The following is a 57141-nucleotide window of genomic DNA, read 5'->3' as shown; positions in this document are numbered from 1 at the left end:
CATTCCCCAAGAGCAACTGAAAGTCATTTTTCAAGAATTTTACCAAGCCGATAATCCCGCCCGGGATCAACGCAGGGGACTAGGGCTGGGTCTGAGCATCGTTGAGCGCTTAGCCCATCTCTTGGACCACTCCCTGGATATCCGTTCTACCCCTGGAAAGGGCTCCATGTTCGCCATTGAAGTCCCCATGGCAAAAGAAAACAAAGAGGAACCTCGGGAATCCCCGCCGGTGGAGCCGCCTACAGAAAGCAGCCCGTCTCATACCCCGGTTCTCCTTATTGAAGACGATCCTGCTATTAGCGATGCCTTGCGCCTATACTTGGAGATGTCAGGTTTCCAACTCACCACCGCCACTCACGGCAATGAGGCCCTAGCGCAACTGGAAAAAGGGGATATTCACCCCGCAGTGATTATCTCTGACTACCGCTTACCTGGAGACAAAACAGGAGTTCAAGTCATCCAGCACTTGCGGCACCTGCTAGGGCACCGGATACCCGCTATCATTTTGACAGGGGATACTTCACCCGATTGGTTACAGGAAGCTAAAGAGTTCGACTGTCAAGTGCACCATAAACCAATTGGAGGCTCTCAACTGGTCACTATCATTCAGCAACTCATCAGGGATGCCCGCTTCAGTCACTAGAATCTCGACTAGGCATGAACTGGAAAAACCTGCTAAAAGCCGTCGATTTTACCAACCCGATCACCTATAAACTTAGGTAGGGTAACTATTTCACTGAGGGGCTTAGCCAGAATAATTCACGAACTCACCACAAAGGCACGAAGAACACAAATAAATCAAAGAATTAAACATTAATCAAGGAACCCACGAGATGCAACAATGGAACGTAGTGGTCAGCACCAGCGGCGCTTATAATCTCGCCAAGGATCTCCTACAGGAGTTCGGCAGCGTCCACCGCACCGATTTTTACAATGTATTGGTGCTGGAAGTGCCGGATATCCATGAATTCCTAGGGCAACTCCATCAACGGGTAGCGGCTGAACCTTCCTTGCGTGACATTTTGGGCCATGTGATCCCGGTGACCACCACCTTTCTCTTTCAAACACCCGAAGAGTTCGAGACCAAGGCCCGTGAGACCGTGATTTCCTGGTTGCCGCAACTGGCTAACAACTCTTTTCATGTGCGCATGCATCGCCGGGGCTTCCGGGGGCGCCTCTCCAGCCACCACGAAGAACGATTCCTGGACGAATTTCTATTGCAGCAATTAGAAGAAGCCGGTACTCCCGGCCAGATTATCTTTGAGGACCCGGATGCTATTATCGCAGTGGAAACCGTAGCCCAAAGGGCCGGTCTCTCCTTGTGGACTCGGGAGGACTTGCAGCGCTATTCTCTGCTGAAACTGGACTGATCTGAGGCCAAATAATGGATATCCAATGATCAGAAAAAAACTGACCCGGTTTCTACTCCTGGCGTTCTCGGATTTGATCACCACCAATGGAGTGGCGGCAATGAATGATCCAGCGGAGACCCTCTCCCTGCCCCAGCCCCACTACGAGGGAAAAATCTCGGTAGAGGCCGCCCTCCAGCAGCGGCGATCCATCCGAGAGCTCAGTCGCCAGCCCTTAAGCAAGGAAGAAATCTCTCAGCTATTATGGGCAGCCCAAGGCGTCACCCACGGTCAGGGGTTTCGCACCGCCCCCTCCGCTGGCGCGCTCTATCCCTTGGAACTCTACCTCGTTATAGGACAGACACAGGAGTTAGAGGCCGGGGTATACAAATATCAACCCCATGAGCACACGCTGCTTCGGATTACCACTGAGGACCGGCGGAACCAACTCGCCCGCGCCGCTTTGGGCCAGGACCCGGTTAGACATAATGGGGCGCTGCTGGTGTTCTCTGGGGTAGAACAGCGCACCGCTCGTAAATACGGCCAGCGGGGAGCACGCTATATGCATATAGAAGTAGGCCACGCGGCCCAAAATGTGCTGTTGCAAGCTATCTCCCTAGGCCTAGGCGCGGTGGTGATTGGGGCCTTTGAGGATAAAGAAGTAGCCAGAATTCTAGAAATGCCCCCCAACGAACAAGCTTTGTATCTGCTGCCTGTCGGACGATTTTGATTTCCGACGACTACCCTCATCCTCACCTTCTCCCGCCAGGGGAGAAGGAAGAAGAATATTATTGAGCTAAGGTACCAGTGCCAGGATCCTGGCTGGAGCCTCAACGCCATTTCGAACCTTCAGCACACCGACAAAAACACAAGCTCCCGTTGCTGGGAGAGTATCTAAGTTCGCCAAGTTTTCAATTTGGTACCGGTTCGCTCCCAGCATCACTCTATGGACGGGGAAATCCACAGACGCTCCATAATCAACACTTGGCGTATCAATGCCAATCCCGGCCACCTCTCGCTGAACCAATAGTTCAGCACTGTCGCGACTGAAACCGGGAAAATGCATGATCCCTTTTTCATCTCTACTGAGGTAGCGATCAGGCTCACTAAAATACTTGCACCAGCCGGTATTCAGGATAGCTAGTGACTGCGGTGGAATTTGGCCATATCGTTCTTCCCAAGCATACACGTCAAATATTGAAAGCCGATAATCTCGGTCTTCCCGTACCTTTTCTTTGATATCCATCACCACTGTTGGCACCAATAATTGGTCACATGGGATCTCATCGATGCTGCGCTTACCAAGGGAAAAATGAGCAGGAGCATCTATATGAGTTCCCGTATTCTCATCCATCTCGTAACGGTAGAACTGGTAACCCTCACGGGCATAATCTGCCCTTTGTATCATGTGAAACGGCGCACCCTTAGGCCAATAGGGCATACCCTCATAAATAGGATGAGTCAAGTCGATAATACGCTTTACTGTAATTTGAATCGGGTTCAATTGCACTAAGCTCTTATGCACCGCTCTTATATACCAGTATAAGACAATATCAACAAATTAAAAATGAACATTTCGGGTAGTATTCCAGACTTGGAAATTCCAAGTTTACACCCCCACGCCAAACTCATATCGATTAATAAGTACCTATTCCATTGGTAATCAGTAATCCAATACTGAATGAGTTGGAAACAGATCTAAACTAAACTTTCTTAGAACAGCCACAACTAAACCGCGCGTTCCATGAAAAAGATTTTGATCTATCCCCTACTGCTTCTCTTTTTAATAATAGTGGTAATCGCTATAAGAATGAATTGGTTAGGAACAAGGCAGGTGGTTCTTCCTAGCGGAGAAACAGTCGATCCGAAAGAATTATCATCCGCAGAGGTGCTGAGTGTCGTGGCAGAGCAAATGAATCAGGTGCTTCCCATAAAAGTAGGAACGGAAATAGAACTTCGAAGTGTCGAAGGAAGACAGGGAGAATTAATCTATCATTACGTTAAAACCACTCCCCCTTCAGAACTATTCGATAAGAATCGATTTATGGAGGAGATACGCCCCATCGTGCTCAGACGAGCTTGCCGATCTCAAGGGATGAAACTCTTCTTTGCCCATGGAGTCTGTGCCCGCTATGATTTTAGAGCGGAGAATGATCAGTTTATCGGTGAAATCATCGTTACACCTAGACAATGCGGTTACTAAACATTAGTCTATATTTTTCCGATCCTAAAGTCCCTTCAAGAGAAAACCTTGAACCAGAGAATAACCACTTTCAGAAAAAAGAAGGGGTCGCTAAATGAATATCTATGTTCGTCTAATTATTTGTTTGGGAATTATCGTTCTACAGTATGTCGCTTTATTCCTGCCGTTGACTGAGCTATTTTTGATTTACATACTCCTTTTTAATCCGCGCTGGTTCAGGGAATTTCTTAACAATCTCGATAAAAATAGATCAAGAGAGGCCGACAATCACGTAAAGCAAAATGACTAAAAAATAAAGTAACCCCTCTATGCTGATGGACAGGGAAATAAAAAGCCCGGCAAACATCTGAACCGGGCTTCGGGTAATTCACTGTATGTAAATTAGGAGTTGAACAATAGCGTGCATTTTTTCTGGTTTGGGATTTGCTCTAAAAGACAGAGTCCAGAAACCGCATTAATTGGCATGATTTAGGCCAATTTTTCTTAGGCCCCCAAACTAGTCTGTTTTAATGATGGATGCACACCGTCTTAAGCATTCCCATGGTGTCATCATAGGAAAGCTCTGGAGCCCTCCTTCCACTCATGCCTTTTTCAGAACAAGCCACAATATCGTCTGCGGATAGAATACCTTCCAGATGCCCATTGCCGTCAGTGACCAGGAGCCGCCGGATACGGTGCTCTGACATCGCCTGAAGGGCCGTATGGATATCATCGTCCGGATGAGAAGTAAAAACCTGCCTGTTGTTCCAAACTTCCCTGGCGGTAATTTCCCAAGGGGCTTTATGATTAAGCCCGCACCCCATGGCAATATCCCGGTCCGTAATCACCCCAATCAGCGCACCTTCACCATCAACAATAGGAATCGACCCACAGTCTTTATCCCACATCAGCAACGCCACCGTATCCAAAGTCGTCTCAGGACCGCAAGTGGCCACATTCTTAATCATAAGGTCTTTCACATTCATGGCATCACCTTTTAGGTTGGTGTTGAAAATAGTTGAAACAAATCAGCTAACTGTTACCTACCCCTTGATACAAATGAGAGGCTCAAGACGGGCCACCTTACGGGCCAAACCGGATTCATGGGCTGCATCTACAACCGCATCCACATCCTTATAGGCATCCGGGGCTTCCTCCGCCACGCCCCGGTAAGAAGCACTTCGGATAAGAATGCCTCGCTTCGCGAGCCGGTCCACCACTTCCCGACCGTACCAACGGCGTTTAGCCTCATGACGACTCATACTCCGCCCGGCCCCGTGGCAAGCGGAACTGAAGGCCAGCGCTTCGGTCTCCTTTGTCCCTACCAAAATGTGGGAACTAGTACCCATGGAGCCTCCGATAAGGACCGGCTGTCCCACCTCTCGCAGGGCCTCGGGCAAATCCGGATGCCCCGGCCCGTAGGCTCGCGTGGCGCCCTTGCGATGGACAAAAAGCCGTTTGCGCTGGCCGTCAATGACATGCTCTTCCACTTTGCAGGTGTTATGAGACACATCATATAAGAGGGTAAGATTCGCCTCCGGCAGGATTTCTGCAAAGACTTGCCGGGTCAGATGGGTCAGGATCTGGCGATTAGCGAGAGCGCAATTAATCCCGGCACGCATGGCCCCCAAATAGGTCTCCCCCAAGGGAGAATGGATGGGTGCACAGGCCAATTCTCGATCCGGCAACGTAATCCCATAACGAGGCGCGGCGATGGCCATATCCTTCAAAAATTCGGTGCCGATTTGGTGCCCTAGCCCCCGCGATCCGCAATGGATAGTGACCACCATGTCCCCCCCATAAAGGCCAAAGGCAGCGGCTGTCTCTGGATCATAGACTTCGACCACATGCTGAACTTCCAGGTAATGGTTGCCTGAGCCTAGGGTCCCCATTTCATCCTGCTGGCGCTTCTTGGCCTTGGCCGAGACTTCATCGGGCACCGCTCCCGGCATGCAGCCCTGTTCTTCGATGCGCGCCAAATCCTCGGGACGGCCGTAGCCCCGCTCCACCGCCCACCGGGCTCCCCCGGCCAGCATGGCATTCATCTCCCGGTCGTTGAGATGGATAGCGCCCCTACTCCCCACGCCGGCAGGAATCTGATGGTACAGCCGGTCAGCCAAGGAGCTTTTAACCGCCTCAATCTGCTCCCGGCGGAGCCCCGTGTGGAGGGTACGGACTCCACAGGAAATATCAAAACCCACACCACCTGCCGAGATCACTCCTCCTTGCGCCGGGTCAAAGGCCGCTACACCGCCGATAGGAAATCCATAGCCCCAATGGGCATCAGGCATAGCAAAGCTCGCTTCCACAATGCCCGGCAAGGTAGCCACGTTCCGCACCTGCTCATAGACCTTCTCATCCATGGCCTGGATTAAGTCTTCGTTGGCATAGATGATGCTAGGCACACGCATCTCCCCGTGAGGGTCGATACGCCACGCATACGCTGAAATTCGAGTTAAGCGGCTAATATCCATGGCTTCTCACACATCCACAATACACTGGGCGATCCAGAGACCCTCCGGGCGGCGCTCTACATGAAGCTCACTTAGGGTGGCGCCCTTAACCTCTACAGCAGGGTCGTGCTTGCTCCGATCCACAGGCTCTCCCCAAGCCTCCCCTACCAGATGCTCATCCTCAATTGACACCGCAAAGTGGCTAAATAACATCTGGCGGGTTGCCATCTCAAATACAAGGGCATTAAGCCACTCCACCAGCAAGAGTTCCTTATCCGGCGCAGAGCACTTCACTTCCACCCGCTCTTTAGGCGCAACCGTGTCTAAATCGGCAATGGTCGCCGTCAATGCCAGAGCGGCACCGCAAAAAGCCTCCTCCATACTGGCGCCTAAGCCACGGACACCTACATCCCCTTGGTGGGGGAAGTGTTCCCAACGGGGTGCATTCATTTCAGCATCCATAGAAGAATTACCATGGAAAATAAAATAGACCAAAAATTGGAGACTAATAGGATTTAATCCTAGAAACGGCGGTAGGAGCACGGCGCGACGTGCCCCTACTACTCATGGGACGACGACATTCCCACACCGTCAATCTTTATCCCACAGTAAGGACAGCATCCATTGCGCGTATCCGATTAGCCCGAATAAAAAAGCCATACCGTTCAATGAGAAGTCTCTGGCACTGGTAACAGTAAGTATTCTCACCCCCCTCGCCAGGGACATTACCCTGGTAGACATAACGCAAACCCACCGCTTTACCGATTTTCATAGCTCGATTTAAGGTCGTTACTGGAGTGATAGATTTATCAAGCATCTTATAGGCCGGATAAAACTGGGAGACATGCCAAGGCACCTCCGGCCCCACCGAGTGGACGAATTTGGCAGATGTCCCAATTCTGGCAAAAAGTACACCTCAAATTGCAGCCCACAGTCCCGATGGAATAGGCCGTAGATCCAGGGTAGAAGTGAAAAAGGGTTTTTTTCTCAACAGGGTCAATACGCCGGGCCACGATTTTGTCGTAAACCAGTGTATACAGCTTGCCTTCGTGGTTGAAGCGCACAGCACAGGCACCGCGTCCCCCTTCCGGAATCCGACAATCATGGGGGCACAAAGTGCAGTGGACCTGCTTGTTCGGCAATGTTTCGTAGAGTTGTGCCTCATGGAGTGCTTCCATCCTAATAGGTCCCCCAATTCAAGATCACGGCCGTTTTTTCTAGCCAAGATCGCTAGCCATGGCCCAAATCGAACCCCATGGCAGCCCCAGTAGGCGACGGACACTTTCTGTATCCGCTGCGGCGCAAACTGCCGCCCCTAACCCATTGGCCTCTGTGGTATTGCAGTCGGCAACCGATTTTGCTAAATAGGGAATCAATAGCGGCTCAACGGAAAAGTGGCGATAACCTATAAATATAGATTATTTAGGCAATGAAACCGTTACCTGTGGCTATTATTGGTTTTGGCCGATTGGGCAAGGCCTGTGCAGAAAGGATTTTGACTGAGGAGCAGCTTACCCTAGCTGGCATTGCGCGCCGGGCCGAGCGAGTCATGGAACCGCTACCGGCTCCAAAAAATCCCCTCGGTTGCCCATCCCTCTGAGCTCGCAAAAGTGGATGCAGCGCTCCTCTGTGTCCCCACAGAGGAAGTACTTGGGAAAGCCCAGGAGCTTATTCAGCACGGCGTTCCCATTGTGGAGTGCGCTACTTTTCATGATGAGGCGTTCCAGCACCATCAGCAGGCAATCGAACGGCTTGCTCTCCGCCACAAAGTGGCGGCAATTGTGGGAGCAGGTTAAACAAGAAATAATATAGCCCCCTTTTTGCCAATTAGACCACACACCCTCTCTTAATCTAGAGCAATCTTCAAATTTCTATGAACTTCTAAAGCTCATTATGATCTAACGATTAGCTTTATTAATCAGGTATTTTCTTGGGATCAAAAAGCGCCGCACAGCGGAGCGAAATTATCCTCGCACTAAATTAGGAGGTGCGGTTCTATCATTTATTGCCTTCTGGTGCTACCGCTTAAGGAAATACTCAGGCAATATAGTGAGTTTAGATTGGGATGATATGGGGGGAGGATCTTTGCTGTGAATATACTCACACGGGAGCCATTTAAAACCCACTGGGAGTACGCGCTAGGGCCTCATCTTCATCGATGAGTTTGATACCGTAGGTTAACACAGCAAGAGTGGGAATAAAAAGCGTGAATCGCCGCTGGTAAAAGGGACATCCATTTTATCAGCCCACTTAAGGAATTCTCACTGAAAAGCGGAATAAATTCCAGGCGTAATCACTGCGGCCCTAGTCAAATATGAGCGTCTGACCAGGGAACGAGGCACCCCTATGGCAGCGGCCTGTATTTCCACTCCAGGGTGGAAAATGCGCCGCTACCGCTTCGGGCCGATCCCAGAGTGAAGAATACCGCTGCCTTCACGATAGAAGGCCACCATGCGGGGACCAGATCCCTGCTTATCAATATAGTCAATGGTAAAAGTTTTTAAAAGTATCGTGTATTAATAATACAGGGGAATAGGTCCATGGATTTTGAAATGAGACAAGAGGAACTAAAAAGGCTTATTCTCAAGGGCAAGGCGCAAGGTTTGCTGACTGAGGAGGAGCTACAGGAGTACATCGTACAGGAAGTGGAAGACAGTGACGAGGCCGAGGCCGTTGTCAATCTTTTCCATGACCAGGATCTCGAAGAACTTGATGAAAAAATAGATCCTGCATTATTGCTCAAGAACGGGACAGAATCGGAAGAAGAAACGGCTGAGGTGGTCTTATCCTCGGACGGGGCCATCAGCGATATGGTTAACACCTATATGCGGGAGATGGGAGCCCATGCCTTGCTTGCCCGTGAGGAAGAAGTCGCCTTGGCCAAAGCGATTGAGGCAGGATTAAGCCAAAGTACTGAGGCTTTAGGCAGTTGTCCAGCCATAGCGGCCGAACTACTGCGTTGGGCCGACGAAGCAGACGCTGGCGAAGCGCGCTTGACAGACTGGCTGATTGGCTTTACTGAAACGGAAACAACAACCCCAGAAACCGAGACAGAGGATACAAAAGGCTTAAACTTAGAGAAAGTTAGCCAGCATTTATCCCGTATCCGGACCCTCCACTCGGAGCTAGAAATAGCTTTAACCCGAGAGGGGGTGGCAAGCGCTCAGGCAAGGGAACTACGAGGAGAACTCGCCCAGGAATTCGGGCTCCTTCGCCTCGTCCCGGCTCGGCTCAAGCAACTGGCTCAACCCGTGCAAGAGTGGATAAGAAAAGTGCAAACTCAGGAGCAGGTGCTCAAGAGCTGCTGTATCCACCAGGGGGGGGTGTCCCAGGAGGACTTTTGGCAAAGTTTTTCCAGTAATGCCACTAACCCCCAATGGGTTGAGGATCTCTTAGCCGTCGGTCAGGAGGACCGACAGCCACTACAAGCCCAGGCCGAAACAATTCGAGCGGCCCAAAAAGTTCTAACTCAGGTGGAGATCGAAGTAGGTCTTCCCCTGGCCGAACTCAAGACGGTCCATCGGCGCTTGACCCGGGGGCAAATTCAAGCCCAGCGGGCCAAGGCACAAATGGTAGAAGCCAATCTACGTCTGGTAGTCTCGGTAGCGAAGAAATATCGCAATCGGGGGTTAACCTTTCTCGACTTGATCCAAGAAGGTAATATCGGCCTGATGAGGGCAGTGGACAAATTCGATTACCGCCGGGGCTATAAGTTCTCTACCTATGCCCACTGGTGGATCCGGCAGGCGATTACCCGGGCTATCGATGATCAGTCCCGCACCATCCGTATCCCGGTCCATGTGATGGAGAAACTAAGCAAGCTCAACCGGGCTTCCTACCAACTCCGGCAGGAAAAAGGCCGCGAAGGCCGTCCAGAGGAATTGGCTGAACGCCTAGCCCTATCCGAGCAACAGATCCATCACATGCATGAGATTGCAAAGCAACCCATCTCCCTGGAAACGCCTCTAGGTAAAGATGAGGACTCTCAGCTAGGGGAGCTCATGGAAGACGAGCAGGTCCCGAATCCCATGGAGGTCGCCATCAGCGCTGGCTTGCAGGCAGGGACTCAACAATTGCTGGCAACCCTAACCCCCCGGGAGGCCCAGGTGGTCGCCATGCGCTTTGGGATCGGTATGGATACTGACCATACCCTAGGGGAAGTCGCTCAACAATTCGATTTGAGCCGGGAGCGAATTCGGCAAATCGAAGCCCAAGCCTTGAGCAAGCTTCGGCGCTTGGGCCACTCCAAAGCCCTGCGTAGTTTTCTCGAAGAGTAAAAGGCTTCTCAAGCTAAACTAAGGGTTATTAAGGGCAGGGAATAGACTCCCTGCTCCCCCCTCCATTTATAGCCTATGCCTTCCCTGCTACTCGCACTAGCATTGTGCTAAAAACGGGTCGTGTTTTAAATGGGGAGAATTGAGCAAATGAAGGGGAGGCTGAGCCTATCCGTTGCGGGCAATGACCTTGCCGGAAACGGCCTCAAGGCCTTATTGATGCGCGTTGATGCGCGCGCCCCCTTCGGGCCTCCTGGGGAGGTCCCGTTTCGCTCCCGGCGAATCGGTCCGGCCTACAAGGAGGCACTCATAAACCGCCCGTAGGCCGGATTAAGCGTCGCGTATCCGGCAAAACAATACTAATACAGCAACTTATAGGCAATGCCCCTAACCTTACATCATTAACCGTCCCAAGAAATCCCTAAAACTTTCCTACCCACCTCATTTTCTTATACTATACTTAGAGGGGGCAATTACACTTATTGATATAGAAGCCTGTAGATAAACAAAAAAAACCTTGCGAAGGGTAGCCTCCCAACCTCTCAGGCGCATCGGAACAGGGAATAAGTTCCGAGCGCCTTTTTATTTTGCTTGGTTTCTCTGCCTCAATTTTTGTGCTTCTGTTTTTTAAGTTGACCCACCCTCATAATCAGCAGAGCGGTCAGGATCAGCCATCCTATGGGATAGTGGATAAAGCCCATAAAAAAAGCGCCCAAGGTCAGTACCAGCAAAACACTTAAGAGCAGGAGATATCGGTCCATAGTCTCAGCTCCTTGATCAGCAATAAAAAAGCTTAGAGGACAGAACAAATACAATTGAACTCTAGTCTAAAAGTGTGTCTAATAAACCTTTATTGATGTGTATAGTCCATTTGGAATTTGATAAGTTTCCTTAATGATTGATCGGGATAATTTACACCGCTTCTTGTTCGAAGAGCTCGGGATCCGAGGTGAGCTGGTCCAACTTGATGCTAGCTGGCAGGCCGTGCTTACCTGCCATGACTACCCTTCTGCGGTACAGTCCCAGCTTGGTCAGGCGTTAGTGGCTACGGTTTTGCTCTCGGCCACCATTAAATTTAAGGGTTCCCTTATTCTCCAAGCCCAGAGCGAAGGCCCCCTGAAAACCCTGGTGGCACAAGCCACTCACCATAGAACCGTACGTGGATTAGCCCGCTGGAATGGCGAGGTCCCCCGGGGATCGCTTCCAGAAATATACGGTTCCGGACGCCTGGTGCTCACCATCCAAACAGAAGGCAAAGATCCTTACCAGGGAATTGTTTCCCTGGAAGGCACCAACCTAGCCGAAGCCCTGCAAACCTATTTTTCCCGTTCAGAACAGCTTCAAACCCGCCTTTGGTTGTTTGCCGATGAGCACCGGGCGGTAGGACTGTTTCTCCAGGAGTTACCCTCCCAGCCAGGAGACGAGACGGATTGGGAGCGCATCACATTGCTGGCGAACACCGTCACCGCACGAGAAATGTTATCGTTACCCAGTACAGAATTGCTCTACCGGTTATTCAATGGAGAGCAGCTTCGTCTATTTGAGCCGGAACCGATCTCCTTCCGCTGTGGTTGCTCCCGGGAGCGGATCGAGAATACCCTAGTCGCTTTGGGACGAGAGGAAATGGAAGCTATTCTGGAAGAGGAAGGCACAGTTGAAGTAGACTGCGAGTTTTGCAATCGCCACTACAGTTTTGACCGAGTGGACGTGGAGCAACTATTTGCTGAGCAGGTGAAAACTCCCGTACCCTCTACGCGGCATTGAGCAATGGCTATGACGCAACTGAGCGACTTCTCTCCCTGGGAATCAAAATCTGTTTCCCCTTTGACTCTGATTACCCTAGACCTAGACGAAACGGTCTGGCCCAGTGAATCCGTGTTGAAAAAAGCTGAAGAAGTTCAGTTTAAGTGGCTGCAACAACGGGCACCATACCTCACGGCAATCCATGATCTCGAAAGCTTACGAACCCATCGACGGCTTATCCGGGAGCAATACGCGGAGATTGCTTACGACCTGACGGCCGTGCGTGCCACCTCCCTACGCCTGCTACTAGAAGAAGCCGGCGACTCGCCAGATTTGGCGGAAGAGGCTATTGCGGTTTTTCTTGAGGCCCGAAACTGGGTCACCCCCTACGCTGACGTCCCCCCCATACTTGAAAAGTTAGCCCGGACCTACCGTCTCGCCTCGCTCACTAACGGCAACGCTGATGTCCAATGCACCCCCCTAAAGGCTCATTTCCATTTTTCCCTGACTCCTTCTATAGCGGGCGCGGCAAAACCCGCGCCGGACATGTTTCGGCAGGCCTTGGAGCAAGCGGGTGTTGAACCTCACCAAGCCGTCCACATCGGTGATCACCCAGAATGTGACGTCATCGCTGCCCAACAGGTAGGGATGCGCGCGGTCTGGATTAACCGACAGGAAACTCCCTGGCCGGCAGATCTGCCTCCCCCAGAAGCGACCATCAAGGACTTTTATGAATTGGAGCGTTGGCTTTTACAAGAAATTGATATTTAAGTTGATTGCCTCCCACTCGCAGATAAAGAACTCCATTCTATGAATAACACCTCTGCCCACAACCTCAAAACCTATTCATCAAACCATCCTGCCTTCGATAAATTGCGCAGCCAGCGGATTGACTCCCTTAACCTCACCCTTGAGGAGTACCGCCATCGCAAAACCGGCGCCAAACACTTTCATCTGGCGACGGATAACCCAGAAAACGTATTTTTGGTGGCTTTCCGTACGGTTCCCATGGATTCCACGGGGGTCGCCCATATTCTGGAGCATACCGTCCTCTGTGGGAGCGAAAAATATCCGGTACGCGACCCCTTCTTTATGATGTTACGGCGCTCCCTCAATACTTTCATGAATGCCTTCACCAGCTCCGACTGGACGGCCTATCCCTTTGCGAGCAAAAACAAAAAGGATTTCAACAATCTTTTAGGCGTCTACTTGGACGCCGTATTTTTTGCGCGCCTGGATCCCTTGGATTTTTCCCAGGAAGGACATCGAGTAGAATTTGAAAACCCCCATGATCCTGACTCTGATTTAGTCTTCAAAGGCGTAGTGCTCAATGAGATGAAGGGGGCCATGAGTGGGCCGGTAACCGTCCTTTGGCAAACTCTCTCCAGCCATCTGTTCCCCACCACCACCTACCATTACAATAGCGGTGGTGATCCGGAATATATTCCAGACTTGAGTTACGACCAACTCAAGGCCTTCTATCACACCCACTACCATCCCTCTAATGCGGTGTTTATGACCTTTGGTGACATCCCCGCCCAGGAGCACCACCAACAATTCGAATCCCATGCCCTCTCCCAGTTTGATCGGCTGGAGATGAATCTTAGGGTGGGGGAGGAAAAACGCTACACTGCCCCGCTGCAAGTAGAAGAAAACTATGCCCTGGACGCCGAAGACGTCACCCATAAGACCCACCTTGTGCTGGGCTGGTTGCTGGGCCAAAGCACAGCGTTGGAAGAACAGCTCAAGGCCCATCTGCTTTCCGGGGTATTGCTCGATAACAGCGCCTCCCCCTTACGCCATGCTTTGGAAACTTGTGGACTAGGCGCGGCTCCCTCGCCCCTTTGTGGCTTGGAAGATAGCAACCGGGAGATGAGCTTTCTCTGCGGCCTTGAGGGCTCTCAACCCGAGCATGCCGAGGCACTGGAACAACGGGTGCTGGAGGTGCTGCAGGAGGTGGCCGAGAAAGGCGTTCCCCAGGAACAGGTGGAGGCGGTGCTTCACCAACTGGAGCTGCACCAACGGGAGATTGGGGGGGATGGGATGCCCTACGGCCTTCAACTAATACTTGAAGGGCTGCCAAGCGCCATCCACGAGGGCGATCCCGTAGCCCTGCTCAATCTGGATCCGGTGCTGGAGAAACTGCGCCAGGAAATTAAAGACCCCAACTTTATCAAGCGCCTAGTGCGGGAAAATCTTCTCGACAATCCCCACCGGGTGCGCTTAACCCTAAAGCCGAACTCCCACCTCAGCGCGCAACGTACCGAAGCGGAAAAAGCCCGCCTAGCCGCTCTGAGGGCAGTCATGGACGAGGAGCAAAAAGCAGCGGTGGTGAAACTCGCTGCTGAGCTTATAGCCCGTCAACAGCAACAAGACAATTCTGATCTCCTACCTAAAGTGGGAATCGAAGACATTCCCCCTACCCTCACTATTCCCGAGGGTACTCAGGAAACCGTCCATCAGCTCCCGGCCACCTTTTTCGATCAAGGCACCAATGGTTTGGTCTATCAACAGATCGTCATCGACATGCCCCACCTAGAAGACGAGCTGTTGGAGGTGTTGCCCCACTATACCGCTTGCCTTACGGAACTGGGTGTCGGCGATCGGGATTACCGTCAAACCCAAGCTTGGCAAGATAGTGTCAGCGGCGGCATCAACGCCACCACCACCTTACGGGGGCGGATAGACGATGTCCAACAGGTGAATGGCCATTTTGTCCTCTCCGGCAAGGCCCTCGCCCATAACCACGAGCAACTCGCCGAGTTACTGCAAACCACCTTACAAGAGGTGCGATTCGATGAGTTGGACCACCTCCGCGAGGTGATTGCCCAACGCCGCGCTGATTGGGAAGAGCATATTACCGGCAACGGCCATGCCCTAGCCATGGCGGCGGCGGCCAGCGGAATGAGCCCCACGGCGGCCCTCAGTCATCGCTTGAGTGGGCTCTCCGGGATCTCTCTTCTGCAAGAACTGGATGAAAGTCTCACCGATAAAACCGCCTGCGAGGCGCTAGCCGATAAGTTCCGCCGCATCCACCAACGTCTCTTGGCTGCCCCCCGTCAATTGCTGGTGATCGGGGAACAAGAACGCCGTTCGGAATTTCTGGCAGCGTTGAACAAACACGAGCACTACAATCCGGAAGCTGCCGCAAACTTTACTCCTCTGCGTTTGCCTGAGGTACGCACCTCCGTGCGCCAAGCCTGGACCACCAGTACCCAGGTTAATTTCTGCGCCAAGGCCTATCCCACTGTACCTGTTGACCATCCAGATGCTGCGGCCCTGACGGTCCTTGGGGGTTTCCTTCGCAATAACTACCTCCACCGGGCAATCCGTGAACAGGGCGGGGCCTACGGCGGCGGCGGCGGGCAAGACTCGGACAGTGCGACCTTTCGCTTCTTTTCCTATCGAGACCCGCGCCTCACTGAAACCCTAGAGGACTTTGATCGGTCTGTGCAATGGCTGCTGGAAAACGACCACGAATGGCGTCTCGTGGAGGAAGCCCTGCTTGGGGTTATTAGTGCCATCGACAAACCTAAATCACCCGCTGGCGAGGCCAAAAGCGCCTTTTATAATAGTCTCTATGGCCGCACCCCTGAACAACGCCGCCGCTTTCGTAGTCGGATATTAGAGGTACGCCTTGAAGATCTCAAACGGGTCGCCGCGGAGTATCTCAAGCCAGAAAATGCGAGCATTGCCATCATCACTAATGCTACTCGCCTTGAACAACTGGCTGGACTGGAGTTGACAAGATATAAAGTCTGATTAGGGTAGCGTCATATGCGCTACCCTCGCCTGTCAAGGTGACGATGATTGCCCCTGCCAGCAAAAGAAGTGGGATATATGACCACGCCGAAGCCTCAAACAAGAGATTAAACCAATAGTGGCACGGGTAACAAAATATTCTCAAACCTTAGAAAAACTGCGTGCGGGTTACTTCCCTATTATCATTATTTCTGATACCCACTTCTTTAAGAGACAAAATTTAGCCAGGTTACTTTATGAATTTTTGAGTTGGGTCGATTACAGCCTGTTGATAAAAAATGGTGACATTATTGATGGCTGGTATATCGAAGATCTTCCTTATAAACCCATTTCGGAATGGGAAAAGCGGGTACTGGATATCCAAACGGCAAGGCGCTTTGAAGGAAAAGGAGAAATCCAGATTCCCGGAAACCATGATCACCGCTTCCGGAAGATCAATGGACTGTTTCAACAACCTGTTACCTTCGGGGAAAGCGATCCTGGCATCATTTTTAAACATGAACATCTCCTCGACCTGCGGGAGTATCCCCAGGTCCGCATCCGTCATGGGGACCAACATGACGCCCATTTATTAAAATATCTCAAAGAGCGCCCCAAGTATCATATTGGCCATAAAATTGTTATAGAAGCCCGGGAACTGGGACTTTCACTCCATCAATCCGCCACCCAGTTATCCCATGGCCTACTCGGTCAGCATTTTTCTGTAGTCGATGCATTCAAACATGCCGCCAACAGGGGGGCCAACCTACTGCTAAAAAAGCAATTAGGATTTATTAGCCGTTACCAAGACATTGTCAAAGAAGCGGTTAAAAACTCAGATTACAGTGGTGAAATTAACGGTCACATTCACAAGCTCTATTTGGAGCATTTTAGAGATGAAACAACCGGGCGCCGATTAATGATCGCCAATTCAGGGGACTGGTCGGAAAGTGGGAGTGCCCTTGGAATAGATGAAGACGGTTTCATCCATACCCTAGACTGGTATCGCATGAGACTTAAGCTTGGTTTCAGAAATCTGCCGCGGATTACCGACGAAAACCCCTTCAGAAAATATCGGCCTTTTACTGAACAGCAAATTGAGTTTATCCGCAGTATCTGGCCGTCCGCAGTAAGGAATAACTTGAAAAGAAGGTTCGAGAATAGGGATCGCCGACCAGGAATTTAGAATTCTAGGGGGAGATTGGAACCATGCAGGTAGGTTTTATCGGTTTAGGTGCCATGGGAAAGCCCATGGCAAAAAATGTGGCAAAAGCTGGTTTTCTTGATGCCGTCTGGAATAGAACCCAGGCAACGGCGGAAACCTTAGCCCAGGAATTACAAATCACCTGCGCACGAGAACCGGCGGAATTAGCCGCAGCAGTGGAGGCAATATTCACTTGTGTCTCCGCCGACAAAGATGTACTCACCGTGGTTGAAGCCCTTGCTCCCGGTCTTGCCTCTGGGAAAATAGTGGTAGATTTTTCCACTGTGAGCCGGGAAACCGCCCGTCGCGCGGCGGCTATTGTCCGGGATAAAGGCGCTGATTTTCTGGATTCTCCAGTTTCAGGCGGCGTGGAAGGGGCCCGTAACGGCACCCTGGCGATGATGGTGGGAGGTCAGGGGGCCACGTTAGCCAGAATCCGGCCGGTGCTTAACACCATGGCCAGTCGCATTGTGCACATGGGTGAGGTCGGTACCGGGCAGGCCACTAAAGCAGTCAATCAGATCATGGCGGCAGGAATCAATGAGGCTGTCACCGAGGCCTTGGCTTTCGGTGAAGCCCAGGGCCTGGACATGGCAAAAGTCATCGACGCGATCTCCAGTGGCGCGGCCGGCAACTGGTTTCTGGAAAAACGGGGTGGAACCATGCTTCAAGGCAAGTTCAATCCTGGCTTTAAAGTCGCACTACACCATAAAGATCTTCACCTCGGAAAAGCCATGGCAGGGCAACTCGGTCTCCCCCTGCCTCTTACCGAAATGGCCCTGACCGATTATCAACGATTGCTGGAAAAGGGCTTTGGCGAAGAGGACATCTCCGCTCTTTACCGACTCAAGCGGTCAGGTTAAGTTACGGGACCTAATCCCTGGAAGGAACAAGGGCTTCGTTACAGGGAAAAAAATGGAGAATAATTATTTTCCGGAGGGGGTGTCGAACTCGCAGCTCAAGCCCGTCCTGCCCACTTTGCGCCGAACCTCATCCAAGGAAAGACGAAAATACACGGGCCGATTATGGGCACAGGCATGGGGATGATCGGTCTGGACCCAGGCATTCAGCAACCGCTCCTGGGCTTCAGGAGCAAGAGATTCGCCGGCCTTGATGGCCCCCAGGCAGGATAAGGCCTGCTGGAAATCTTCCCTCTGGCTGCGCACCCGGGGTAACAGGCGGGAGAAAATAAGCCCTGATTGCGGTGGGGAGAGAAAATCAGGAATAGCCCGCAAGGCCAGGGCTTGGGGACCCAGAGGCTCGACCACAAATCCGCAGGACTCAAGGGCCTCCCTATGGGTCTCCACAAAAGCCCGTTCTTCCGGGGAAAGGGTGACCACCTGGGGGGCAACCAGTTCACGGGGTTGAACTTTTCCCTGTTGCAGCCGTTCATAAAGGACCCGCTCTTCGGCCGCATGCTGATCCAAAAGGTAGATCTGGCCCTCGGACAGGGTGACCAGAAAAGTATTCTCCACCTGCCCCAAGAGACGAAAACCCTGGGTTGCCCCATAGGTTGATTCTTCTTCCGCCACCCTTTCATTTTGCGTCTGCCACGGTAAGGTTCGTTGCTTGAGGGCGGATCGAACCTGTTCATAAAGGGCTTGCTCGTCACGGAAGCGCACCTCAGCTTTGGCCGGATGCACGTTGACATCCACTTGGGAAGGATGAATGTCAAGAAACAAGAGTACGGTGCTTCCCGCTTCCTGAAGTCCATCCCGAATAGCACGATAAAGGGCCACATTACGCACCGGGCGGCGGTTAACAAAGAGATAAAGGGGGCTTCGCCCCCGTGCCTCAGTAGGGATCACAAAGCCCCCTAACCGCCCCCAGGAACCTGTGGCGTGGAATTCCTCTAGGTGGGCAGCAGCCTGTTGGCCCAATAGCGCCGTGATCCGGTCTACCCGGGTAGCCGGAGGAAGAACGTGCAGTTCTCGGCCATCCATCGTGAGCGTAAAGTGCTTCTCGGGAAAAGCCAAAGCAAAACGGGTAAAGGTGTTGAGGATATGGCCGTATTCGGTCCGCAGGCTACGGAGGAATTTTTGCCGGGCAGGAGTATTATAAAACAGGTCCCAGACCTCTACTCGGGTTCCCACCGACGCCCCCATCTCCTGCAAAGAGAGCATCCGCCCCCCTTCCAAACGCGCCTCGGTGCCCAATAACGTTCCCTTTTCCCGGCTCAGAAGACGCAGCCGGGACACCGAGGCAATACTCCCCAGGGCTTCACCGCGAAAGCCAAAGGAGCGCACCGCCGCCAAATCTTCCATTTGAACGATTTTACTGGTGGCAAAACGTTCAAAAGCCAGGGGTACCTCAGTGGCTGCCAGGCCTGAACCATCATCAATTACTTGAATGAGACGCCGCCCCCCCTCCTGCACCTTAACCCGCACCGTTTCAGCCCCCCCATCCAGGGCATTTTCCATGAGTTCTTTCAACACACTGGCGGGACGCGCCACCACCTCGCCTGCGGCGATACACTGCTGGACCTGGGGCGAAAGAATACGGATGGTCATCCTTTACCGGACTGCTTGGAAAAGGGCATGACCGGGGCAGCCTCCCAGCCTTCTGAGCGGGAAGAGGACTGGGCTAAATGCCTGAGCTCCGCCAACAGTTCCAAGGCCTCCAAAGGGGTCGTGCGCAGAGGATCCAGCTCCAACAAGCGAGCCACTAAAGCCTCCCGTCTAAGCCAGCCGGAAGGAGGGGGAACTTCCCTAACCTCCGCCCTGGCGTTGCCAACGGGAGAAACGCTTTCTTCCTGCTCCAGTTGGGCCAATAGTTCACTGGCCCGCTGAACCACAGCAGGGGGCAAGCCTGCCAACTTGGCCACATAAATGCCATAACTCTTAGGGGCCGCGCCAGGAACCACTTTATAGAGAAAAGAAACTTCCTCTTGCTCTTCCCGGACTGCCAGGCGGGCATTGGCCATGCTGGGAATGCGATCCGCCAACGCCGCCAATTGATGATAATGGGTGGTAAATAAGGTTCTGGCTTTGATTTCCTGGGCCAACATTTCCGCCACCGCCTGGGCAATGGCTTGCCCATCGGAGGTGCCGGTACCCCGCCCCACTTCATCCAGGATCACCAGGCTTTTAGAGGTGGCATAGCGGAGAATATTGGCGGTTTCCATCATTTCCATCATAAAGGTAGACAGCCCCCGGGCCAGGAAGTCCGCTGCCCCAACGCGGGTGAAGATACGGTCCACCACGCCAATATGGGCAGTTTCCGCTGGGACAAAACTCCCTATTTGGGCTAACAACACCAAAATAGCCGCCTGGCGGGCATAGGTGCTCTTACCCGCCGCATTGGGGCCGGTCAAAATGAGAAAAGAAGGGTCTTGGCCCAAATGGAGATCATTGGGCACAAATTCTCCTCTCAAGGACTCCACCACCGGATGACGGCCCTCCGTAATCGTCAGGTGATGGCCTTCGCTCACTTCTGGTTTCACCCAGCCTTGGCTGGCGGCCACCTCCCCTAAGGAGGCCAATCCGTCCAAGGTGCCTAAAACTTCAGCGGTTTGACGTAAGCGGGCAGCCTGGGTGGCCACCTGATCCCGCAGTTCCACAAAGCGCTGATATTCCAATTCTTTGGCCCGCTCCAGGGCCAGTAAGGTTTGCTGCTCAAATGCCTTGAGCGGATCGGTAATAAAGCGCTCTGCATTGGCCAAGGTCTGGCGGCGCTGATAGTCCAAAGGAACCGCGCCCAGATTGGACTTGGTGATTTCAATATAGTAACCAAAGACTTTGTTGAACCCCACTTTAAGGTTCCCGATCTGGGTGCGATCTCGCTCCTGTTGCTCATAATTGGCCAGCCAGCCCGTTCCCTCCTGCCCCACCGCATGGAGCTCATCCAACTCGGCACACACTCCAGGGCGAATCAGTCCGCCCTCTTTCACTGTTACCCTGGGCTCGTCCACCAGGACCCGCTGGATCTCAGCGTGAAGATCCTCCAAAACATCCAGCTGGCTACCCAGACCGTGAAGCAACGGGATGGGAGTAGCACTTAGCAGGTCATGGATGAGAGGCAACGGTGCCAATGAAGTTCTCAGGGCCACCAGATCCCGGGGATTGGCCACTGCCGAGGTGATCCGTGAAGTCAGCCGTTCCAAATCCAGGACTTGGGCTAAGGCCTCTTGCAGCCTAGTTCGCAGGGAATGTTTTAACACCAGCTCAGCCACCGCATCTTGGCGCTCCTGAATTGGAGTGACTGCCCGCAAGGGGTGGAGCAGCCACCGTTTGAGACGCCGCCGTCCCATGCTGGTGCGGGCGCGATCCAGAACAGCCAACAGGGTGCCTTCCTCCGTGCCTTGGTAAATGTTTTCCACCAACTCCAAGTTTCTTTGGGTTTGAGCATCCAAAAAGACAAACTGATCCCGGCTCTCCTGTTTGGGGACTTGCAGATGGGGCAAGAAACCCATTTGAGTTTCTTTTACGTAACCCAGCAACACCCCCGCGGCCACCAGCCCCTGCCGTGCAGTAGGCACTAGAGAAGCAATGGCCTCACGGCCAAAATGGTCAGCTAAAAGAGTCAATGCCTGTTCTGGAATAAAGGCCTCGGCGGGTTGCTCGGCAATAAAGGGCTGATAGTGGGGCAATGCTTCTAGCCTCTGCCCCTCTTGGAGAAGAATTTCCTGGGGCCGAAACCGGCTCAATACCCCCGGCAACTCTTCCCGGCTGGCCTCCAATAAGAGAAACTCACCCGTGGCGAGTTGCAGCAACGCCATCCCTATCTGCTCCCCTTCAAAGCACAGCGCCGCCAAGGCCCCCTCTTGACGCTCGGCCTCAAAGAAGGTGCCCGGCGTCACCACCCGGATCACTTCCCGCTGGATCAACCCCCTGCCTTTGCTGGCTCCCTCTAGCTGCTCACAGATAGCGACTTTATGGCCCTTTCCGATCAGGCGGGCCACATAGGTTTCCAAACGGTGGTAAGGCACCCCACACATGGGTACCCGCTCGCTATTTTTTGCTTGGGGCCGCGAAGTCAGGACGATATCCAATTCCCGCGAAGCCAGCGCCGCATCCTCATAAAACATCTCGTAGAAATCACCAAAGCGAAAGAACAGCAATGCGTCCTGATATTGCGCTTTGATCCCACGATACTGGGCCATCATGTCGGTTTCAGGGGGTTGCTGCACCGCTTGAGTATTTCTCCTGCCTTTGCCTTGCTCCACCGCTTTCACCGTAAAGAAAGTTAACACTTTTAGTCTGACATAGACCCCTAAAAGGGTCCAATCGCTCGATAATAAGCATTTTTCCATCTCTATCCGCTGGCATAGGCAGGCAAGCGCCCAATGCGACGATCGATCTCTTCAACCATCGCTTGGTAGGCGGGACTTTCCACAGTAGGGAACTGCTCCGTAAATTGCTGTTTAGTCAATCCTTCAGGCAATCCAGCTATTTTCGGAAAAAAAACCGCTTCATCCGTGTTTCCCGCTAACTGTTTCTGCAACCACTCGGCCCCTCCCGAAGGATCAGTGGCCTGTTCGGCAAAGCGAATCCCGGCACGATCGGCAGCCAAATCCACAAAGCTATAACCGCTCCCCCCTGAGGCAGCATCCAGCAGCTCTTTGAACTCTCCAATGGCCATCGCCATCCCCTTATCGGCAGCGATCTTAAGGGCAGCCGAGAGAATAAAATGCAACATTAAATCGCGACGGTTAGCCAAGTGCACCCGCCCCCTTTGGGGGAGATAAGTACGGAGCACTCCGGTTCGCACCGGACCGGTTAGCCGCTCCAAGCGGGCATCGCCAAAGTAGATGGCAAGCGCCAAGATTGCGGCTTGGTTCTCTGCTGCGGCTTCTCCAACCCGAGAACGTTCACGGGCAAGTTGAAACAACGCTCCTATATAGTGGGCCAATGAAACCGGCTTTTGAACCGGATGCCTTCGTTGGATTTCAACCAATTGAGTGTAATAAATCCGGATAATATCCGGATCACCAAGCAACGCCACTTTATCCCGGATCTTTTCTAGCCTGCCGGCAAGTTGGGCCAACTGGGCCTTTACCTCCGGCGTCGAGCGAAGATACAGGGTCATCTCTTCCCCTCTAAATATCACCGCTCGCACTGCCTCCAACAAAGTAGCGCCGTGCCCATTACCCAGGACTATATTGAGCATGGAGCGAAGAAGGAATAAGGTGATATCGCCGTTGAGTTCCAACTGACCTAGAGCAACCCGGGTAAATTGCAGTCCTGTTATCGAGGGTTTCAGCCCGCCACGCAGATTCACATAGTCGCCCAAGAGATTAGAGGGCAGCGATAGGGTCAAAACAGCATTGAGCCCGGCAGAGGTGATGTTGACCTGCCCGGATAAACGGGGAATACCCCGTGCTAACCACGCCATGAGGCTATTCAACTCGTGTTCCTTCGCTGTGATAGTCGTAGCCCTCTCCGCTGATAAGGCATGACTGAACTGGTGGGCTAGAGCGTGCACTTGGTGCGCATCCGCTACCCTGAGCGGCGACACCTGACGGCTGGCAGGCTGGTCCTCAACCACCCAAAAAAGCGCTGCCACGGGTGACAGAAACAAAATCAAGATTAACAGCCCCAAAAGGCGCTTTGAAAATTTTCCCATAGCGATGACTACCCCCCATCCGAGCATTGCAGGTTAGGTCCCTCGGATAAAGCTGTAAGGATAGCCGATGAGATGGGGGAATTGCCTATTACGGTATCCAGGATACCCCGACCATTACCAATTAAAATGACAATTTTCCATCCCACTCATAAAACCATTAGCAGGCGTTGCTTCACCGCAAATCGAGAACGGTTTGTTGCTAGACTCTTTCAACAGTCGGTATTACCATAAAGTAATACTATAACTTTGGAGACAAACACCATGCGCGTTACCAGCAAAGGCCAAGTAACCATCCCCCAGGAGGTCAGAGATGCCCTGGGGATCCGACCGGCGGAAACGGAGGTCGAATTCGTCCGGGATGAAAACGGGCGTTGGTATCTCAGCAAGGCACGGACCCACCGACGCGACCGATTCCGCACGGCACATAAGGTAGGCACCTTGCGTATGAGTACGGAAGAAATCCTGGCGCTCACCCGGGGCGACTGAATGTCAATCGTACTGATCGATACCTGCGTCCTTACCGATCTGGCTACGCCGGAAAGCGAGTGTTTCCCATGGAGCGCCGATACCTTGGAGTGTTTGGATGCAGACCATGTGTTCGTGATCAATCCGATTATTTATGCCGAATGTGCCATCGGCTACACCACCATAGAAGAAATGGAAGCCTTCATCGCGCACCTCGATTTTTCCGTCAAACCCTTGCCCCATGAAGCTTTGTTTTTGGCAGGCAAGGCCTTTCTTCACTACCGGAAAAACAAGGGCCTAAAAAGCAACGTGCTGCCGGATTTTTTCATCGGTGCTCATGCCGCCGTTGAAAAATATCTGCTAATGACACGTGACAAAGGCCGCTTTTCCACCTATTTTCCCTCGGTGGAGTTGATCCTTCCTTTTCAATGAAAAGCCCAGGGCAACCCCATTTTGCCCCAACGCCTTATCCCCCTTCGGATATCCGCGAAGATTGAATAGCCCACCGGCACCAACACCAAGGTCACCAGAGTCGAAAACAAGACGCCAAAGGCCAAGGTCACCGCAAGGGGAATCACTCGCTCGGCTTCCGCCCCTTGCTCCCACAAAATCGGCATCAGCCCCTCCTCCATGCTGCAAACTCCCTCGTATGACCGCCCACTCTCCCTCAACCCGCAATACCTCCACCTCCCGAAAGCTGACCCGATGCTGGCCATTGACCACCAGCACCTGGCCGTCTTGGCGCAAGGCACGGCGGGGAAGCAGGTGGACCGGATTAAAGGTCCGGCCTTCAATCTCCGCTTCCACAAATAAACCCACCGGCAGCGGCGCCCCCTGGGCAGCGTCCAAATAGCCGTAAGGATCCCGCACCTCGGCAACGACATACAACATCCGGGTTTTCTCGTCGATCACCCCTTCGGTGCGAACGATTCGGCCCTCCCAGGAGTGGCGTTTCCCTGCTAGGGAAGCTCGCAGAATGACTTTGGGCCCCTTCGCCCCCAAGTCCTGTTGGGAGGCCAACGACAGATCCAAAAAGGCCAATTCGGCCGGATCCAGGGGCAGGCGCACTTCCGCCCTATCCACGGCAAACAGCCGAGCCAAGGGGGTGCCTTCCTCCACATACTCCCCCACCTCGACCCACCTTTCCCGAATCCGACCATCGAAGGCGGCCCGCAATTCGGTGCGCTCCCGATCCAGTAGAGCTTCCTCGAGTTCGGCCTTGGCCGCCTTGAGCTTAGCTCGCTTCTCTTCCAGCTCCGGCACCCTTAACAGCAAGGGATTAGGTTCACCGTTGCCAATACTCTGCCAATCCTTCCGGGCCAACTCCGCTTTGGCCTCCTCCCGAAGCAGCTGGCCGTGGGCTTCCGCCACCCGCGCCCGGGCCTTGACAACCGCCAAATCGTAATCCCGCGGATCGATTTGCACCAACAGATCGCCCTTATTGAAAAGTCCTCCCTCCCTAAAACCAGGCGCTACTTGGACCACCTTCCCGGAAACCTCGGCAGTTAATTCCATTTCCGTGCAGGCCCTTACCGTCCCCTGGGAATGAACTTTCAACCGCACCGACTTAGGCTGCGCCGCCACCGTCTCTACCCGAGGGGGTTCCACCTGGGGCGGCGCGGTCTCCACTACGGGGGGCGATTGGACAATGGCCCAGGAGGTCACGATGCCGGCCAATAACAAAACCACGGGAAGTATGACTTTCAGGTAATGCGGTCGGTTTCGCACGGCTCAACCGCCCCTACGAACTCGGCTTTTACAGGGTTGCCCTGCATTGCCGTCGCTGGGCACGGGCCTTTTCACCGATTAAACCTCCCAGGCTGGCACAGGCGCGGAGGCCCTGGACTTTAGTCCGGGGAGGAAGCGCCCATGATTCTGATATAATGTGCTTGCACTTAGGCACCCACCGGGTAAACAGTTCGTGCTTAAAAATACTGGCATTGTTTAACGTCTCCGGATAACTGGACAGCATCGCAAAGCGACCAAGGTGCTGCGTTTAATACAATGGGGCTGCTCCGCTTTTGCGGCGTCTTGGTCAGAGGTGTCAACCAGCCCAACGGGTAAGCGGTTAAGCCAGGAAACCCGCTCTCGATGCCCAATGTAGCGTGCGTTGATCCCATCAAGCCTCTTCCTTCAGGGAAGGTAGTTGACCAATCGTATCCGCTGCTGCTCGGGGTCCAGCCACGCCACATACACCGAATCGCCCACCTGGGCCAGGCTTAAATGCCGGCTAGGCCAACGGGGGAAGTCACCGCGATAGATCGTGGTCCGATCCCGCACGGTACCGTCCTGTCGGACCTGGGCCAGATGCAGTTCCTCCACCGGCCCGGCCCGTCCCCTCCAGGCCACCAGAGCGGAACCGTCTTCCAGCAAGAGGGCATTGACGTAACCATTGGCATTGGCATCGACTTCTATGGGTTTTCCAAAATGATTCTCCCCATCAGGCCAAAAAGCGGTCCGTACCCGTCCCACACCATCTGCCGCCGTAAACCAGGCCACCATGGTCAACCCATCACTACGAGCCACCGCGGGGCCGTTGCTGGGACAACCTTCAATCACCCAGTGGTCATCGTGCACAATACCCGCCTGGGAGGGACCGTCTTCCGAAGACCAACGGACCAAAGCGATATCCCGCACTTCCCCCTCCAGATGATCCCGGTAATACCAATTTAATCAAAGAATGCAATTTATTAAGGCTTCAAGTGCTTGTTTAGACTGCATCTATACAATGCAAAATTACATGAAATTGGTATGACAAACTAAGCAGCGTTAGCCATCCTGCTTGCTAGTCGGAACGGACAAGTTAGCTTGCATCAATCACTGCCAAGAACCGCTGAGATGCGTTAGAGAAACGGATTTTGGATCGCCACGCCAGCGATGATCTGGCCCGAATTGAGATCTTCGGTCAATAGCACTGTCGCCCTGCCCTTATGGGCAGCCGCAACAATCAAGGCATCCCAAAAAGAAAGTTGATAACGCTCTTGTAATTCGGACGCAAACAACACATCGCTCAATTCGTTGACAATGATCGGCCATGCCTCATAGGTATTGAGCACACCTCTCGCTTTTGCCAGTGGCACGGGCATGGGGATCTTACGAGTCACATTGACGTAGAACTCCTGTAACACTTGGGTGCTGATAAGACCATTTCGTTGTTCCCAACATGTTTTTACAATGCTGGCGGCCTTTAAATGTTTTGCTCCAGCATCCAGGTCATAGGCGTAGATAAGGACATTCGTATCGATAAAGAATCTATCGCTCATGTAGCGCGTCTCTCGATTGAATACCCTTACCGCCGAAATGAAAGCCTGTGTTCAGATCGGCCAGCGCCTGTCGATGCGCTTGTTGATACCGTTCTTCCTGAATGATCTTAGCGGTGAGTTCATCACTAATCAGCCGGCTGATCGAGGTTGCGTTTTTGGCTGCCAGTACGCGCGCCTTTTTAATAATTTCTTTATCCAAGCTGATGGTGATATTTTGTTTCATAGGGTCGGCGGCCTCATGGACAGTACGTAATATACGTGTATCACGTATATTACGTACTGTCAAACCCCACGAAGGCATGTACCGGTGTTGAGTCGTCGCCTAACTCATTCTCCAAGTTCGTCCTGAACTTTCCGAATGAGTTGGTTGGCTCAACCAGCCTCAGCCCTTCGGGGCTACGTTTGAAGTTGAAGCGAAAGCGACTCACCCTGGGGTGCATTTCTCAGCCCCAGGCACTGAGGTCAAAGGCAATGAACTACGGAGCGACACAGGAGCGAATGCCGAGACTGAACGACCCTTCAAACATTGGCGAGAGAACCCTAACTTTTAGAGTAGCGAAAGCTAATGAATAGAGTTTTTGTATTAGACACTGATAGAAAACCGTTGATGCCATGCAGCCCAGCAAGGGCAAGACGGCTGTTGCGAGACGGGAAGGCCGCGGTTTATCGGATGCAGCCATTTACGATCATCCTGAAATATAGGGTTGATCCCAACCCGCAGCCGGTTGAATTTAAGGTTGATCCGGGCAGCAAAATAACCGGGCTGGCTTTAGTTGGGAATTTTCCTCAACAGGGGCGCGTGGTGTTATGGGCCGCCAATCTTACCCATCGCGGGTACGCCATCCGTGAGCGGTCACCAACATAGAAGGCCAATACTTGGCGCGAGCAGGGATCGAGCGCCAGCCAGAGCCATTGCTTGTTCGCTTTACAGCCAACAAAGCTCCATAATTCATCGGCTTGGACTTCTAAACAAAACATCTCAATGGCCCGATCGGGTGAGACCGATTGAACACCCAGGTCATCAGGCAAGTGCGCGTATAGCTCATCGATAAACTGCAGCAACCACGTCAAACTCACCTCCAGTACCCGACAAATGCCTCGCAACGACAGCCGCTCTAGCAGCAATTTTTTAACCAAGGCGCGCGTGGTCTCGTCAATACGATGGGCGTCGGCCACAAACTGCCGCCCGCAGTTCAGACAGGCGTGATTTTGTTTACTGTAGTGGGTGCGACCGTTTTTCTTAATGTGCGATAATTCGCAACGTGGGCAACGCAAGTTGTTCATCAGAGCGACTCCTTGTGAAGAAAGTTTGGTCGCTTCCTATTACAACGGAGTCGCTCTGTTTTCACAAACTCAAAGCATTACTTTTTGAGCACCACCCACAGTTATTTGTACACCCCCCGCACCCAAGCCCAAGCCTGGATGGGGCGAATCAAGACTGAACGCCAAGCAGCTCGACAAATTAACCCACAACGCAGATCGGCAGGCTAGCGTACAACAATAGGAGAGAGACGGTTAGACTGAGAATTAAGGTCCTGCCAGGTCGATATTCGTATCTCATTTATTTGGGGAACGCTATATTCTAAATTGGGTTATCCGTTGGAAAAAATGAGCGGCACTTCCTTGTGCCGCGGCAAGAATTAAAACCGTTTTCCATAACAACAAGCCAAGAGAAGAGGAAAGATAAGCAAATATGGAGGCTCTGCTTATATCTACAACTTCAAAGCATGAATCAAAGACTTCGGCAGGAGTGAAGTCTGGAGGGCATTTCCGGAGTGAGCCGGTGATGTACGAAGAAGGGGTACACTCTGATTTTTCACGAACCCTTTCCGGACAGATAGAAAGGGAGGTTGCATCGCACCACCGACTCACTCCAGAAATGCCCATTGCCCTAATTAGATGATTGGCCTAAATTCTTTGCTCCCTTTTTCTCGTTTCCTTTTGTAGGTCATTACTTTCTCACGGGCATAGCGCTGATACATAACTTCCGCTTCCCGCCGTGTATCAAAAAACCCCACACGACCTTCGCGGGTCATAAAATACCATCCTCTTTGGGCCACGCAGCGAAAACGGGCTTGTCTTCTCATCATGGCAATACTCCTTCTTATCACAGCCGCTTCTGTCGCTGACAAGATAAAATAACCACAATTCATGCCAAATAAAATTTATTAATAAAAACAAAAAATTAATAAAAAATATGCCCATCACAACAAATTTAAATCAGGCATTTCACGCACCCTATAGGGCAAAAAACAAAAAAGTTTTGGCGGATACGCTATGCTTAATCCGGTTTACTCCCTTGCAATAACGGGGGTAGGATGGGTAGAGTGCAGCGAAACCCATTAATTATGGGCAGAAAATGTGATGGGTTTCGGCTATCGCCTCTACCCATCCTACACAGTCCCACCATCCCATGGCGAACAGCACTTTATTCCGCCGCCTGCTGGTTCTGATATCGAATTTAATGCCCGCAACATTCACCCAGCAGCACTGAAAAACCCGGGGCGCATCCTTGCGCCAAGAGGCTAATACTTCAACGAGATCCGTCCCACAATCGAGCGGGGATCGCCGGGAAACACCGCCGCCCCGAAGTCAGCTGCGGTGAAATAATGTTTATCCAGCAGGTTGTTGACGAACAACTCCAGTTTGACGTTTTGATAGGTGTAGGAAGCGCCCAAATCCACGGTCGTAAAGTCGGGAAGATCGACGGTGTTGGCATTGTCCAAGGGCCGGTCGCCCACAAACTGCATCCCCGCCGAGAGGGTAAGATTTCTCAAGGGGCCGTTGTCGAAGCGATAATGGGTCCAAAGATTGGCCTGGTGCTCGGGAATGTTTTGAAACCGATTACCCTCGTCGCCCGCATTGCTTTGGGTGATTTCCGCATCAATAAAGGCGTAGCCCCCTTGAAAATACCACTGTGGGGTGACTTGATAGGCTAACTCCATTTCCCCACCCGTGGAGCGAACCTCTCCCGTTTGCACGGAAAAGCCTGGGTTTTCCCGGTCCGGCGTGGTCACATTGCTGCGGGTGATTTCAAAAAACGAGGCCGCTCCGCTCAGCCCCCAGGGGAAATCAACTTTGACACCGGCTTCCACCTGATCGAGCTCTTCAGGATCAAAGGCTGAACCGTCGGCTTTTTGGCCGACGACGTTGAATTGGAAACCTTCTGCAAACCCCGAGAAAACATGAATTGAATCAGTAACATGTAAGGTGCCGCCGATTTGAAAAGAAGTATTGTCGACTTCGCTTTCTCCCGATCTCACTCGCCTTACCAAGTTTCCCCGAGGTACTCCGCTGACCTTGGTGTAGCGGAAACCGCCCATCAAATCAAAGTAAGGAGTAATCGACACCACATCCTGAAAGGTAGCCGCCCAAACGTCGAAATTCTGGCCAAAGGTAATGATGCCAGGGTTGATCTCCGGCGCTGCGGCGAGAAACGTCGGATTCAGCGCATCGATGTCAGGAACATTGATTCGGTTGAACCAGATCCGGTCCAAATCCTGAAAATTGATGAAGGAGTCGGTGCGCTCCACCTCGCCAGTAAAGCGTACTTTCAAGGCCCCGCTCGACATTAAGGGGACGTTGAAGTCCCATTGACCACTGGTAAGGTCGCCGTCAAATCCCTCCCAGCCCCCGCGGGTGAAACTCACTTCGGCCCCCAACCGCTCGTAAGGGCGTTTGGTGACGATATTGAGAGCTCCCCCCCATTGCCGTTTTGTCCAAAGACGGTGCTGCCCGGCCCTTTCAATACCTCCATGCTCTGAATATGGCTGAGAGCAGAAAAATCGATCCCTGAAAAAAATAGTTGCCGGATGCCATTGCGAGTCTAGTCACTTCTAAACCCTCGAATATTAACGCTTGGAAAACGACTAAAACGCGACCCGAATACGTTGGCCGAAGGCACCTGTTTCATGATATCGCCGATACTGCGAGCATTTTGGTCTTCAAAAGCATCCTCGGTAATTACTTGGATGCTTTGGGGCACGCGGTTGATTTCCAATGGAAACTTGGTCCCCGCCGTGGAGGTGTCTACTTGGTAAGTGGGCTGCTCGCCCAGTGTTCCCCTCACCACCATAGGCGCGAGCTCACTCCTCCCTGCTCCGCCTTCTTTTTTCACCCCCTCCCCTTGGGCCAGTTTCATTGTCGATGTCGAATCCATCTCCACAACAGCCTTGTCCTCTCCATCGGACTGCGCCGCCCAGGCGGAAAGGGGGAACAGTAAACCAGCAATAAATAGCGAGTTTACTAAACCGGAAAGCAAGGCAAAGGGAAATAATCTTCTTTGAATACGGCAAATGCCGCAATTCCTATCCCCTGCAGAGAGCTCTCTTGGGTTGGTTGCGGTGGGTATTTGCAATAACTCCGGTAGAGAGAATAAGCAGGGCGCCTCCACCATTGCAAGGGGTGGGTTTCGCGGATGCGCTGCACTTATTCGTCCTACTTAGGGGCACTGCCCGTATATGGCCAAAAACGCAACACCTATCTGAACCTGCCACTTTAAAGCATGAGAGAAGAACCTTGGCAGCTAACAAACAATAGTCATAACTCGCGCCAAACTATATTTATTAAAGGAAATAAAAAATTAAAATAAAAATTTCTCACTACGATAAATTTAAATTGGGTATTTCAAACACTCTATAAGTCAAAAAAGAAAAAAATCATCACTACAGTCTTTCTCTTTTTAGAAAATCTCTGCCATTGCTATTAGATTCCTCCACAAATGATTTACCATGGTTCAAAGGACTCATTTGGAGCCATATTTCCTTGATGTAATCAAAGCATTCTTCTTTGCTCCCCACTTCCCCGGTAGTATGCCATCCCTTGGGGATGGCCCTGTCCTCTGGCCAGATCGAATATTGCCTATCACCATCCGTAATCACACGATAAAATATTGCCTCTTTCTCTTCATCCCAATTCATTTTTCGTCTCTCCAGTCTTTATCATAGATACTCTTTGACGGTTTTCACCCTAGCGTATAAATTAGAACCAAATCTAGGCAACGACGAATGTATCCTAAGCGGGTAAAAAAACAGCGGCACCTCCTTGTGCCGCAGCAAGAATTAAAAATTGTTTTCCATAACAAATTAAGGGGAGAGAGAGGATAAGCACAGTTTATATAGCCTGCGATTTCAAAACATGAACAAAAACCTCGATAGAGAATTAGGCCTGCCGCTTTTCATCCCCGTTCCTGTTTGGGAACACCATCGCTTGCTTACACCTATAGCGCTGATACATGACTTCCACTTCCCGCCGTGTATCAAAAAACCCCACACGACCTTCACGGGTCATAAAATATCATCCTCTTTGAGCCCACAACGAAAACCGGTTTGTCTTCTCATCATGGCACTACTCCTTCCTATCACAGCCGCTTCTGTCGCTGACAAAATAAAATAATCACAATTCATGCCAAATTATATTTTATATAAAAAACAACATTTTAAGAAAATACTTCCTATCAAGATAAGTTTGAATGGGGCATTTCACGTAATCTATAGGGCAAAAACACAAAAATCATCATTGCACTTTTTTTTAGCGCATAATACCATTTCTTTAAATATTTGCATGCTTTAAAGCGGAGAGGATAAAGGGGTAACCGGTTAAAGAACGAATCGTTTGTGGAGTGAGGTCCTGGAGGATTTCCCCGACAGTCTGTCGAAGGGAGTCCAGTGTGCTAAAGAGAACCCAACTGAGCTGATCTTTCATGTGTTGCCAAAGTCGCTCGATAGGGTTGAGCTCGGGGCTATAGGGAGGCTGGAACATCAACACGATATTCTCAGGCAACTCCAGCTTCTTGGCCCAATGAGAGCTGGCATTATCAAGTTGAACGATATGGAGAGCGTGGGGATAGCGTTGAGCGAGGTGATCCAAATAAATCTGAAAACAGTCGCTATCGTGATGAGAGAACTCCAAAAAGAAGCTTTCCCCGCTCAGCGGCTCCACCGCCCCATAGAGATAGAAGGCTTTAAATTGCCATTGCACCGGCGCTAGGGGCTTGGTGCCGGTCAACGTAATCAGTCGCCGAGGGATGGTTTTAAGCCCAAAGCGCGTCTCATCGTAACACCAATACCGCACCGCTAAAGCGGGGTCTTCCGCCCCGTAGAGGACCGGCAAAACTTCTAGGCGCCGCGGGAGTTTTTTTTAAAGTCCACCCCCGCCGCTTCCTCTCGATGAAGGTGGCTCGGGCGCGCCACTTTGAGCTTGGCTTTGAGCCGGTAACGTACTGTCTGATGTACCGTTTTATACTTAATCTGCAACCCGTATTCTTCCCTCAGCCACTGTTGAATCGCCCCATAGCTCTTAAAACCCGGCGGTTCTTTCAAACGCTGCTTTAAGGCCTGCTCCACCGCCGGCGGTATAGCTCGGGCACGCCCATTATGCGCCGTCCCAAGCTCAAGCAAGCCTGCTAACCCTCGGGCCCGATACCCCTCAAACCAGCGATAAAGGGTGGAGGGATTGCGCCCTAGCACTTTCCCCAAGGCTTTGAGTTCGGTGACCTGCTCGCTCTTGAGCAAATATAACGCCTGAACTCGTTCTTTGAGTTTCACCTCGCTCTGCTGGTGAAGCAGCGCTTTTAATTCCTCGGCACTCTCCGTGATTTCTAGCTCTAGGCGGCGACTCATCAACCTCGCTCCTCCCCATAAACTCGCTTTCAAACCTCCTCATTATAACATGCGGGGTCAGTACGAATTGGTATAAAAAATGATAACGATAGCAGACAAAAGTTTTGTCAATGAGGCAGTGCAGAAAATAGGGGGGGGGTTGTGCTTAAGAGGTGATCCCGTTTTTACAACTTCTCTTTACTCGAATTGCCCAATATATCTTCAACGTACAGCATCCGTACCAAGACCATCAAAGCTGCGACCAGGGGCGTTGCCAACATCAGGCCAAAGAATCCAAGCAAGGTACCGAATAACACTTGTACCGAAATGGTAAGTACTGGCGGCATTGCCACCGTGCGCTTTTGTACCAGTGGAGTGAGTAGGTAACCCTCGAAGGATTGTAGAAAAAGATAAAGCAATAAAACATTAACCACCTGTATTGGACTCTGTAACAGGGCAAGAAGCGCAGCAGGCACAACCGAGAGCACAGGACCAATATAAGGAATAAAAGTCAAAAGACCCGCAAGTAGGCCAAGCGTCAAAATATGGGGAATACCAAGCAACCACAACCCGGGCACGGTCAACATTCCCACAATAGTCATTGAAATCATTCTTCCAAAAAGCCACCACAGGAGGGTCTGCCCCACTTGATGCAGAACCGTCCGAACTCGTTGCCGCCTACGAATAGGAACAAGTTGGGTAATGCCCTCCACATACAAGCGTGGCTGCGCGGCGCCATAAAGGCCAATAAACAAAATGATAATAAAACTGGTCAGGACATTTAATGTAGAGGAAAAAATATTGCTCGCCTGAGTCAACATAAATTCTCTGCTAGGCATTAAATCCTTGTCTATCAGTGCAAGGAGTTCTTGGCCCCAGGTATACTGGGCAAAATATTGCTCAAGACGCTTTAATGCTTCGGGCAGTTGTTGTGACAGATGATAGGCTTGATCAGCAACATCAGGAGCGACTAACGATAGACCCACAGCAAAAAGAGTCATCAAATCAAGCACGACGAAGGTCAATGACCAGCCATAGGAAAGAAAAGTACGTCGGGCGATCCAATCACTCAAACCATGTAACAAAATCGCCAATAAGATACCCGCAAAAACAAGTAACAAGACGGGTATCGCATACCACAAAAAGAGTAGCGTGACGGCAACACCAGCAGTAATCCCGACTACCATGAAAATTTGCGGCACCGTGATACGAAGATGTTGCCCTTTGTGATTTTTATCGCTCATCACCAAGCTCCGCTTGCCAAAATGCGGGTTCCCCATTGGGGAGATAGGCATAACTTTCCCAAGGAGCTTCCTCCATTATTAACCTATTAACGCCTTAATGACGCAACTATGTTTTCACTATTGTATAGTTCTTTAATAGCCCTCTGGGTTTAGAACTTCTCACCTTCAATCCAAGAGATCTAATCCGGAGCAGTGGCAAATAAACCATCTCCAACAGGGTTTCCCCCTCCTTCTGGCCTAGCAGCCATTCCCAGAAGTATTTGGACACTGGGCCTGGTCAGCCTGTTTATGGACACCTCCTCGGAGCTTATTCACAGCCTGCTGCCCGTTTTTTTGGTTTCAGTGCTGGGGGCAAGCGCAGTGTCAGTGGGTGTCATCGAAGGTATCGCTGAAGCAACAGCCTCCATCACCAAAGTATTCTCAGGAGCCCTAAGCGATTATCTGGGCAAGCGGAAACTGCTAACCGTCATGGGCTATAGCCTAGCCGCCTTTTCCAAACCCTTGTTCCCGCTTGCCGGGTCCGTAGGCTGGGTATTTACCGCCCGCTTTATTGACCGAATAGGGAAAGGCATTCGAGGAGCCCCCCGGGACGCCTTGATAGGAGAAATCGCACCTCTATCCCTCCGGGGAGCCAGCTACGGATTACGACAATCTCTCGATACGGTGGGGGCATTTACCGGTCCCCTCCTAGCAATGACGCTCATGGCGCTCTTAGCAGGCGACATTCGGATGGTGTTTTGGGTGGCGGTGATACCGGGATTCATCGCTGTTGTGATTTTAATCCTCGGCGTTAAAGAACCCACGACTTTCCGCCCTAGCTCTCCCACTAAAGCACCCATCCGCGCCGCAGAGATACGTCAAATGGGCACCCCCTACGGGTGGCTATTGGGAGTTGCCGCAGGGCTCTCCCTTGCCCGCTTCAGCGAAGCTTTCTTAGTACTTCGTGCTGAAAATATGGGACTTGCCCACGCCCTAATACCTTTGGTCATGGTGGTGATGAATATAGCCTATGCCCTTTCCGCCTATCCCGCCGGCAAACTGTCGGATTTGATGAACCGATGGATCATTCTTGCCACCGGTTTTATCATCCTCATCGCCGCGGATATCGTGCTAGCCCTAGCCACAGACATCTGGGATGTCATGGCGGGGGTGGTGTTATGGGGCCTCCATATGGGTTTAACCCAAGGTCTGCTTTCCGCCCTGGTGGCAGATGTCACCTCTCCCAAACTCCGGGGGACGGCATTTGGGGTTTTTCATCTGATTACAGGCGTGGGGGCACTTTCCGCCAGTTTTATCGCAGGTCTACTTTGGGAGGGATATGGGCCTATGGCCACCTTCCTGGCAGGGGCCGGGTTCGCAACCCTTTCCTTACTACTTGCAGCCATCGCGGCCACAAAAATCCCCTGACCTTAAAGGCAGAGGATTACCCACCCCAGCACTACCGGAGCGGGTAATTTTTGGAAAAACTTCGAGGAGATTTACATCTGAGATTGCAGGTAGTTTTGCAATCCTACCTTCTCAATAAGCTCTAACTGAGTCTCCAACCAATCAATATGTTCTTCTTCACTATCTAAGATCTCTTCAAACAGTTCCCGAGAAACATAGTCGCTCTGCTTCTCGCAATAGGCAATAGCTTCCCTGAGCAACGGCAATATTTCCTTTTCCAGCTTCAAATCGCATTCCAGCACCTCTTTGGGGGCTTCCCCAATCAAGAGCTTACCCAGTTCCTGAAGATTAGGGAGCCCTTCAAGAAATAAGATTCGCTCAATCAGTTGATCAGCATGTTTCATTTCATCGATGGAGGCTTCGTACTCATATTCATTGAGCTTTCCAAGACCCCAATTTTTATACATGCGAGCATGGAGGAAATACTGGTTGATAGCCGTCAACTCATTGGTCAACACTTTGTTGAGATAGCTAATGACCTTTTTATCGCCCTTCATAATGCATACTCCTTGCTGTTGTTGTATGATGACCTGAAAATACCTTAGCGAAACACTAAAGAATTGTCAATTTTTCTTTTTATAACAAATAGTTAGAAAATAAAAGAAAATAGTTCTGATTTCACCTGTTGTTTACAGGAGCTAAAAATCTATGTCTTCATCTACTCCTATGACTAACACCGCCTTTCGGCGTCCTCGGTGGACTTTCCTGGGTACCGGCTTCCGGCCCTTTTTCTGGCTTGGGGCCTTGATGAGCGGTCTCTGGATGCTTTTATGGCTATTGCTATTAAAGGGTCAGTGGTACCTCAATGGATACTTCCCCCTTCCCTACTGGCATGCCCATGAGATGTTGTTTGGCTTTGTGTCCGCCATTATTGCGGGATTTCTTTTGACCGCAGCCCAAAACTGGACCGGGCGCCCTACGGCTACTGGGCCTTCCTTGCTTCTGCTTGTCCTATTATGGCTAGCAGGACGAACCGTCATGCTTTTGGGAAATACGCTGCCTCCCCTCATCGTCATCACAGTCGATATGGCCTTTATTCCCTGCCTAATGTTTTTTATCGCCCGACCTATCATTGCTACAGGGAATACTCGCAGTCTTCCCCTGATTGGAATATTGGGAATTTTGGCGAGCTGCAATTTACTCGTCCACCTGGGTGGAGCAGGTTATTTTCCTACAGTCATTGCACCAGCCCTGCAAGCCACGGTCAATGTCATTACCCTATTGATGGTAATCATTGGCGGCCGGGTGATTCCTTTTTTCACTCGCAATGCCCTCCCTCAAACCCCTATCCGTCAATTTCCCTGGCTCGATCGCCTAGCCATCGGCTCTGTCGCTGCAATTTTAATTATAGAAGCGATCACCGGCGTGAGCCCGTTGATGGGTGTCATCGCACTCACTGCAGGGGGACTCAACCTAGCGCGCCTGCTCGGCTGGGGCGGGTACAAAACCTTATCACGTCCTCTCCTCTGGGTACTGCACCTGGGATATTTATGGATTTGCGCCGGGTTGATGACCAAGGGATTAGATGCCTACCTGCCGGGGGATTACCGTAGCATTGCGATCCATCTGTTGACGGTCGGCGCCATGGGCACTCTTATTCTAGGGATGATGTCCCGTGTAGCCCTCGGTCATACAGGACGGCGGCTGGAATTGCCCCAAGGGATGATTTGGGCTTATGTATTGCTCACACTGGGGGCTATTGTCCGGATCGGGGGCCCGCTGCTACTCCCTGCCCATATGATGGTGGTTTTACTACTTTCCGGCGGCCTCTGGATTGCCGCTTTTGGGCTTTTTGTATTCCGCTACACCACTATTTTATGGCGACCGAGGGTAGATGGACGTCCCGGATAAAAATCCTATTGGCACTGAGGACAAAAAACGACTATAGATATAGTAATGGATGGGTTCTTGGCTTTTCCAGGAGATTTTGATTTAGAACCGCCACTCGAGCAGCTAATTAATATTAAGGAGCCATCATTATGAGTGCTGAATTCAATGACATTATTGTACCGGTAGACGGCTCAGAAAACTCCCTACGGGCGGCACGCTTTGCATCCGACCTGGCTAAAGCGATGGGAAGCAAAATGACCCTAGTCTATGTGTTTACGACACGCTCGGGCGGCAATTTTGATTTTCTTCGCATTACCCACCCAGAAGAGGAAGATATCGAACAGCTCAAGAAAGAAGCGGCGCGCAAAATTTTTGACAAAACCTACCAAGCTCTTGGCGGCAAAGAGGGAGAAATTAAAGAAGAGAGCCTCTCAGGTGACCCGGCCACAGAAATTATCCAATACCTGGAAAAATATCCCAGCTCAATAACGGTCATGGGCCGGCGCGGCCTCTCACGCTTTGAGGCTCTGTTGCTTGGCAGCGTAAGCGAGAAAGTCGTGCGTCATGCCACTGGACCCGTGACCATCATTCACTAGATAGCAATACCTTAGCTTGGCAATCGAGAAGGAAAAACTTCTAGGGAAGCTCGAAACTGGGCCTCTCGCAACGCACAGCGAGCACATCGCAGTCTGCGTCACGCAGTATATGCCTGGCCACACTGCCTATCAAAATATATTTCAATCCCGAAGCACCCCGGGTGCCGACCACGATAAGATCTGCCTTAAGGTGTGCAGCTTGGGCTAGTATAATGGTTGCCGGGTAACCTTTGGCTACCAGTCGTTTTGCTATCGAATAGGCCGCAGTCCCAGAAAGAAAGCGGTCTAATTCTTTTAGATGGCGCATGTATTCAACATTGTCAAGCGAAAGGATTTCTTCGTCCCTCAAGCCGACCTGTCTCAGTTTTCCCTCATATACCAAGCCACAGACATTCAAAATATAAAGTTCGGCCTGAGGGAAAATTTTCATAGCATACTCTAAAGCGTTTCGGGACTCGGGTGAAAAATCAATTCCAACTAACACTCGCATGTAGGGTCCCTGAGCTGGCCGCTTTACTACTAGTATTGGCCGATCGCCCTTACTTATCACCCGTTCAGCCGTGGTTCCAAAGAGAGCGTCCTTGATATAGTGACGTCCATGGGCACCAACAATGATAAGATCAACTTGTCTTTCTCGGGCCTCAAGAATAATATCCACGAAATCCTTGCCAATCCGCACCCTAATCTCGCACTGGATTCCTTTAGAGGCTGCCTTATTGCGTAGAGCCGTTTCCATTTCTTGACGGAGTCGATCGAGTGCTGGTAGAGCGCCAACTAGGCTACTATCACTTGCTTCCAATACATGCAACAACACAAGTTGCGCCTGGTATTGACGCACAAGAAACGTAGCCCGGTCGAGAGCAAGATCGGAACCTGTGGAAAAATCGCTTGCCATCAAGACCTTCATAACTCCCCTCCATTGCATTAATTAAAATAGGAGTCAAAGCTCTACAGGATAGATCAAGCACCCGTCGATTCCTTAGGGCTGTCGCCTGGATGGCTCCCCACGGCACCAAGCTCCAGCAGGTGGTCAACCGCCTCTCTGGCCGCGTCGAAATAAGGCACCAGGACAAGATCCGCGCCCTCGCGCCGAAACAGCTCAGCTTCGTGCTGGCCATTGGCAGCCACTGCCACTCGACCCCGGAAACCTTGCTGGCGTAGCGTGTGCAACAGAGTCCGGTTCACACTCCGTTCCCGCACGGTGCTGACAACCCAGGGCACCCGCTCAAGGGGCAGGGAGGCGACGAATTCAGGGTCTTCGGCATCCCCGTACCGAGTCATATACCCTTCGCCAGCATGCCGGCGCACCAGATCGGGGTCGAAATCCACTGCAAGCACTCGGCAGCCGCGCTTCTGCAGGATCTGGGCGATCCCCGCGCCAAAACGTCCCAAGCCAAAGAGGAACGCGTACGTATCGCCATTGATTGCTGCCGCAACGCCCTCTTCGCGGTGCGCCACTTTACGCTCGAACATTCCTAGCCAAGGAGCCAATCGTTCGTACAGGGGGTGAGAGTAAAGAATCATATAAGTCGAGAGACTGATGGTGATCAAGCCCACCAGGGTGATAAGCCCCATCGTCTCCTGGTCAATGTGGCCCAGGTTTAGCCCCAAAGCTCCCAGAATCAGCGAGAATTCACTGATCTGGGCCACAGTTAGACCCGCGAGAAAACCGGTGCGTTTGCGATAGCCCATCGCCCCCATGATGGCCATGACGATGAAGGGATTGCCGATTAGCACAAAGAGCGAGAGCACCGCAGATGCCTCCAAGTGTGCGCCCAAAGTGCTTATATTCAGGCTCGCACCGAGGTCGATGAAAAAAAACAACAGCAGGAAATCCCGCAAGCTGACAAGACGCGCGGCAACCAGTTCGCGGTACGGAGTGGCGGCAATTGATACCCCGGCCAGAAAGGCCCCAACCTCTTTGCTGAAGCCTAGGGTATCCCCCGCTGACGCCCCGAGTATTGCCCAGGCGATGGAGAAAAGCACGAGTAGCTCGGGTGAACGCGCCAACCGGTGCAATGACGGTGGCAAAACATAGCGCATCAGCAAGCCGACGACTGCCAGCATCGCCGCTCCCTTGGCGAGCACTAGCAACGCCTCCCGGCCCAGGCTGAGCGCATCACCAGCCTGGCCAAAAGCCGTCAAGCCGATCATCACCAGCACCACCATGATATCCTGCACGATGAGAAAGCCGATGGCGATCCGACCATGCAAAGAGTCCACCTCGCGCTTATCCGATAACAATTTGACAATGATAATGGTACTGGAGAAAGTAAGCGCCACGGCCACATAGAGCGCGGACACCGGCGCCATCCCTAAAGCGAGGGCGATGAGATAGCCAACTACCGAAGTGAATACAACCTGGCCAAGTCCCGTCGCCAGCGCCACCGGCCCCATTGTCCGGATGATGTGCGGATCGAGCTTTAGACCGACTACGAACAGCAACAGGGCAATCCCCAACTTGGCAAGCAAATCCACTTGATCGCTGGCAACCACCCACCCAAAACCCGTGGGTCCTACGATGATGCCAACGGCAATGAAAGCGACGATCAGCGGCTGGCGCAACAGGATTGCCAAAACGCCGCCCGCGGCAGCCACCCCCAGCAGAGCACCAATCTCATAAAAGACATTTTCAAACGGCACCATATACGGCCTCTCCCCAATATGCGGAAATAGCCTCGAGCAAAGGGTCACGGTGACAGACACCACTTACCTTCTATAGATTATGCCAACCCCATTAGTTCTGATTTTTAGATGCAAGGGGAAGAGTCAGCCCCATGCCTGGAACTATTACGCTAGGGACCTTGATACCAATTTCACGTAACTTTGCATTGTATAGGCTTAGTATAAACAACCAGTTATAACCTTAATAAATTGCAGCCTTTTGCTAAATTGGTATGATCTTGCCCCCACTGGCTTTAAGGATAAGCGGCTGGCGAACACGGCTGCCGCATACAATACCCTACCTCACCGCGACCGTTGTCGTCCTAGCAAGGAAATACCCCAACGTTTTAGCAGTGGAGGCCGTTCTTCTACAGGGGGGACTTTGGGCCAGGCCTTGAGCACCGCCTGTATGATGGTGGCAAGCGGTATTGCAAAGAAGAGCCCCCACAATCCCCACACTCCACCAAAAACCACAATGGCCACAATCACCGCCACAGGATGCAAATCCACCACTTCGGCAAACAATAAGGTCGCCAACACATTGCCATCCAAAAACTGGATGATGACACAGGCGCCAAGCACTTCAGCAAATTCAGTACTCAATCCCCATTGAAAATAAGCCACAAACGCCACCAGTAAAGTGATCGCCATCGCGCCAATATAGGGAATAAGAACCGACAAGCCCATGAGCACACTCAGCAGCATAGAAAACCGCAAGCCTAAGACATAAAAGGTGATAAAACTCACTGCCCAGACAATCAGGATCTCGATGCATTTACCGCGAACATAGTTGGCGATCTGAAAATCTACCTCGCCCCAGACTTCAGCTATCAATTTTCGCTCCTGCGGAAGGTAAGATTTACACCATTCAATAAGGCGGTCCTTGTCCTTGAGGAAGAAAAACACCAGTAACGGTACCAACACCAGGTACATCCCCAACGTAATAAGGCTCGTCACTGACGCCAGGGACCAGGAAAGCACCTCTTGCCCTAATTGGGCCACCTCAACGTGGATAGCGCTCACCAGATTATTGACCTGCGCCTCGGAGAATAAATCGGGATAATGCTCAGGCAGGCTCAATAAAAGTTCATGCCCCCGAGCAATCATGGTCGGCAAGAGTTGGAAAAACTGGGTAACCTGCTGTGAGAGCAAGGGTATCACCCCGAAGATGTCCCCAAAAAAGGCCACCATGAAAGCCACAAACACCAAAGGCACGGCTAGCCAGCGAGGACAACGTCGTCGCTCCAGATACCCCACGATTCCCTCGAGCAGATAGGCGATCACCAGGCTAGCCAACACCGGCGCCAATATGTGTCCCATGAAGATCACAGTGGCAAAACTAACGACAAGTAACAAGGCCAGGCCCGCTACCTGAGGATTGGAAAAGTGACGCTGAAACCAGTCGCGAACAAGACGCATATCAGGCAGTAAGAATTACGTAGTTGCTAGTAATGTGTACAAAGACTGAGTCATAAGCAGTGGGTGAGCATGCGAGCAAGATGCCCGCCACCGAAAGCCCCAACGATCATGGGTGACCTAGCAATGTCCACTTTTACACGCCAGGACGTTTTTCTAACGATTAAAAGCGACTGCGGTGGGGAAATGAAAATTTTTCTGGAAATTTTCTACGGAAATAAATCCCCAAGGCGATTATCCCGATAGCAACTAACAATATTATCCATATATAAGCTTTCAAATAAGCCAGCACGATGAGAGAAAAAGCCTGGAACAGGGCTACTATGGAAAACCGCCAATCCACGTACACGCCTACCTGAAAAGTCGTCTGCGCCAGCAACAGGAGAATCATTAAGCTTACAGCTTCATTGCTGAGCCGGCCAAAATTGAAAAGCATGTACACCAACTCTACAGAAACCAAAAGCGCTCCCCAGTGGAAAAGTTGGGTTCGCAGTAGCGTTCGCCATCTCATTCCCTGTCCACGGCCCCTTATCCACTCTACATAGAGGGTAGTGGCCGCAATAATCGGTATCATGGCCAGCCAATAGGCGCGACCCACAATGACAGAAGACTGGGTGATTGCAACCCCTACCACCGAAAGGATGAGCAAACCATAAAACATCATTTCATCCAAGGTCAGCTTCTTCCGAGGATAGGCCTTTTCCGTCATTTCCATGGCCTCATTTTCTTCTTCCCTGACCTCGTGCTCTTCCCATTCCTGCATTGCCTGGGTTTCCGCTTGCCTTGCCCTGGTTTCAGAATCCGCCTCTTGTTTTGACCCCATCGCGCCTTCTCCACTCCTGGAACATAAATTCAAACGGCTTCTATTAAATTTAAAGCTTAGTAAAGTTACTCTTAATTAACTAGCTAGCTAGGTGTTTAGCCCGCCTGTCCAGATTAGTCCTGATTTTTAGGTGCAGGGGGAAGAGTCAGCTCCATGCCTGGGATGATGACGTTAGGGTTCTCAATCTTGCCCCGATTGGCTTCATAGATAAGCGGCCATTGAGTGGGATCGCCGTAGGCACGTGCAGCGATCTGGGAGAGGGTATCGCCCGGCTGGACAGTCACTGTCTTTGCCGCTGGAGACACTTCAATCTGCTCCGGTTCTTCTTCCACTTCCTTTATGGGGGGCTTAGGGACCATTTCAGGCCTTTCCGGTACTTCCTTCTCTTTCTCCGGCAGCGGTATTGCCGCCACTTCAGGCTGCTGGGGGGCAGGCGTCGTCTCCCTGTCAGAAGGCGTTTTTACCCCCGGAGTCTGCGTGTCCGGCAGGGGCTCGGCAGGTGGCCGCGCCTGTCTTTCTGCTTCCGCCACCACTATCGCTTCTTTTTCCTCTCCCTCGAACTGAACCCATATCCAACTGCCTACCCCCACGCCAAGCAGTAGAAGAATGAGCGCCGCTGGCCAGACTCTCCGGGGCTTAAACCTCTCAAATGCCGCCACAGGCGGTTCAACTCTCCGGGGCGGGGCCTTTTCTTTCCTTCTCCTTAAAAAGGATTTCTCTAGTTCCACGAGCACAAATACGGAAGAGGTGACCAGCACAATCCAGCCCCAATCATGGAGGCCTAGAGCCACGCTGGCAAATAGTTGCTGCATCGGTCCGGTATAGGTAAATAGCAACTGAAGCCCTACTACTACGGCAATAGCTATCAAGACGTAACGGTTACCCAACAGGCCCTCTCGGGATAAGACGGAGTTAGTCATATAGCGGGTGTTGAGAAGATAGAAGATCTCGAACATCACCAAGGTATTCACGGCTATGGTACGGGCATATTCAATAGGGGCACCCTGCTCGCGATACCACAGGAAGAGCCCGAAAGTGCCTACCACCAAAATGACCGAAACAAAGACAATCCGCCAAACTAAAAACCCGGATAACACCGGCTCCCCTGGCTCCCGGGGGGGACGACGCATGACATTGCCCTCTGGGGGCTCAAAAGCAAGGGCCAGAGCAAGGGTGACTGCGGTGACCATATTAATCCATAGGATCTGCACCGGAGTAATGGGGAGCATATAGCCCAATAGAATGGCGGCGACCAAGGCCATGGCTTCGCCCCCATTGGTAGGTAAAATAAAAAGGATGGCTTTCTTCAGATTGTCATAGACGGTACGCCCTTCCTTCACCGCTTGGGCAATGGAGGCAAAATTATCATCGGCGAGCACGGCTTCGGCAGCCTCCTTCGCCACCTCCGTACCCTTTTGACCCATGGCAATGCCCACATCAGCCCGCTTCAACGCAGGTGCATCGTTAACGCCATCGCCGGTCATGGCCACAACCCGTCCTTGAGACTGCAAGGCCTTGACTAGACGGAGCTTATGTTCAGGGCTAGCCCGCGCGAAAACATCCACATCCAAAATCACATTACGGAGGGTCTCATCATCCATGACCTCCAACTTTGTACCAGCTAGAGCCTGATCACTATGTTTAAGGCCCAGTTGCCGACTGATGGCCTGGGCAGTCAAGAGATGATCTCCGGTAATCATCTTGACCCGGATTCCCGCTTCCTGACACTCCTTGACCGCAGCAATGGCTTCCTCCCGGGGGGGATCGATAATTCCAAATAGTCCCAACAGGGTCAGCCCCTCTTGTACATCCTCAAAGCGCAAATTACAGTGGTCAGTGTGGGTCACCCGAAAAGCCACCGCTAATACCCGCTCACCCCGGCTTGCCATCTCTAGAATACGATCATGCCAATAGGGTAGATCCAACGGCTCATCTTCACCCCGGCTACGCTGATGGTGACACATTTCCAAAACCTGCTCAGGAGCCCCTTTGAGATAGATGAAAGCATGGCCCACCCGATCATGATGCAGAGTCGCCATGAAGCGGTGTTCTGATTCAAAGGGAATCACATCAACACGCTGCCATTCCTCCCGTTCCCATTCCGGTAACAAATTCGCCTTCATCGCCAGGCTCACTAAAGCCGCTTCAGTGGGATCCCCTTGAATGACCCAGGTAGCTTCCACATTGTGGAGGATCGCATCATTGCAAAGTAGGCCAGCACGGCAAAGCTCTCCTAATCCAGGATAATCATCCATCAGGATAATCTGGCCTTGCTGGCTAAACCCGCCATGGGGGTTATACCCTACCCCACTGATCTCAAACCCAGCGTCTGCGGTGATCACCGTGCGCACCGTCATCTCATTCCGGGTCAAGGTGCCCGTTTTGTCAGAACAGATCACATTGACAGAACCTAAAGTCTCCACTGCGGGAAGACGACGAATAATGGCATTACGCCGGGCCATGCGCTGGACCCCCATTGCCAAGGTAATGGTCATAATGGCGGGCAATCCTTCCGGAATGGCTGCCACCGCAAGCCCTACAGCGGCAAGAAACATCTCATGAAAAGAATAACCTCGGACCCCTACCCCAAAGGCAAAAACCGCCGCCGCCACCCCTAAGATAACCGCCGTTAACCAGCGGCCAAACACAGCCATCTGCCGCAGCAAAGGCGTGGTCAAGGTTTGTACCTGCCCTAGCATGGCGCTAATACGTCCGATCTCGGTATGATCCCCCGTGGCAACGACTACCCCTTCCGCCGTCCCGTAGGTAACCAAGGTGCCAGAATAAGCCATGTTAGTCCGATCCCCCAAAGACGCATTTTCGGCAACGGGTTCAAGGGCCTTTTCCACCGGCATGGATTCTCCGGTCAGGGCGGCTTCCTCAATGCGTAAGTTCTTCACCCGGATAAGGCGAAGATCTGCGGGCACCTTATCCCCTGACTGTAGGGTAACCACATCGCCAGGGACCAACTGCTCAGCAGGTATCATCCTATGCCGACCATCCCGTAATACGCTGGCTTGGGGCGAAAGGAGGTGGCGGAGGGCCTCTAGCGCCTGCTCAGCTTTTCCTTCCTGAATAAAACCAATCAGGGCATTGAGCACCACGACCCCGAGAATGACCCCCGTATCTACCCAATGGGCGAGCAAAGCGGTGACAACAGCGGCGGCAAGCAGCACATAAATGAGCACATTATGAAATTGGACCAGAAAGCGTTCTATGGGTCCCCTTCTCTTAGGCGGGGTGAGCCGGTTGGGACCATACTGCTGAAGGCGTTGCTCTGCCTCGCTCTGGGTCAATCCCAGACGGTCACTGCCTATCCGCTGTAATACGGCCTCTACTGTATGGGCATGCCCACTTTCTTGCTTTACCGACTTCATAATTACCCTATACCTCCGCTTTTCCATAAAATATAGGACCTTTTACAGTGAAAATTTTTGCAGGGGTGGTAATTTTGAACATAATCAATGACCAAAATTCGGTAAAATCAGAAGTTTTACCTCACCAGAAGCAAGCCCAAACCTAGACTTATGACGATACCTGCCGATCATCCTCAACGGTGGTTACTCAACAACGAACTGCACGCCCGGCCGCCAGAATCACTCGTTCCCCCGGAGCAAGTATCACACCTTGTGCTTACCTCGGATCCTGGAAGGGAAGGGCTGGAACGGGAAAAACTCGCCGAGATTTGCGCCCGCTTTGGCCACCCCATCCTAGTTCCAAAAAGCAATCACTTTCGCATCGATCTGGGTCCATTTCGCCTCAAATGGCAGAAGCATACGGAATTCACCAGCTACACTTTTTTTCGGCGCGGCCCCTTCCAGGAACCCTTCGCCAACACCGTCATCGAAAGCGTGCCCCAAGACTGGCTAGCAGGGTTACCAGGACAAACCCTAGTCGCTGCCCACCTGGCCATCTATCCCATGCCCGAAAAACCACGCAGTCCTGATGAGCTGGCAGATCTATTTGAGGGTAATGTGCTCACCGGCGCCCGCACCGGCGAAGGGGCGGCCATTGCTTACGCCGACTTTCGTATCCATGGGGACGGCTTTAGCCGATTTATCATCAAAGACATTAGCCTCACCCCACGTCAGGCCGGGCGGATGGTACAACGGTTGCTGGAAATTGAGTCCTATCTCATGCAAGCACTGCCCACCTACCCACTGGCGCGCAGAACCATGCCGAAGTTGGGGCGCGCTGAGCAAGAATTAGCCAAGATTACCGAAGCCATCGCCTCGGCCACCACCGAGGAAGAACCAGCGCTTCTGGATCAGCTGACGAAGTTAGCGGCGACCACCGAAAGCATGGCCTCTTCCATCCAGTATCGCATCACCGCCGCTCAGGCTTACTATGAGCTGGTGCAGCGGCGCATTAGTGAATTGCGTGAGTTGCGAGCCCAAGGAATGCAGACCTTTAAAGAATTCTGCGAGCGGCGCATGGGGCCGGCAATGCATACCTGTGAGACGGTGCTCCGGCTACAGGAAAATCTATCCCGGCGTATCGGCCGGGCGAGTGAGTTATTACGCACCCGAGTCAATATTTCCCTTGAGCACCAGAATCAGCAGGTTCTCTCTTCCATGGCAAAACGGGCCAAGCTCCAGCTCCACTTGCAAGAAACGGTGGAAGGTCTTTCAGTAGCGGCAATCACTTATTATGTGGTGGGCCTGGTAGGTTACCTTGCCAAAGCAGCCAAAGCGGCTCATTTACCTATCAACCCTGATTTGGCCATCGGTATTTCAATCCCGGTGGTGGCCCTACTAGTCGCCCTGGGGGTACGGAAAATCCGGCGTATGGTAACCCAGAATCAGGGAGCGGACTGATTAGTTGAGTCGTCGCCTAACTCATTCTCCAAGTTCGTCCTGAACTTTCCGAATGAGTTGGTTGGCTCAACCAGCCTCAGCCCTTCGGGGCTACGTTTGAAGTTGAAGCGAAAGCGACTCACCCTGGGGTGCATTTCTCAGCCCCAGGCACTGAGGTCAAAGGCAATGAACTACGGAGCGACACAGGAGCGAATGCCGAGACTGAACGACCCTTCAAACATTGGCGAGAGAACCCTAACTTTTAGAGTAGCGAAAGCTAATGAATAGAGTTTTTGTATTAGACACTGATAGAAAACCGTTGATGCCATGCAGCCCAGCAAGGGCAAGACGGCTGTTGCGAGACGGGAAGGCCGCGGTTTATCGGATGCAGCCATTTACGATCATCCTGAAATATAGGGTTGATCCCAACCCGCAGCCGGTTGAATTTAAGGTTGATCCGGGCAGCAAAATAACCGGGCTGGCTTTAGTTGGGAATTTTCCTCAACAGGGGCGCGTGGTGTTATGGGCCGCCAATCTTACCCATCGCGGGTACGCCATCCGTGAGCGGTCACCAACATAGAAGGCCAATACTTGGCGCGAGCAGGGATCGAGCGCCAGCCAGAGCCATTGCTTGTTCGCTTTACAGCCAACAAAGCTCCATAATTCATCGGCTTGGACTTCTAAACAAAACATCTCAATGGCCCGATCGGGTGAGACCGATTGAACACCCAGGTCATCAGGCAAGTGCGCGTATAGCTCATCGATAAACTGCAGCAACCACGTCAAACTCACCTCCAGTACCCGACAAATGCCTCGCAACGACAGCCGCTCTAGCAGCAATTTTTTAACCAAGGCGCGCGTGGTCTCGTCAATACGATGGGCGTCGGCCACAAACTGCCGCCCGCAGTTCAGACAGGCGTGATTTTGTTTACTGTAGTGGGTGCGACCGTTTTTCTTAATGTGCGATAATTCGCAACGTGGGCAACGCAAGTTGTTCATCAGAGCGACTCCTTGTGAAGAAAGTTTGGTCGCTTCCTATTACAACGGAGTCGCTCTGTTTTCACAAACTCAAAGCATTACTTTTTGAGCACCACCCACAGTTATTTGTACACCCCCCGCACCCAAGCCCAAGCCTGGATGGGGCGAATCAAGACTGAACGCCAAGCAGCTCGACAAATTAACCCACAACGCAGATCGGCAGGCTAGCGTACAACAATAGGAGAGAGACGGTTAGACTGAGAATTAAGGTCCTGCCAGGTCGATATTCGTATCTCATTTATTTGGGGAACGCTATATTCTAAATTGGGTTATCCGTTGGAAAAAATGAGCGGCACTTCCTTGTGCCGCGGCAAGAATTAAAACCGTTTTCCATAACAACAAGCCAAGAGAAGAGGAAAGATAAGCAAATATGGAGGCTCTGCTTATATCTACAACTTCAAAGCATGAATCAAAGACTTCGGCAGGAGTGAAGTCTGGAGGGCATTTCCGGAGTGAGCCGGTGATGTACGAAGAAGGGGTACACTCTGATTTTTCACGAACCCTTTCCGGACAGATAGAAAGGGAGGTTGCATCGCACCACCGACTCACTCCAGAAATGCCCATTGCCCTAATTAGATGATTGGCCTAAATTCTTTGCTCCCTTTTTCTCGTTTCCTTTTGTAGGTCATTACTTTCTCACGGGCATAGCGCTGATACATAACTTCCGCTTCCCGCCGTGTATCAAAAAACCCCACACGACCTTCGCGGGTCATAAAATACCATCCTCTTTGGGCCACGCAGCGAAAACGGGCTTGTCTTCTCATCATGGCAATACTCCTTCTTATCACAGCCGCTTCTGTCGCTGACAAGATAAAATAACCACAATTCATGCCAAATAAAATTTATTAATAAAAACAAAAAATTAATAAAAAATATGCCCATCACAACAAATTTAAATCAGGCATTTCACGCACCCTATAGGGCAAAAAACAAAAAAGTTTTGGCGGATACGCTATGCTTAATCCGGTTTACTCCCTTGCAATAACGGGGGTAGGATGGGTAGAGTGCAGCGAAACCCATTAATTATGGGCAGAAAATGTGATGGGTTTCGGCTATCGCCTCTACCCATCCTACACAGTCCCACCATCCCATGGCGAACAGCACTTTATTCCGCCGCCTGCTGGTTCTGATATCGAATTTAATGCCCGCAACATTCACCCAGCAGCACTGAAAAACCCGGGGCGCATCCTTGCGCCAAGAGGCTAATACTTCAACGAGATCCGTCCCACAATCGAGCGGGGATCGCCGGGAAACACCGCCGCCCCGAAGTCAGCTGCGGTGAAATAATGTTTATCCAGCAGGTTGTTGACGAACAACTCCAGTTTGACGTTTTGATAGGTGTAGGAAGCGCCCAAATCCACGGTCGTAAAGTCGGGAAGATCGACGGTGTTGGCATTGTCCAAGGGCCGGTCGCCCACAAACTGCATCCCCGCCGAGAGGGTAAGATTTCTCAAGGGGCCGTTGTCGAAGCGATAATGGGTCCAAAGATTGGCCTGGTGCTCGGGAATGTTTTGAAACCGATTACCCTCGTCGCCCGCATTGCTTTGGGTGATTTCCGCATCAATAAAGGCGTAGCCCCCTTGAAAATACCACTGTGGGGTGACTTGATAGGCTAACTCCATTTCCCCACCCGTGGAGCGAACCTCTCCCGTTTGCACGGAAAAGCCTGGGTTTTCCCGGTCCGGCGTGGTCACATTGCTGCGGGTGATTTCAAAAAACGAGGCCGCTCCGCTCAGCCCCCAGGGGAAATCAACTTTGACACCGGCTTCCACCTGATCGAGCTCTTCAGGATCAAAGGCTGAACCGTCGGCTTTTTGGCCGACGACGTTGAATTGGAAACCTTCTGCAAACCCCGAGAAAACATGAATTGAATCAGTAACATGTAAGGTGCCGCCGATTTGAAAAGAAGTATTGTCGACTTCGCTTTCTCCCGATCTCACTCGCCTTACCAAGTTTCCCCGAGGTACTCCGCTGACCTTGGTGTAGCGGAAACCGCCCATCAAATCAAAGTAAGGAGTAATCGACACCACATCCTGAAAGGTAGCCGCCCAAACGTCGAAATTCTGGCCAAAGGTAATGATGCCAGGGTTGATCTCCGGCGCTGCGGCGAGAAACGTCGGATTCAGCGCATCGATGTCAGGAACATTGATTCGGTTGAACCAGATCCGGTCCAAATCCTGAAAATTGATGAAGGAGTCGGTGCGCTCCACCTCGCCAGTAAAGCGTACTTTCAAGGCCCCGCTCGACATTAAGGGGACGTTGAAGTCCCATTGACCACTGGTAAGGTCGCCGTCAAATCCCTCCCAGCCCCCGCGGGTGAAACTCACTTCGGCCCCCAACCGCTCGTAAGGGCGTTTGGTGACGATATTGAGAGCTCCCCCCCATTGCCGTTTTGTCCAAAGACGGTGCTGCCCGGCCCTTTCAATACCTCCATGCTCTGAATATGGCTGAGAGCAGAAAAATCGATCCCTGAAAAAAATAGTTGCCGGATGCCATTGCGAGTCTAGTCACTTCTAAACCCTCGAATATTAACGCTTGGAAAACGACTAAAACGCGACCCGAATACGTTGGCCGAAGGCACCTGTTTCATGATATCGCCGATACTGCGAGCATTTTGGTCTTCAAAAGCATCCTCGGTAATTACTTGGATGCTTTGGGGCACGCGGTTGATTTCCAATGGAAACTTGGTCCCCGCCGTGGAGGTGTCTACTTGGTAAGTGGGCTGCTCGCCCAGTGTTCCCCTCACCACCATAGGCGCGAGCTCACTCCTCCCTGCTCCGCCTTCTTTTTTCACCCCCTCCCCTTGGGCCAGTTTCATTGTCGATGTCGAATCCATCTCCACAACAGCCTTGTCCTCTCCATCGGACTGCGCCGCCCAGGCGGAAAGGGGGAACAGTAAACCAGCAATAAATAGCGAGTTTACTAAACCGGAAAGCAAGGCAAAGGGAAATAATCTTCTTTGAATACGGCAAATGCCGCAATTCCTATCCCCTGCAGAGAGCTCTCTTGGGTTGGTTGCGGTGGGTATTTGCAATAACTCCGGTAGAGAGAATAAGCAGGGCGCCTCCACCATTGCAAGGGGTGGGTTTCGCGGATGCGCTGCACTTATTCGTCCTACTTAGGGGCACTGCCCGTATATGGCCAAAAACGCAACACCTATCTGAACCTGCCACTTTAAAGCATGAGAGAAGAACCTTGGCAGCTAACAAACAATAGTCATAACTCGCGCCAAACTATATTTATTAAAGGAAATAAAAAATTAAAATAAAAATTTCTCACTACGATAAATTTAAATTGGGTATTTCAAACACTCTATAAGTCAAAAAAGAAAAAAATCATCACTACAGTCTTTCTCTTTTTAGAAAATCTCTGCCATTGCTATTAGATTCCTCCACAAATGATTTACCATGGTTCAAAGGACTCATTTGGAGCCATATTTCCTTGATGTAATCAAAGCATTCTTCTTTGCTCCCCACTTCCCCGGTAGTATGCCATCCCTTGGGGATGGCCCTGTCCTCTGGCCAGATCGAATATTGCCTATCACCATCCGTAATCACACGATAAAATATTGCCTCTTTCTCTTCATCCCAATTCATTTTTCGTCTCTCCAGTCTTTATCATAGATACTCTTTGACGGTTTTCACCCTAGCGTATAAATTAGAACCAAATCTAGGCAACGACGAATGTATCCTAAGCGGGTAAAAAAACAGCGGCACCTCCTTGTGCCGCAGCAAGAATTAAAAATTGTTTTCCATAACAAATTAAGGGGAGAGAGAGGATAAGCACAGTTTATATAGCCTGCGATTTCAAAACATGAACAAAAACCTCGATAGAGAATTAGGCCTGCCGCTTTTCATCCCCGTTCCTGTTTGGGAACACCATCGCTTGCTTACACCTATAGCGCTGATACATGACTTCCACTTCCCGCCGTGTATCAAAAAACCCCACACGACCTTCACGGGTCATAAAATATCATCCTCTTTGAGCCCACAACGAAAACCGGTTTGTCTTCTCATCATGGCACTACTCCTTCCTATCACAGCCGCTTCTGTCGCTGACAAAATAAAATAATCACAATTCATGCCAAATTATATTTTATATAAAAAACAACATTTTAAGAAAATACTTCCTATCAAGATAAGTTTGAATGGGGCATTTCACGTAATCTATAGGGCAAAAACACAAAAATCATCATTGCACTTTTTTTTAGCGCATAATACCATTTCTTTAAATATTTGCATGCTTTAAAGCGGAGAGGATAAAGGGGTAACCGGTTAAAGAACGAATCGTTTGTGGAGTGAGGTCCTGGAGGATTTCCCCGACAGTCTGTCGAAGGGAGTCCAGTGTGCTAAAGAGAACCCAACTGAGCTGATCTTTCATGTGTTGCCAAAGTCGCTCGATAGGGTTGAGCTCGGGGCTATAGGGAGGCTGGAACATCAACACGATATTCTCAGGCAACTCCAGCTTCTTGGCCCAATGAGAGCTGGCATTATCAAGTTGAACGATATGGAGAGCGTGGGGATAGCGTTGAGCGAGGTGATCCAAATAAATCTGAAAACAGTCGCTATCGTGATGAGAGAACTCCAAAAAGAAGCTTTCCCCGCTCAGCGGCTCCACCGCCCCATAGAGATAGAAGGCTTTAAATTGCCATTGCACCGGCGCTAGGGGCTTGGTGCCGGTCAACGTAATCAGTCGCCGAGGGATGGTTTTAAGCCCAAAGCGCGTCTCATCGTAACACCAATACCGCACCGCTAAAGCGGGGTCTTCCGCCCCGTAGAGGACCGGCAAAACTTCTAGGCGCCGCGGGAGTTTTTTTTAAAGTCCACCCCCGCCGCTTCCTCTCGATGAAGGTGGCTCGGGCGCGCCACTTTGAGCTTGGCTTTGAGCCGGTAACGTACTGTCTGATGTACCGTTTTATACTTAATCTGCAACCCGTATTCTTCCCTCAGCCACTGTTGAATCGCCCCATAGCTCTTAAAACCCGGCGGTTCTTTCAAACGCTGCTTTAAGGCCTGCTCCACCGCCGGCGGTATAGCTCGGGCACGCCCATTATGCGCCGTCCCAAGCTCAAGCAAGCCTGCTAACCCTCGGGCCCGATACCCCTCAAACCAGCGATAAAGGGTGGAGGGATTGCGCCCTAGCACTTTCCCCAAGGCTTTGAGTTCGGTGACCTGCTCGCTCTTGAGCAAATATAACGCCTGAACTCGTTCTTTGAGTTTCACCTCGCTCTGCTGGTGAAGCAGCGCTTTTAATTCCTCGGCACTCTCCGTGATTTCTAGCTCTAGGCGGCGACTCATCAACCTCGCTCCTCCCCATAAACTCGCTTTCAAACCTCCTCATTATAACATGCGGGGTCAGTACGAATTGGTATAAAAAATGATAACGATAGCAGACAAAAGTTTTGTCAATGAGGCAGTGCAGAAAATAGGGGGGGGGTTGTGCTTAAGAGGTGATCCCGTTTTTACAACTTCTCTTTACTCGAATTGCCCAATATATCTTCAACGTACAGCATCCGTACCAAGACCATCAAAGCTGCGACCAGGGGCGTTGCCAACATCAGGCCAAAGAATCCAAGCAAGGTACCGAATAACACTTGTACCGAAATGGTAAGTACTGGCGGCATTGCCACCGTGCGCTTTTGTACCAGTGGAGTGAGTAGGTAACCCTCGAAGGATTGTAGAAAAAGATAAAGCAATAAAACATTAACCACCTGTATTGGACTCTGTAACAGGGCAAGAAGCGCAGCAGGCACAACCGAGAGCACAGGACCAATATAAGGAATAAAAGTCAAAAGACCCGCAAGTAGGCCAAGCGTCAAAATATGGGGAATACCAAGCAACCACAACCCGGGCACGGTCAACATTCCCACAATAGTCATTGAAATCATTCTTCCAAAAAGCCACCACAGGAGGGTCTGCCCCACTTGATGCAGAACCGTCCGAACTCGTTGCCGCCTACGAATAGGAACAAGTTGGGTAATGCCCTCCACATACAAGCGTGGCTGCGCGGCGCCATAAAGGCCAATAAACAAAATGATAATAAAACTGGTCAGGACATTTAATGTAGAGGAAAAAATATTGCTCGCCTGAGTCAACATAAATTCTCTGCTAGGCATTAAATCCTTGTCTATCAGTGCAAGGAGTTCTTGGCCCCAGGTATACTGGGCAAAATATTGCTCAAGACGCTTTAATGCTTCGGGCAGTTGTTGTGACAGATGATAGGCTTGATCAGCAACATCAGGAGCGACTAACGATAGACCCACAGCAAAAAGAGTCATCAAATCAAGCACGACGAAGGTCAATGACCAGCCATAGGAAAGAAAAGTACGTCGGGCGATCCAATCACTCAAACCATGTAACAAAATCGCCAATAAGATACCCGCAAAAACAAGTAACAAGACGGGTATCGCATACCACAAAAAGAGTAGCGTGACGGCAACACCAGCAGTAATCCCGACTACCATGAAAATTTGCGGCACCGTGATACGAAGATGTTGCCCTTTGTGATTTTTATCGCTCATCACCAAGCTCCGCTTGCCAAAATGCGGGTTCCCCATTGGGGAGATAGGCATAACTTTCCCAAGGAGCTTCCTCCATTATTAACCTATTAACGCCTTAATGACGCAACTATGTTTTCACTATTGTATAGTTCTTTAATAGCCCTCTGGGTTTAGAACTTCTCACCTTCAATCCAAGAGATCTAATCCGGAGCAGTGGCAAATAAACCATCTCCAACAGGGTTTCCCCCTCCTTCTGGCCTAGCAGCCATTCCCAGAAGTATTTGGACACTGGGCCTGGTCAGCCTGTTTATGGACACCTCCTCGGAGCTTATTCACAGCCTGCTGCCCGTTTTTTTGGTTTCAGTGCTGGGGGCAAGCGCAGTGTCAGTGGGTGTCATCGAAGGTATCGCTGAAGCAACAGCCTCCATCACCAAAGTATTCTCAGGAGCCCTAAGCGATTATCTGGGCAAGCGGAAACTGCTAACCGTCATGGGCTATAGCCTAGCCGCCTTTTCCAAACCCTTGTTCCCGCTTGCCGGGTCCGTAGGCTGGGTATTTACCGCCCGCTTTATTGACCGAATAGGGAAAGGCATTCGAGGAGCCCCCCGGGACGCCTTGATAGGAGAAATCGCACCTCTATCCCTCCGGGGAGCCAGCTACGGATTACGACAATCTCTCGATACGGTGGGGGCATTTACCGGTCCCCTCCTAGCAATGACGCTCATGGCGCTCTTAGCAGGCGACATTCGGATGGTGTTTTGGGTGGCGGTGATACCGGGATTCATCGCTGTTGTGATTTTAATCCTCGGCGTTAAAGAACCCACGACTTTCCGCCCTAGCTCTCCCACTAAAGCACCCATCCGCGCCGCAGAGATACGTCAAATGGGCACCCCCTACGGGTGGCTATTGGGAGTTGCCGCAGGGCTCTCCCTTGCCCGCTTCAGCGAAGCTT

General features: G+C 51.6%; 58 protein-coding genes and 2 pseudogenes (2 of these 60 only partly in view). 21 read left to right on the top strand and 39 right to left on the bottom strand.

The features are described 5' to 3' along the window. From NHAL_RS09150 to NHAL_RS09140, 3 genes are all read left to right on the top strand, one after another. Nucleotides 1-643, top strand: partial view of a CheR family methyltransferase gene (locus NHAL_RS09150; protein WP_013032872.1) — the 3' portion only. The gene continues 3446 nt to the left of window position 1, outside the view; 643 of the gene's 4089 nt are visible here — the last part of the coding sequence; the start codon falls outside the window, past its left edge; its stop codon occupies nucleotides 641-643. Nucleotides 644-833: 190 nt separating this feature from the next. Beyond that, nucleotides 834-1370, top strand: coding sequence for a THUMP domain-containing protein (locus NHAL_RS09145; protein ID WP_013032871.1), 537 nt, complete (start codon nucleotides 834-836; stop codon nucleotides 1368-1370). 25 nt (nucleotides 1371-1395) lie between these two features. After that, a complete protein-coding gene (locus NHAL_RS09140; protein ID WP_013032870.1) occupies nucleotides 1396-2079 on the top strand; it encodes a SagB/ThcOx family dehydrogenase in 684 nt (227 codons plus the stop codon). Between the two features lie 66 nt (nucleotides 2080-2145). Here NHAL_RS09140 and NHAL_RS09135 read toward each other — a convergent pair whose 3' ends face one another. Further along, nucleotides 2146-2853 (bottom strand): cyclase family protein, encoded by a 708-nt coding sequence (locus NHAL_RS09135; RefSeq protein WP_157862534.1) that lies wholly within the window; start codon nucleotides 2851-2853, stop codon nucleotides 2146-2148. 330 nt (nucleotides 2854-3183) lie between these two features. Here NHAL_RS09135 and NHAL_RS09130 point away from each other — a divergent pair, with 330 nt between their 5' ends. Continuing rightward, complete coding sequence (locus NHAL_RS09130) at nucleotides 3184-3552, top strand: hypothetical protein (protein WP_238985488.1); 369 nt, start codon at nucleotides 3184-3186, stop codon at nucleotides 3550-3552. A gap of 506 nt (nucleotides 3553-4058) precedes the next feature. Here NHAL_RS09130 and NHAL_RS09120 read toward each other — a convergent pair. The 6 genes from NHAL_RS09120 to NHAL_RS21075 form a co-directional block, all read right to left on the bottom strand. Next, complete coding sequence (locus tag NHAL_RS09120; RefSeq protein WP_013032866.1) at nucleotides 4059-4517, bottom strand: CBS domain-containing protein; 459 nt, start codon at nucleotides 4515-4517, stop codon at nucleotides 4059-4061. A 57-nt stretch (nucleotides 4518-4574) separates the two neighbouring features. Continuing rightward, complete coding sequence (locus NHAL_RS09115) at nucleotides 4575-6005, bottom strand: RtcB family protein (protein ID WP_013032865.1); 1431 nt, start codon at nucleotides 6003-6005, stop codon at nucleotides 4575-4577. 6 nt (nucleotides 6006-6011) lie between these two features. Beyond that, nucleotides 6012-6434, bottom strand: a complete 423-nt coding sequence (locus NHAL_RS09110) for an archease (RefSeq protein WP_013032864.1) — start codon at nucleotides 6432-6434, stop codon at nucleotides 6012-6014. 148 nt (nucleotides 6435-6582) lie between these two features. Continuing rightward, entirely contained in the window at nucleotides 6583-6801 is a 219-nt protein-coding gene (locus tag NHAL_RS21940) for a hypothetical protein (protein ID WP_238985487.1), read from the bottom strand. Nucleotide 6802: 1 nt separating this feature from the next. After that, entirely contained in the window at nucleotides 6803-7162 is a 360-nt protein-coding gene (locus NHAL_RS21935; RefSeq protein WP_238985486.1) for a hypothetical protein, read from the bottom strand. A 39-nt stretch (nucleotides 7163-7201) separates the two neighbouring features. Continuing rightward, nucleotides 7202-7360: a hypothetical protein gene (locus tag NHAL_RS21075; protein WP_157862533.1), complete on the bottom strand. Its 159-nt coding sequence runs from the start codon at nucleotides 7358-7360 to the stop codon at nucleotides 7202-7204. 53 nt (nucleotides 7361-7413) lie between these two features. Here NHAL_RS21075 and NHAL_RS21070 point away from each other — a divergent pair, with 53 nt between their 5' ends. The 3 genes from NHAL_RS21070 (at nucleotide 7414) to rpoD (ending at nucleotide 10261) form a co-directional block, all read left to right on the top strand. Continuing rightward, on the top strand, nucleotides 7414-7584 hold the full coding sequence (locus tag NHAL_RS21070) for a hypothetical protein (RefSeq protein WP_157862532.1): 171 nt from the start codon (nucleotides 7414-7416) through the stop codon (nucleotides 7582-7584). A gap of 10 nt (nucleotides 7585-7594) precedes the next feature. After that, the gene (locus NHAL_RS09100; RefSeq protein WP_157862531.1) at nucleotides 7595-7780 is read left to right on the top strand and encodes a Ku family protein; all 186 of its coding nucleotides are present in this window, start codon (nucleotides 7595-7597) and stop codon (nucleotides 7778-7780) included. Between the two features lie 744 nt (nucleotides 7781-8524). Continuing rightward, the gene (gene rpoD, locus NHAL_RS09095) at nucleotides 8525-10261 is read left to right on the top strand and encodes an RNA polymerase sigma factor RpoD (protein ID WP_013032863.1); all 1737 of its coding nucleotides are present in this window, start codon (nucleotides 8525-8527) and stop codon (nucleotides 10259-10261) included. Between the two features lie 602 nt (nucleotides 10262-10863). Here the strand turns inward: rpoD and NHAL_RS21565 are convergent. Beyond that, the gene (locus NHAL_RS21565; protein ID WP_013032861.1) at nucleotides 10864-11019 is read right to left on the bottom strand and encodes a hypothetical protein; all 156 of its coding nucleotides are present in this window, start codon (nucleotides 11017-11019) and stop codon (nucleotides 10864-10866) included. A gap of 133 nt (nucleotides 11020-11152) precedes the next feature. Between NHAL_RS21565 and hslO the strand changes: the two genes are divergently transcribed. The 5 genes from hslO to NHAL_RS09070 all read left to right on the top strand — a co-directional run bounded on the left by hslO (nucleotide 11153) and on the right by NHAL_RS09070 (nucleotide 17809). After that, on the top strand, nucleotides 11153-12022 hold the full coding sequence (gene hslO / locus NHAL_RS09090; protein ID WP_013032860.1) for an Hsp33 family molecular chaperone HslO: 870 nt from the start codon (nucleotides 11153-11155) through the stop codon (nucleotides 12020-12022). 9 nt (nucleotides 12023-12031) lie between these two features. Then, nucleotides 12032-12772: an HAD family hydrolase gene (locus NHAL_RS09085; protein WP_013032859.1), complete on the top strand. Its 741-nt coding sequence runs from the start codon at nucleotides 12032-12034 to the stop codon at nucleotides 12770-12772. A 39-nt stretch (nucleotides 12773-12811) separates the two neighbouring features. Beyond that, entirely contained in the window at nucleotides 12812-15763 is a 2952-nt protein-coding gene (locus tag NHAL_RS09080) for an insulinase family protein (protein ID WP_013032858.1), read from the top strand. A gap of 244 nt (nucleotides 15764-16007) precedes the next feature. After that, the gene (locus NHAL_RS09075) at nucleotides 16008-16928 is read left to right on the top strand and encodes a hypothetical protein (RefSeq protein ID WP_338040063.1); all 921 of its coding nucleotides are present in this window, start codon (nucleotides 16008-16010) and stop codon (nucleotides 16926-16928) included. A gap of 23 nt (nucleotides 16929-16951) precedes the next feature. After that, complete coding sequence (locus NHAL_RS09070; RefSeq protein ID WP_013032856.1) at nucleotides 16952-17809, top strand: NAD(P)-dependent oxidoreductase; 858 nt, start codon at nucleotides 16952-16954, stop codon at nucleotides 17807-17809. 63 nt (nucleotides 17810-17872) lie between these two features. On the opposite strand, the gene mutL is transcribed toward NHAL_RS09070, so the two are convergent. From mutL to NHAL_RS09055, 3 genes are read right to left on the bottom strand one after another with little or no spacing between them, the layout of a single operon-like run. After that, nucleotides 17873-19456, bottom strand: coding sequence for a DNA mismatch repair endonuclease MutL (mutL, locus tag NHAL_RS19805; protein WP_013032855.1), 1584 nt, complete (start codon nucleotides 19454-19456; stop codon nucleotides 17873-17875). Continuing rightward, on the bottom strand, nucleotides 19453-22197 hold the full coding sequence (gene mutS, locus NHAL_RS09060) for a DNA mismatch repair protein MutS (protein ID WP_013032854.1): 2745 nt from the start codon (nucleotides 22195-22197) through the stop codon (nucleotides 19453-19455). The genes mutL and mutS overlap by 4 nt, the downstream gene beginning before the upstream one ends. A 2-nt stretch (nucleotides 22198-22199) precedes the next feature. Further along, nucleotides 22200-23510, bottom strand: coding sequence for a YfiM family lipoprotein (locus NHAL_RS09055; protein WP_157862530.1), 1311 nt, complete (start codon nucleotides 23508-23510; stop codon nucleotides 22200-22202). Between the two features lie 261 nt (nucleotides 23511-23771). Between NHAL_RS09055 and NHAL_RS09050 the strand changes: the two genes are divergently transcribed. Continuing rightward, on the top strand, nucleotides 23772-23996 hold the full coding sequence (locus tag NHAL_RS09050) for an AbrB/MazE/SpoVT family DNA-binding domain-containing protein (protein WP_013032852.1): 225 nt from the start codon (nucleotides 23772-23774) through the stop codon (nucleotides 23994-23996). After that, nucleotides 23997-24407, top strand: coding sequence for a type II toxin-antitoxin system VapC family toxin (locus tag NHAL_RS19800; protein WP_013032851.1), 411 nt, complete (start codon nucleotides 23997-23999; stop codon nucleotides 24405-24407). On the opposite strand, the gene NHAL_RS21930 is transcribed toward NHAL_RS19800, so the two are convergent. The 4 genes from NHAL_RS21930 to NHAL_RS09025 form a co-directional block, all read right to left on the bottom strand. Beyond that, a complete protein-coding gene (locus tag NHAL_RS21930) occupies nucleotides 24336-25703 on the bottom strand; it encodes an efflux RND transporter periplasmic adaptor subunit (RefSeq protein ID WP_013032850.1) in 1368 nt (455 codons plus the stop codon). The two genes, NHAL_RS19800 and NHAL_RS21930, sit on opposite strands and share 72 nt — an antisense overlap. A 405-nt stretch (nucleotides 25704-26108) precedes the next feature. Next, nucleotides 26109-26612, bottom strand: a complete 504-nt coding sequence (locus NHAL_RS09035) for a hypothetical protein (protein WP_013032848.1) — start codon at nucleotides 26610-26612, stop codon at nucleotides 26109-26111. Between the two features lie 206 nt (nucleotides 26613-26818). Next, nucleotides 26819-27238 carry a PIN domain-containing protein gene (locus NHAL_RS09030; protein WP_013032847.1) on the bottom strand — a complete coding sequence of 140 codons (420 nt, stop codon included), beginning with the start codon at nucleotides 27236-27238 and terminating at the stop codon, nucleotides 26819-26821. Continuing rightward, nucleotides 27228-27461 (bottom strand): DUF6364 family protein, encoded by a 234-nt coding sequence (locus tag NHAL_RS09025; protein WP_013032846.1) that lies wholly within the window; start codon nucleotides 27459-27461, stop codon nucleotides 27228-27230. The genes NHAL_RS09030 and NHAL_RS09025 overlap by 11 nt, the downstream gene beginning before the upstream one ends. Nucleotides 27462-27803: 342 nt before the next feature. Between NHAL_RS09025 and NHAL_RS20370 the strand changes: the two genes are divergently transcribed. Beyond that, the gene (locus NHAL_RS20370; RefSeq protein WP_083761385.1) at nucleotides 27804-28103 is read left to right on the top strand and encodes an RRXRR domain-containing protein; all 300 of its coding nucleotides are present in this window, start codon (nucleotides 27804-27806) and stop codon (nucleotides 28101-28103) included. On the opposite strand, the gene NHAL_RS09020 is transcribed toward NHAL_RS20370, so the two are convergent. The 9 genes and pseudogenes from NHAL_RS09020 to NHAL_RS08985 form a co-directional block, all read right to left on the bottom strand. Continuing rightward, nucleotides 28025-28522, bottom strand: coding sequence for an IS1 family transposase (locus tag NHAL_RS09020; RefSeq protein ID WP_238985485.1), 498 nt, complete (start codon nucleotides 28520-28522; stop codon nucleotides 28025-28027). The two genes, NHAL_RS20370 and NHAL_RS09020, sit on opposite strands and share 79 nt — an antisense overlap. A gap of 611 nt (nucleotides 28523-29133) precedes the next feature. Continuing rightward, nucleotides 29134-29328, bottom strand: coding sequence for a hypothetical protein (locus NHAL_RS09015; RefSeq protein WP_013032844.1), 195 nt, complete (start codon nucleotides 29326-29328; stop codon nucleotides 29134-29136). 435 nt (nucleotides 29329-29763) lie between these two features. Then, a complete protein-coding gene (locus tag NHAL_RS09010; protein WP_238985484.1) occupies nucleotides 29764-30888 on the bottom strand; it encodes a TonB-dependent siderophore receptor in 1125 nt (374 codons plus the stop codon). Next, nucleotides 30885-31313: pseudogene (locus tag NHAL_RS22450) on the bottom strand (TonB-dependent receptor plug domain-containing protein). The gene NHAL_RS09010 and the pseudogene NHAL_RS22450 overlap by 4 nt, the downstream one beginning before the upstream one ends. A 589-nt stretch (nucleotides 31314-31902) precedes the next feature. Beyond that, a complete protein-coding gene (locus NHAL_RS09005; RefSeq protein WP_013032843.1) occupies nucleotides 31903-32157 on the bottom strand; it encodes an MbtH family protein in 255 nt (84 codons plus the stop codon). A gap of 241 nt (nucleotides 32158-32398) precedes the next feature. Beyond that, nucleotides 32399-32527 (bottom strand): hypothetical protein, encoded by a 129-nt coding sequence (locus tag NHAL_RS22240; protein ID WP_013032842.1) that lies wholly within the window; start codon nucleotides 32525-32527, stop codon nucleotides 32399-32401. 261 nt (nucleotides 32528-32788) lie between these two features. Further along, nucleotides 32789-33349: an IS630 family transposase gene (locus NHAL_RS21920; RefSeq protein ID WP_157862509.1), complete on the bottom strand. Its 561-nt coding sequence runs from the start codon at nucleotides 33347-33349 to the stop codon at nucleotides 32789-32791. 5 nt (nucleotides 33350-33354) lie between these two features. Continuing rightward, nucleotides 33355-33858 (bottom strand): helix-turn-helix domain-containing protein, encoded by a 504-nt coding sequence (locus NHAL_RS21915; protein WP_041354723.1) that lies wholly within the window; start codon nucleotides 33856-33858, stop codon nucleotides 33355-33357. Nucleotides 33859-34022: 164 nt separating this feature from the next. After that, complete coding sequence (locus tag NHAL_RS08985) at nucleotides 34023-35081, bottom strand: AI-2E family transporter (protein ID WP_013032841.1); 1059 nt, start codon at nucleotides 35079-35081, stop codon at nucleotides 34023-34025. A gap of 192 nt (nucleotides 35082-35273) precedes the next feature. Between NHAL_RS08985 and NHAL_RS08980 the strand changes: the two genes are divergently transcribed. Then, nucleotides 35274-36488: an MFS transporter gene (locus NHAL_RS08980; protein WP_013032840.1), complete on the top strand. Its 1215-nt coding sequence runs from the start codon at nucleotides 35274-35276 to the stop codon at nucleotides 36486-36488. Nucleotides 36489-36559: 71 nt separating this feature from the next. Here NHAL_RS08980 and bfr read toward each other — a convergent pair whose 3' ends face one another. Further along, nucleotides 36560-37024: a bacterioferritin gene (gene bfr, locus NHAL_RS08975; RefSeq protein ID WP_013032839.1), complete on the bottom strand. Its 465-nt coding sequence runs from the start codon at nucleotides 37022-37024 to the stop codon at nucleotides 36560-36562. A gap of 151 nt (nucleotides 37025-37175) precedes the next feature. Between bfr and NHAL_RS08970 the strand changes: the two genes are divergently transcribed. Both NHAL_RS08970 and NHAL_RS08965 read left to right on the top strand, forming a co-directional pair. Further along, a complete protein-coding gene (locus tag NHAL_RS08970) occupies nucleotides 37176-38378 on the top strand; it encodes an NnrS family protein (protein ID WP_013032838.1) in 1203 nt (400 codons plus the stop codon). A gap of 128 nt (nucleotides 38379-38506) precedes the next feature. After that, entirely contained in the window at nucleotides 38507-38953 is a 447-nt protein-coding gene (locus NHAL_RS08965) for a universal stress protein (protein ID WP_013032837.1), read from the top strand. A gap of 40 nt (nucleotides 38954-38993) precedes the next feature. Here NHAL_RS08965 and NHAL_RS08960 read toward each other — a convergent pair whose 3' ends face one another. The 5 genes from NHAL_RS08960 to NHAL_RS08940 all read right to left on the bottom strand — a co-directional run bounded on the left by NHAL_RS08960 (nucleotide 38994) and on the right by NHAL_RS08940 (nucleotide 47233). Then, nucleotides 38994-39860, bottom strand: coding sequence for a universal stress protein (locus tag NHAL_RS08960; RefSeq protein ID WP_013032836.1), 867 nt, complete (start codon nucleotides 39858-39860; stop codon nucleotides 38994-38996). Between the two features lie 53 nt (nucleotides 39861-39913). Then, entirely contained in the window at nucleotides 39914-41599 is a 1686-nt protein-coding gene (locus tag NHAL_RS08955; RefSeq protein WP_013032835.1) for a cation:proton antiporter, read from the bottom strand. A gap of 321 nt (nucleotides 41600-41920) precedes the next feature. After that, nucleotides 41921-43036, bottom strand: a complete 1116-nt coding sequence (locus NHAL_RS08950) for an AI-2E family transporter (RefSeq protein ID WP_013032834.1) — start codon at nucleotides 43034-43036, stop codon at nucleotides 41921-41923. Nucleotides 43037-43196: 160 nt separating this feature from the next. Beyond that, entirely contained in the window at nucleotides 43197-43856 is a 660-nt protein-coding gene (locus tag NHAL_RS08945; RefSeq protein ID WP_013032833.1) for a hypothetical protein, read from the bottom strand. A gap of 113 nt (nucleotides 43857-43969) precedes the next feature. Then, nucleotides 43970-47233, bottom strand: coding sequence for an HAD-IC family P-type ATPase (locus NHAL_RS08940; RefSeq protein ID WP_013032832.1), 3264 nt, complete (start codon nucleotides 47231-47233; stop codon nucleotides 43970-43972). Nucleotides 47234-47383: 150 nt separating this feature from the next. Between NHAL_RS08940 and NHAL_RS08935 the strand changes: the two genes are divergently transcribed. After that, complete coding sequence (locus tag NHAL_RS08935; protein ID WP_013032831.1) at nucleotides 47384-48673, top strand: DUF3422 family protein; 1290 nt, start codon at nucleotides 47384-47386, stop codon at nucleotides 48671-48673. A 259-nt stretch (nucleotides 48674-48932) separates the two neighbouring features. Beyond that, entirely contained in the window at nucleotides 48933-49232 is a 300-nt protein-coding gene (locus NHAL_RS20360; RefSeq protein ID WP_083761385.1) for an RRXRR domain-containing protein, read from the top strand. Here the strand turns inward: NHAL_RS20360 and NHAL_RS08930 are convergent. The 9 genes and pseudogenes from NHAL_RS08930 to NHAL_RS08895 all read right to left on the bottom strand — a co-directional run bounded on the left by NHAL_RS08930 (nucleotide 49154) and on the right by NHAL_RS08895 (nucleotide 56210). Continuing rightward, nucleotides 49154-49651: an IS1 family transposase gene (locus tag NHAL_RS08930; protein ID WP_238985485.1), complete on the bottom strand. Its 498-nt coding sequence runs from the start codon at nucleotides 49649-49651 to the stop codon at nucleotides 49154-49156. The genes NHAL_RS20360 and NHAL_RS08930 overlap by 79 nt on opposite strands. A gap of 611 nt (nucleotides 49652-50262) precedes the next feature. Beyond that, the gene (locus tag NHAL_RS08925) at nucleotides 50263-50457 is read right to left on the bottom strand and encodes a hypothetical protein (protein ID WP_013032844.1); all 195 of its coding nucleotides are present in this window, start codon (nucleotides 50455-50457) and stop codon (nucleotides 50263-50265) included. Between the two features lie 435 nt (nucleotides 50458-50892). Further along, on the bottom strand, nucleotides 50893-52017 hold the full coding sequence (locus NHAL_RS08920) for a TonB-dependent siderophore receptor (protein WP_238985484.1): 1125 nt from the start codon (nucleotides 52015-52017) through the stop codon (nucleotides 50893-50895). After that, a pseudogene (locus NHAL_RS22445) lies at nucleotides 52014-52442 on the bottom strand (TonB-dependent receptor plug domain-containing protein). Before NHAL_RS22445 ends, NHAL_RS08920 begins: the two are co-directional and overlap by 4 nt. A 589-nt stretch (nucleotides 52443-53031) precedes the next feature. Then, nucleotides 53032-53286: an MbtH family protein gene (locus NHAL_RS08915; RefSeq protein WP_013032843.1), complete on the bottom strand. Its 255-nt coding sequence runs from the start codon at nucleotides 53284-53286 to the stop codon at nucleotides 53032-53034. Nucleotides 53287-53527: 241 nt separating this feature from the next. Beyond that, complete coding sequence (locus NHAL_RS22235; RefSeq protein ID WP_013032842.1) at nucleotides 53528-53656, bottom strand: hypothetical protein; 129 nt, start codon at nucleotides 53654-53656, stop codon at nucleotides 53528-53530. Between the two features lie 261 nt (nucleotides 53657-53917). Next, nucleotides 53918-54478, bottom strand: coding sequence for an IS630 family transposase (locus NHAL_RS21900; RefSeq protein ID WP_157862509.1), 561 nt, complete (start codon nucleotides 54476-54478; stop codon nucleotides 53918-53920). 5 nt (nucleotides 54479-54483) lie between these two features. Then, entirely contained in the window at nucleotides 54484-54987 is a 504-nt protein-coding gene (locus NHAL_RS21895; protein ID WP_041354723.1) for a helix-turn-helix domain-containing protein, read from the bottom strand. A gap of 164 nt (nucleotides 54988-55151) precedes the next feature. Beyond that, nucleotides 55152-56210, bottom strand: a complete 1059-nt coding sequence (locus tag NHAL_RS08895) for an AI-2E family transporter (protein ID WP_013032841.1) — start codon at nucleotides 56208-56210, stop codon at nucleotides 55152-55154. 192 nt (nucleotides 56211-56402) lie between these two features. Between NHAL_RS08895 and NHAL_RS08890 the strand changes: the two genes are divergently transcribed. After that, a protein-coding gene (locus NHAL_RS08890; protein ID WP_013032840.1) for an MFS transporter crosses the window boundary here: on the top strand, nucleotides 56403-57141 show its 5' portion. The gene runs 476 nt beyond the window's last position; the window shows 739 of its 1215 coding nt (coding positions 1-739); it begins with the start codon at nucleotides 56403-56405; its stop codon lies beyond the right edge, outside the window.

The organism is Nitrosococcus halophilus Nc 4 (assembly GCF_000024725.1).
GTDB classification, from domain to species: domain Bacteria; phylum Pseudomonadota; class Gammaproteobacteria; order Nitrosococcales; family Nitrosococcaceae; genus Nitrosococcus; species Nitrosococcus halophilus.
This window is presented reverse-complemented; position numbering and strand designations above follow the sequence as displayed.

What these genes read in the sequence shown, in the direction of transcription:
- NHAL_RS08945 (WP_013032833.1), bottom strand. Translation starts at nt 43,856, where the DNA reads ATGGGGTCAAAACAAGAGGCGGATTCTGAAACCAGGGCAAGGCAAGCG.
- mutL (WP_013032855.1), bottom strand. Translation starts at nt 19,456, where the DNA reads ATGACCATCCGTATTCTTTCGCCCCAGGTCCAGCAGTGTATCGCCGCA.
- NHAL_RS09145 (WP_013032871.1), top strand. Translation starts at nt 834, where the DNA reads ATGCAACAATGGAACGTAGTGGTCAGCACCAGCGGCGCTTATAATCTC.
- NHAL_RS09070 (WP_013032856.1), top strand. Translation starts at nt 16,952, where the DNA reads ATGCAGGTAGGTTTTATCGGTTTAGGTGCCATGGGAAAGCCCATGGCA.
- hslO (WP_013032860.1), top strand. Translation starts at nt 11,153, where the DNA reads ATGATTGATCGGGATAATTTACACCGCTTCTTGTTCGAAGAGCTCGGG.
- NHAL_RS09055 (WP_157862530.1), bottom strand. Translation starts at nt 23,510, where the DNA reads ATGGGAAAATTTTCAAAGCGCCTTTTGGGGCTGTTAATCTTGATTTTG.
- NHAL_RS21565 (WP_013032861.1), bottom strand. Translation starts at nt 11,019, where the DNA reads ATGGACCGATATCTCCTGCTCTTAAGTGTTTTGCTGGTACTGACCTTG.
- NHAL_RS09025 (WP_013032846.1), bottom strand. Translation starts at nt 27,461, where the DNA reads ATGAAACAAAATATCACCATCAGCTTGGATAAAGAAATTATTAAAAAG.
- NHAL_RS09015 (WP_013032844.1), bottom strand. Translation starts at nt 29,328, where the DNA reads ATGATGAGAAGACAAGCCCGTTTTCGCTGCGTGGCCCAAAGAGGATGG.
- NHAL_RS08895 (WP_013032841.1), bottom strand. Translation starts at nt 56,210, where the DNA reads ATGAGCGATAAAAATCACAAAGGGCAACATCTTCGTATCACGGTGCCG.
- NHAL_RS22235 (WP_013032842.1), bottom strand. Translation starts at nt 53,656, where the DNA reads ATGACCCGTGAAGGTCGTGTGGGGTTTTTTGATACACGGCGGGAAGTG.
- NHAL_RS08970 (WP_013032838.1), top strand. Translation starts at nt 37,176, where the DNA reads ATGTCTTCATCTACTCCTATGACTAACACCGCCTTTCGGCGTCCTCGG.
- NHAL_RS21935 (WP_238985486.1), bottom strand. Translation starts at nt 7,162, where the DNA reads ATGGAAGCACTCCATGAGGCACAACTCTACGAAACATTGCCGAACAAG.
- NHAL_RS08950 (WP_013032834.1), bottom strand. Translation starts at nt 43,036, where the DNA reads ATGCGTCTTGTTCGCGACTGGTTTCAGCGTCACTTTTCCAATCCTCAG.
- NHAL_RS21940 (WP_238985487.1), bottom strand. Translation starts at nt 6,801, where the DNA reads ATGCTTGATAAATCTATCACTCCAGTAACGACCTTAAATCGAGCTATG.
- NHAL_RS09085 (WP_013032859.1), top strand. Translation starts at nt 12,032, where the DNA reads ATGACGCAACTGAGCGACTTCTCTCCCTGGGAATCAAAATCTGTTTCC.
- NHAL_RS08965 (WP_013032837.1), top strand. Translation starts at nt 38,507, where the DNA reads ATGAGTGCTGAATTCAATGACATTATTGTACCGGTAGACGGCTCAGAA.
- NHAL_RS09115 (WP_013032865.1), bottom strand. Translation starts at nt 6,005, where the DNA reads ATGGATATTAGCCGCTTAACTCGAATTTCAGCGTATGCGTGGCGTATC.
- NHAL_RS09140 (WP_013032870.1), top strand. Translation starts at nt 1,396, where the DNA reads ATGATCAGAAAAAAACTGACCCGGTTTCTACTCCTGGCGTTCTCGGAT.
- NHAL_RS09110 (WP_013032864.1), bottom strand. Translation starts at nt 6,434, where the DNA reads ATGAATGCACCCCGTTGGGAACACTTCCCCCACCAAGGGGATGTAGGT.
- NHAL_RS08930 (WP_238985485.1), bottom strand. Translation starts at nt 49,651, where the DNA reads ATGAACAACTTGCGTTGCCCACGTTGCGAATTATCGCACATTAAGAAA.
- NHAL_RS09020 (WP_238985485.1), bottom strand. Translation starts at nt 28,522, where the DNA reads ATGAACAACTTGCGTTGCCCACGTTGCGAATTATCGCACATTAAGAAA.
- bfr (WP_013032839.1), bottom strand. Translation starts at nt 37,024, where the DNA reads ATGAAGGGCGATAAAAAGGTCATTAGCTATCTCAACAAAGTGTTGACC.
- NHAL_RS08940 (WP_013032832.1), bottom strand. Translation starts at nt 47,233, where the DNA reads ATGAAGTCGGTAAAGCAAGAAAGTGGGCATGCCCATACAGTAGAGGCC.
- NHAL_RS21915 (WP_041354723.1), bottom strand. Translation starts at nt 33,858, where the DNA reads ATGAGTCGCCGCCTAGAGCTAGAAATCACGGAGAGTGCCGAGGAATTA.
- NHAL_RS08915 (WP_013032843.1), bottom strand. Translation starts at nt 53,286, where the DNA reads ATGAATTGGGATGAAGAGAAAGAGGCAATATTTTATCGTGTGATTACG.
- NHAL_RS08960 (WP_013032836.1), bottom strand. Translation starts at nt 39,860, where the DNA reads ATGAAGGTCTTGATGGCAAGCGATTTTTCCACAGGTTCCGATCTTGCT.
- NHAL_RS21895 (WP_041354723.1), bottom strand. Translation starts at nt 54,987, where the DNA reads ATGAGTCGCCGCCTAGAGCTAGAAATCACGGAGAGTGCCGAGGAATTA.
- NHAL_RS08935 (WP_013032831.1), top strand. Translation starts at nt 47,384, where the DNA reads ATGACGATACCTGCCGATCATCCTCAACGGTGGTTACTCAACAACGAA.
- NHAL_RS20360 (WP_083761385.1), top strand. Translation starts at nt 48,933, where the DNA reads ATGAATAGAGTTTTTGTATTAGACACTGATAGAAAACCGTTGATGCCA.
- NHAL_RS08955 (WP_013032835.1), bottom strand. Translation starts at nt 41,599, where the DNA reads ATGGTGCCGTTTGAAAATGTCTTTTATGAGATTGGTGCTCTGCTGGGG.
- NHAL_RS09030 (WP_013032847.1), bottom strand. Translation starts at nt 27,238, where the DNA reads ATGAGCGATAGATTCTTTATCGATACGAATGTCCTTATCTACGCCTAT.
- NHAL_RS08925 (WP_013032844.1), bottom strand. Translation starts at nt 50,457, where the DNA reads ATGATGAGAAGACAAGCCCGTTTTCGCTGCGTGGCCCAAAGAGGATGG.
- NHAL_RS20370 (WP_083761385.1), top strand. Translation starts at nt 27,804, where the DNA reads ATGAATAGAGTTTTTGTATTAGACACTGATAGAAAACCGTTGATGCCA.
- rpoD (WP_013032863.1), top strand. Translation starts at nt 8,525, where the DNA reads ATGGATTTTGAAATGAGACAAGAGGAACTAAAAAGGCTTATTCTCAAG.
- NHAL_RS09080 (WP_013032858.1), top strand. Translation starts at nt 12,812, where the DNA reads ATGAATAACACCTCTGCCCACAACCTCAAAACCTATTCATCAAACCAT.
- NHAL_RS19800 (WP_013032851.1), top strand. Translation starts at nt 23,997, where the DNA reads ATGTCAATCGTACTGATCGATACCTGCGTCCTTACCGATCTGGCTACG.
- NHAL_RS22240 (WP_013032842.1), bottom strand. Translation starts at nt 32,527, where the DNA reads ATGACCCGTGAAGGTCGTGTGGGGTTTTTTGATACACGGCGGGAAGTG.
- mutS (WP_013032854.1), bottom strand. Translation starts at nt 22,197, where the DNA reads ATGGAAAAATGCTTATTATCGAGCGATTGGACCCTTTTAGGGGTCTAT.
- NHAL_RS08985 (WP_013032841.1), bottom strand. Translation starts at nt 35,081, where the DNA reads ATGAGCGATAAAAATCACAAAGGGCAACATCTTCGTATCACGGTGCCG.
- NHAL_RS09050 (WP_013032852.1), top strand. Translation starts at nt 23,772, where the DNA reads ATGCGCGTTACCAGCAAAGGCCAAGTAACCATCCCCCAGGAGGTCAGA.
- NHAL_RS09005 (WP_013032843.1), bottom strand. Translation starts at nt 32,157, where the DNA reads ATGAATTGGGATGAAGAGAAAGAGGCAATATTTTATCGTGTGATTACG.
- NHAL_RS21070 (WP_157862532.1), top strand. Translation starts at nt 7,414, where the DNA reads ATGAAACCGTTACCTGTGGCTATTATTGGTTTTGGCCGATTGGGCAAG.
- NHAL_RS09120 (WP_013032866.1), bottom strand. Translation starts at nt 4,517, where the DNA reads ATGAATGTGAAAGACCTTATGATTAAGAATGTGGCCACTTGCGGTCCT.